The following is a 57,671-nucleotide window of genomic DNA, read 5'->3' on the forward strand; positions in this document are numbered from 1 at the left end:
CCGAGCGGCACGGCGGGGACGGCCAGCGACGACAGCAGGGTGTCGGTAACCGTCAGCGCCTCGGGCGTGCGCCCGGCCAGCAGCGCCAGGGCGTCGAGACTCGTCCGCCGCCGTTGCAGCAAAGGCGGAATCGCCGCCTCGGCGCTCGCCTGCACCGTGCGCTGCTGCGCCAGTTCCAGTGCCGAAATTCTGCCCGCCTGCTTTTGCGCTTCGATCACCGCCAGCAGACGCTGCACGTTGGCCAGATTGTCGCGGGCGACCTTGAGGCTGTCGTTGATGGCGAGGATCTGAAAATAGACGGCGGCGACGTCGGCGACGAGTCCCTGGCGCAAGGCTTCCTGCCCGAAGCGGGTCGCCAGCAAGGTAGACGCCGCGGACGCTTGCGCATAGCGCGCGGAACCCCAAAGGTCCGCTTCCCAGGTCACGCCGACGCCGGCCGATGCACTGTCGGCCGCCGGGTTGCCGGAGAACCACGTGCGACTGCTGCCGGCATCGACGGCGATCACCGGATACAGGCCTGCGCCGGCCATGCCGACGAGCGCCCGCGCCTGGGCGACGCGGGCGGCGCCGATCTCCACCGCGGCAGGGCCCAGGGCCCGTCGCGACCGGGGTACGGCTCGGCGCCGCCGGCGCGCGGCGTGCGCCGTCCCGGCGAGGCCCCGCGCCGAGGCGGTGCGCAGGGCGGGCGCACGCACGGCCCCGCGCCGGCGGGTCGCCCGCCGGGTCGCGGTCCGGCGGACTCGCGCGCGCACCTGCGGCAGGAGAGCAGCCGCAAGCGGCCGCTCACCCGCGGCGGCACGCGGCCGGGAGTCACCCCGCCGGCGGGGGGCGCGGGCGGGCCCAAGCGCCGCGGCGGGCGCTGATCGATCGAAGATTCTGAGTGCGGGCAGGCGCGGGAGTGGTCGAGACCGCCCCGCGCGGCCCGCGTGACCTACATCCCGGGAGACCCATGAAACAGCGCACCCTTCTGATCGTGAAGCCCGACGCCGTGTCCCGAAACTTGACCGGCCGCATCCTGGCCGAGGTGGAGTCCCGCGGTTTCGGGATCCGCGGCCTGAAGCGCACGCTCCTCAAGCGCGCCCAGGCCGAGCACTTCTACGCCGAGCACCAGGGCAAGCCGTTCTACGAGCCGCTGTGCGAGTACATGACCTCCGGCCCGGTGGTGCTGGTGTGCCTGGAGGCCGACGAGGCCGTGGTCCGGCTGCGCGAGACGGTGGGGGCCACCGATCCCAACGCCGCCGCCCCGCTCACCATCCGGCGCATGTTCGCGGTGGACAAGGGCTCCAACTCGGTGCACGCCTCCGACTCGCCGGCTTCGGCCGAGCGGGAACTGGGCTTCTTCGGGGAACTGCTCGCGGAGTGAGCCGCCGGAGGGCCGTCCGGGGACCGGGAAATCACGGTCCCGGGCCGACTTGCGCCGGCGCGAGGCGCTCTGGTAGAATGCCACCCAATGTCCCGGGGCGGGCGGTGCCCGCGGGAGCCCGGGGAACAGGCTGCCGCCGTGGAACTTGACGTCAAGTCGCTGCCCCAGGGGCCGTCCGAGACGGTCCTGGAATGCCGTGCCGTCGAGCTTGACATGGACAGTGACGCGGCCACGTTCGAAGATCGGGTCGTGGCGCGGTTCAGGGTGACGCGCCACGGCGATAATGTGCTGATCCATGGCACCGGCGACGCGACAGTCCGGAGTGACTGCGCCCGGTGCCTCGAGCCCACCCGCCAGCCGCTGACGGCCGAGTTCACGGCCTACGCCGAGAGGCGTCCCGTCGGCGGCACGAAGGGACTGGACCGGGAGCTCGAGGCCGACAACTATATTTTCTTCCATGACGGCGTGAGGCTGGAAGTGGGGCAGGTGGTGCGCGAGGCGCTGCTGCTGGCCCTGCCGCTCCGGTTCCTGTGCCGGCCGGACTGCCGGGGTCTGTGCCCCGGCTGCGGCGCCAACCTGAACACGGAACCGTGCACCTGCGCCACGCGCGCGGGCGGCGCGGGGTCCGTCGAAATGTGAACGGAGAAGATTCATGGCTCTTCCGAAACGGCGACACTCCCGCACCCGCGGCCGCAAGCGGCGCACGCACTGGGTGCTTTCCGCCCCGGCGGTGGTGCCCTGCTCGCACTGCAGCCAGCCCAAGCGGCCCCACCGGGTCTGCCCGAACTGCGGCTACTACGACGGCGAAGAGATCCAGGAACCGAAGAAAGCCTGACCCGGAGGGGTGCAGCCATGCCTGACCGCCCGCGGGGCCCGCGCATCGGGATTGACGCCATGGGTGGGGACTTCGCTCCCCGCGCCGAGGTGGACGGAGCCATCCAGGCGCTGATCGAGGAACCCGGCCAGTTCGAAGTCGTGCTGGTCGGCGACAAGGGGGCGATGGAGGCGGACCTGGCCCGGCACAAGGGCTGGGAGTCGCTGCCGCTGCGGCTGGTGCACGCGCCGGAGCGCATCGAGATGGGTGAGGCCGCGGCCATGGCCGTGCGCCGCAAGAAGAACTCCTCGCTGGTCGTCGCCACCCGCCTGCACAAGGAAGGCGAGATTGACGCGCTGGTCAGCGCCGGCAACACCGGCGCCGTGGTGGCCACCTCGCTGTTCAACCTGGGCCGCCTCGAGGGCGTGGACCGCCCGGCCATCGCCGCGCTGTTCCCGGTGCCCAACACCCAGGCCGGCAGCGTGGTCCTCGACGTGGGCGCCAACTCCGACTGCAAGCCCATCCACCTGCTCCAATTCGGCATCATGGGCTCGCTCTTCGCGCGCCACGTGCTGGGCGTGAAGGCGCCGCGCGTGGGTCTGCTGAACATCGGCGAGGAGCCCACCAAGGGCAACGAACTGACCCAGGAGGCCTACCAGCTGCTGGCGGCCACCACCGAGGACATCAACTTCCTCGGCAACGTCGAGGGCCGCGACATCTTCCGCGGCACCGCCGACGTGGTGGTGTGCGACGGCTTCACCGGCAACGTGGTGCTCAAGACCGCCGAGTCGGTGAGCGGGCTGCTGGTGACCTGGCTCAAGCGCGAGCTGAAGGCGGACCTGGTCTCCATGGTCGGCGGGATGATGTCCCGTCCCGCGTTCCGCCGGCTGCGGGCGCGCCTCGACTACGCCGAGTACGGCGGCGCCCCGCTGCTGGGGGTGAACGGCGTGGTGATCATCGCCCACGGCAGCAGCTCGGAGAAGGCCATCAACAACGCGATCCGCACCGCCGCCGTGGCGGTCACCCACCAGGTCAACGCCCACATCCGCCAGGAGCTCAAGACCGCCCATGCCTAATACCGGGTTGCCCCTGGCCCGCATCGTCGGGACCGGGTCGTACGTCCCGGAGAAGGTCCTCACCAACGCCGACCTGGCGCACATGGTGGAGACCTCCGACGAGTGGATCACCACCCGCACCGGCATCAAGGAACGCCACGTCGCCGCGCCCGGCCAGGCCACCTCGGACCTGGCGGTGGAGGCGGCGCGGCGCGCGCTCGACGCGGCCGGCATGAAGCCGGAGGACCTGGACCTGCTGGTGTGCGCCACCGTCACCCCGGACACGCTGTTCCCGTCGTGCGCCTGCGCCATCCAGGACAAGCTGGGGGCGAAGGCCGCCGCGGCCATGGACATCTCCGCGGCCTGCTCGGGATTCATCTACGGCGTGCACATGTTGCGCAGCATGATCGCGCTCGGCACCGCGAAGCGGGTGCTGCTGGTGGGGGCCGAGACGCTCACCAAGATCACCAACTACGAGGACCGCGGCACCTGCGTACTGTTCGGTGACGGCGCCGGCGCGGTGGTGCTGGTGCCCGAGGGCGACCGGCGGCACGGCGTGCTGGCCTCGCGCATCGGCAGCGACGGCACCGCGCGCGGGATGCTCTACCAGCCCGCCGGCGGCTCGGCCATCCCGGCCACGCAGGAGTCGGTGGCCGCGAAGCTGCACACCATCCACATGCGCGGCAACGAGGTGTTCAAGTTCGCGGTGCGGGGCATGGAAGAGGTGACCCGCGGGGTGATGGAGGACGCGGGCATCACCGCCGACGACATCCGGCTGCTGGTGCCCCACCAGGCGAATCTGAGAATGATCCAGGCCCTGGGCGAGCGTCTCGGGGTGCCCGACGAGCGCGTGTACGTGAACATCGACCGCTTCGGCAACACTTCCTCCGCCTCGGTCCCCATCGCGCTGGACGAGGTGGTCCGCAGCGGACGCCTGGTCCCCGGAGACATGGTGGTCCTGGTCGCCTTCGGCGGCGGGCTTACCTGGGGCGCGCTCGCGCTCCGCTGGTGACGCCATGAAGCTGGCACTGTTGTTTCCGGGCCAGGGGGCCCAGTACGTCGGCATGGGCCTGGGACTCCGGGACTCCTACCCGGCCGCCCGGGAGATCTTCGAGCGGGCGGATGCGGCCCTGGGCTTCGCGCTCACCCGGATCATGTTCGAGGGTCCCGAGGACGAGCTGCGCCTGACACACAACACCCAGCCCGCCATCCTGGTGCACAGCGTGGCCGCATGGACGGTGGCGCGCGAATTCCTGCCCCCGGCCGCATCCGCCGCCGGGCACAGTCTGGGCGAGTACTCGGCGCTGGTGGCCGCGGAGGCCCTGACCTTCGAGGACGCCGTGCGCACGGTGCGCGCGCGCGGCGAGCTGATGCTGCGCGCGGGCCAGGAGCGGCCCGGCGCCATGGCCGCCATCCTCAATCTAGCCCCGGCGGAAGTGGAGGCGGCGTGCCTGGAGGCCGGCGGCACGGTGGTGCCGGCCAACCTGAATTCCCCCGGGCAGATCGTGATCAGCGGCGAGGTGGACGCGGTGGAGCGGGCCATGGAGCGCTGCAAGGCCCGTGGCGCGAAGCGGGCCATCCGCCTGGAGGTCAGCGGCGCGTTCCACTCGCCGCTCATGGCCCCCGCCGCGGAAGGCCTGCGCCCGTGCCTGGAGGCGCTGGACATCCGGCCCGCCCGCATCCCGGTGATCGCCAACGTGAGCGGGGAGCCGGTGAGCTCGCCGCGGGAGATCCGCGACGCGCTGGGCCGGCAGGTGCTGGGCGCGGTGCGCTGGGAACCCACCATGCGCCGTTTCCTGGCCGGGGGCGCGCGGCGATTCGTGGAACTGGGCCCGGGCAAGGTGCTGCGCGGGCTGGTCAAGACCGTGGACGGCTCGGTGGAGCTGCTGGGCGTGGACGGCCCCGCGGACGTGGAGCCGCTCCGCAAGGCGCTGGAACCCACCGGAGGGAGCCCGGCATGAGCTTCATGGACCTCTCGGGGCACGCCGCCCTGGTCACCGGCGGGGCCCGCGGCATCGGCCGCGCCATCGCCCTCACCCTGGCCGGCCGGGGGGCCGACGTGGCGGTCCTCGATCTCAACGCCGAGGCGGGGCAGGCCACCCGGGCCGAGGTGGAGGCGCTGGGGCGAAAGTCGGCCTTCATCGCCTGCGACGTGAGCGACCCGGCCGCGATCGAGACCGCCTGCAAGGCGGCCCTGGAGGCCCTGCCGGGGCTGGACATCCTGGTCAACAACGCCGGCATCACCCGGGACAGCCTGCTGTGGCGGCTTTCCCCGGCGGACTGGGACCTGGTGCTGCGGATCAACCTCAGCGGTGCCTTCCACTTCACCCGCCTGCTGACCCGTCCCATGGCCCGGAAGGGCTTCGGGCGGATCGTGAACATCGCCTCGGTGATCGGGGAGATGGGAAACGTGGGCCAGGCCAACTATGCCGCGGCCAAGGCGGGCCTCATCGGTTTGACGAAGTCCGTGGCCAAGGAGTTTGCGGCCAAGGGAATTACGGCCAACGCGGTGGCCCCGGGTTTCATCGAGACCGACATGACCGCCGGCCTTGAGGAAAAGGTCCGCGAGGCCATGCAGGCGGCCATCCCCGCGAGGCGCATGGGTGTGGCGCAAGATGTTGCGAATGTGGTAGCTTTCCTCGCGTCCCCGGAATCCGGTTACGTCACCGGGCAGGTGCTCCGGGTGGATGGTGGCATGCTGATGGGCTAGGGCGGGGCGCCTGGATCCCCAAGACCCCGACCCGAATCCGCGTCTGCCGCCCGTAGAATGGACCGACCCCCGGGCCTTCCGCGCCCGGCGAGAATCTGCTCAACCGCAGGAGGACCCGTACCATGACGTTCAGTGAAGAGCGCGTGAAAGAGATCATCGCCAAGGAACTCGAGGTGTCGCCGGACCAGCTCACCAACGACGCCTCCTTCATCGACGACCTGGGCGCCGACTCGCTCGACACCGTGGAACTGGTCATGGCCCTCGAGGAAGAGTTCGGCATCGACATCCCCGACGAGGATGCGGACAAGATCAAGACCGTCGGCGACGTCATGAACTACCTCAAGAACCGCCAGCAGTAACACTCCCCGACACCGGAGGGGCCCACGGCGATGGCTCATGGCAGCGCTAGCGGAGGACCGAAGACCCGGGTGGCGGTGACCGGACTCGGAGTGGTGTCGCCGGTCGGCAACGATCCGGCGTCGTTCTGGGAGTCGCTGTTGGCCGGCCGCTCCGGGATCGCCACCATCACCCGGTTCGACACGGCCCGTCTCGACACGCATTTCGCGGGCGAGACCAAGGGCTTCGACGTCGAGCGCTACATGGACCGCAAGGAGGCGCGCCGCGCCGACCGGTTCGTGCACTACGCCATGGCGGCCGCGCTGCAGGCCACCGAACAGGCCGGCCTCAAGGAGGCCGGCTACGACTCCTTCCGCGTCGGGTTGGTGGTGGGCTCGGGGATCGGCGGCATCGAGACCCTGGAGACCCAGACCCGCGTGATGCTGGAAAAGGGCCCCGGCCGGGTGAGCCCGTTCTTCATCCCCATGATGATCTCCAACATGGCGGCCGGGCAGCTCGCCATGCGCCTGGGCTTTCGCGGCCCCAGTTTCACCCCGGTCTCCGCCTGCTCCACCGGGGCGCACGCCATCGGCGAGGCGTTCCGGATGATCCAGGCCGGCGAGGCCGACGCGGCCGTGGCGGGTGGCACCGAGGCGCCCATCACCCAGCTGGCGCTGGCCGGCTTCGGGAACATGAAGGCGCTCTCTACTCGCAACGACGATCCCCAGGGCGCCAGCCGCCCCTTCGACGCCACCCGCGACGGGTTCGTGATGGGCGAGGGCTCGGGCATCGTGGTGCTGGAGAACCTCGAGAAGGCGAAGGCTCGCGGTGCGACCGTCCTGGCCGAGATGGTGGGTTACGCCAGCACCACCGACGCCTACCACATGACCGCCCCGGAGCCCGAGGGCCTGGCCGCCGCCGAATGCATGCGGCTGGCCATCGCCGATTCCGGCCTGCCCCCGGACGCCTTCGGTTACGTGAACGCACACGGCACGTCCACGCCGTACAACGACAAGATCGAGACGCTGGCCATCCGGAAGGCCTTCGGGGCTGCCGCCGCGAAGGTGGCGGTGAGCTCCACCAAGTCCATGACCGGCCACCTGCTGGGCGCGGCCGGCGGTGTCGAGTTCGTGGCCTGCGTGCTCGCGGTCCGCGACCAGAAGCTGCCGCCGACGATCAACCACCGCACGCCCGACCCGGAGTGCGACCTGGATTGCGTGCCGAACCAGTCCCGCGCGGCGGTGTTCGAGGCGGCCCTGTCCAACTCCATGGGCTTCGGAGGCCACAACGTCACGCTGGCGGTTCGTCGCTATCGGGAATAGACGCCGGCCATGAATTTCCTCCTGCGCTGGTTCGGGCGGCGGACGACCGGGGTGGCGACCTCCGCCGCGGGCCTCGAGCGGCGTATCGGTTCCCGCTTCAAGAACCCCGGGCTCCTGCAGCAGGCCCTCACGCACCGTTCCTCCCTTCCCGACCTCGGAACCGGCAGCGTCTCCAACGAGCGCATGGAATTCCTCGGCGACGCCGTGCTGGGCGTGCTGGTGAGCGAGCACCTGTACCGCGCCCACCCCGGGCTGCAGGAGGGCGAGCTCACCAAGATGAAGTCCCTGCTGGTCAGCAAGACCATCCTGGCGCAACAGGCGCGCGAAATGGGGCTGGGCCGCTACCTGCGCCTGTCCGACGCGGAGGCCGAGTCCGGCGGACGCGACCGCACCTCCATCCTGGGTGACGCCTTCGAGGCCGTGCTGGGGGCGCTGTACCTGGACCAGGGGCTGGAGTCCGCGCGGCGCTTCGTGCAGCGACAGCTCCTGGAGCACGCGGGGGACATCACCAGCGACATGCGCCACGTCAACGACAAGAGCCTGCTGCAGGAACACGTGCAGGGGCGCTTCAAGGCCCACCTCCAGTACCGCACCCGCGCCGAGGAGGGGCCGGAGCACGAGAAGTGGTTCACCATGGAAGTCGCCGCTTCGGGCCAGGTGCTCGGGAGCGGGCGGGGACGGAACAAGAAAGAGGCGGAACAGCATGCCGCCTGCGACGCGCTGATCCGGCTCGGGGTGCTCAAGCCTGAGGACATTGTCTAGGTTGCCCGGGGGCCCCGCCGCGGCCCTCCTCCTGGCCCTGCTGCCGGTCATGGGATGCGGCGGTGGGGCCACTCCGCCTCCGGGCGGGTCGTCCGCGAAGGTGGCGGTGGCCTCCATCGGCCCGCTGGCCGACTGGTGCCGGCGCGTGGCCGGCCCCGCGTGGGAAGTGAAGGCGGTGGTGCCCCCGGGTGCCAGCCCGCACGCCTTCGAGGTGCTGCCGCGCGACGTGCAGGGTTTCGAGTCGGCTTCGTTGTGGCTGCGCGTGGGTGCCGGCCTGGACCCGTTCGTGGACCGCCTCCTCGCGGCCGAGCGCCCGCGCTGCGTGGTGACCGCCACCGACGGCGTGCGGCTGCGCGAGGGCAATCCGCACGTGTGGCTGGACCCGGTGGTGGCGCGCGCCATGCTGCCGCGGATCGCGGAAGCCCTGGCCACGGTCGACCCCGCGGACTCGGCGGGCTACCACGCACGCGCCCGCGACTACGCGGCGTCCCTGGACTCGCTGGACTCCGAGTACCGCGCCGCGGCCGCGGGCTTCCGGGTGCGGAGGTTCGTGGCCTTCCACGAGGCGTGGACCTACCTGGCCGCGCGCTACGGCCTGGAGCAGGCCGGATCCCTGGAGCCGGCGCCCGGGCGCGAGCCGGGACCGACGGACTGGGCCCGGCTGGTGGGCCTGGTGAAGAGCAGCGGCAGCCGGGTGGTGTTCGCCGAGCCGCAGTTCGGGCGGCGCCTGCCCGCCGCGCTGGCGTCGGACGCGGGGGTGAGGGTGCTGATGCTGGACCCGATGGGCACCACCGGGGAGGCCCGCGGCGAGAGCTACGTGGCCCTGATGCGGCGCAACCTGGCCGTGCTGCGGGAGGGACTGAAGTGAGCCAACCGGTGCCGGCGCTGGCGTTGCGCGACGTGTGGGTCCGCGCCGGGGACCACGTCCTGCTCGAGGGGGTCACGCTGGACGTGCGCGAGGGCTCCATGCTGGGCGTGATCGGCCCCAACGGCGGCGGCAAGACCACGCTGCTGCGCGTGGCCCTGGGATTGCGCGCGCCGGATTCGGGTTCGGTGCGCTGGTTCGGCATGGGACTGGGCGAGGCCCGCGCCCGCGGCTACCGCGTGGGCTACGTGCCGCAGCGCGGCACCTGGGACCCGCGATTCCCGCTCACGGTGGAGGAGACCGTGCTGCTGGGGCGCCGCGGCCTGCGCGGCGCCGGTGCGCCCTTCAACCGCGAGGACCGCGACGCGGCGGCGCGCGCGATGGAGTTCATGGAGATCCGCCACCTCGCACGGCAGCGGCTGTCGAAGTGCTCGGGGGGCGAGCTGCAGCGCGCGCTGGTGGCGCGCGCCCTGTGCGTGGACCCGCGGGTTCTGGTGCTGGACGAGGCCACCAGCGCGGTGGACTCGGCGGCACAGGACCGGTTCTACCACCGGCTGCGGGAGCTGAAGGAACGCGGCGTGACCGTGATCATGGTCAGTCACGACGTGGGCGTGATGGCCGCGGTGGCCGACGAGGTGGCCTGTCTCAACCAGCGGCTGCACTTCCACGGCGCGGCCGCCGAGGCGCTGGATGCCGGGAAGCTGGCCTCCGCCTATGGCTGCGAGGTGGAGCTGCTGGCGCACGGGAGCGTGCCGCACCGCGTGGTGCGCGAGCACGGGGAGCGTCCCTGATGGCCATGGGCTTCCTCGCGCGGGCGGCGCTGGGTGCGATGCTGGTCAGCCTCACGCTGTCGCTGCTGAGCGGCTTCGTGGTGCTCAAGCGACTGGCGTTCTCGGGTTCGGGCATGGCGCACGCGGCCTTCGGCGGCGTGGCGCTGGCGCTGTTGCTGGGCCTGCCGCCGGCGCCGGTCGCGGTGGTGTTCTCGCTCGCGGTGGCGTACCTGGTCACCCGCCTGTCGCGCGACGGCGGGCTGCCCGAGGACAGCGCCATCGGCATCTTCTTCGCCGCCTCCATGGCCTTCGGCGTGATCGTGCTCTCGTTTCATCGCGGCTACAACGTGGACCTGTTCAGCCTGCTGTTCGGCAACCTGCTGGCGGTGCAGATGTCGGACCTGTACATGATGGCGGGCCTCGCGGCGGTGGTGTCGTTCGTGGTGGGCCGGTACTTCTGGGAGCTGATCTCGGTGGCATTCGACGAGGACCTGGCCACGGTGGGCGGGTTGCCGGTGCGCGGCCTGAACCTGGCGCTGATGGTGCTCCTGGCGCTGGCGGTGATCTTGTCCATGAAGGCCGTGGGGCTGATCCTGGTCTCGGCGCTGCTGGTGCTCCCCGGGGCCACCGCCCTGGAGCTGGCCGGGAGCCTGCGTTCGTTCGTGGGGCTCTCGATCCTGTTCGGATTGCTGGCGGCCGCCACCGGGCTGGCGGCGTCCTATGCGCTCAATCTCGCCTCGGGCGCCGCAATCGTCCTCTCCGGAACCCTCATCTTCCTGCTCGTGCACACGTTGCGGCGTTCCCGGCGGCGCTGAAGCCGCGCGCCGGCATCAAGGGGCGGGGCCCGCCGGCCGAAAATCCCCTCGGGTCCCGCGGCGCGGGACAAACAACCCGGGAGACGCCGGGCGCATCCTATCATTAGGATCGAAGACGAGGCGGCAGGGCCGCGCCGCAGCCGGTTCGACCTGCCGCAGCTTCTTCCTGGCGCCGAGCCCGCCCGACCCGTCACCCCCTGGAGCCGAAGCATGATCCGTCCGCGATTCCCGCGATTCCCGCTCTTTCCTGCCACCCTGGTTCCCGGGCTGGTCGCCGTGTGCCTGGCGCTGGCGCCGGTGCCCGCGCGGGCCCAGGACGAGGCCAGCATGCTGCACGCCGGTCGCGCCTCGGTCGCCGAGCAGGAAGGCGACTGGAAGACCGCGCTCAACGAATACTCCGCGGCGCTCCAGAGTGATTCCACCTCCGGCTACCTGCTCGCGCGCGTGATTCACTGCCTGTTCCAGCTGGGGCGGGACGACGAGGTGATGAGCTTCGCCAACGTGCTCTGGAAGCGGGACTCCACCCAGGCGGACGCCGCGGCCGAGGCGGGGTAGATGGCCTTCATGCACGGTCGCATGGACGAGGCCGCCCACTGGTTCTTGGCGGCGACGCGCGCCCGGCCGGGCAGCGCCCGCAGCTGGACGCAGCTGGCGCTGGTCTACGACCAGCTGGGCCGCCCCGCGGACGCGGACAGCGCATTGGCGGGGGCGGCGCGCGCCGAGCCCGAGAATCCCGGCGTGCTCTACTACCTCGCGTGGTTTCGGGCGCCCCGCCGGCTGGTCCGGATCGCGCCGCGCTACCCGCGCGCCTGGACGCTGCTGGGACAGGTGTGCGAAGACCTGAAGCTGCTGCAGGAGGCCCGCGAAAGTTACGCGCGCGCCGCGCGCGGGGGTGGTTCCGCCGGCGACGTGGAACAGGGCCAGCGCGGGCTGGCGCGCATCGCCTTCCTCACCGAGAAGCCGGAGGATGCCCTCGCGCCGCTCCAGGGGCTGCTCGCGACCAACCCTGCCGACACCCACATGCGCCGGCTGCGCTGCGAGCTGCTGGCGCGGCTGCACCGGGACGCCGAGGCCCTGGCCGACGCCGACACCCTGGCGGCGCTCGAGCCGGACAACATCCTGTGGGCGGCGCTCAAGGCCGACCTGCTCTCGCGCAAGGGGGAGCTGGACCGGGCCCGGGACGTGGTGGCCGGCTTCGCGAGGTCCCACCCGGGCCACTATCGCTCCTACGAACTGCTGGCCAACATGGAGATGCGCCGCCGCCACCTGGACGACGCGTTGACGGAGGCCGGGCGGGCCCGCGAACTGGCGCCGGATTCCGCGTCCGTCCACTACCTGGTGGGGCAGGTGCTGGCCGAGATGGGCCGGAACGCCGCCGCCGAGTCGGCGCTCACCGTGGCCATCGGATTGGACTCCGCCTTCATCCCGGCGCATTTCGCCCTGGGAGTGGTGCGCGAGCGCCAGGGCCGGCTGGAGGCCTCCGAGGCGGCCTTCCGCTCCGTGCTGCGACTCGACCCGCGCAACGCGCAGGCCCGAAACTACCTGGGCTACATGTACGTGGACCGGGGTCTCAAGCTCCAGGAATCGCTGCAGGAGATCGAGCTGGCGCTCCGCGAGGACCCCCGGAACTCCGCCTACCTGGACAGCCGCGGCTGGGCCTACTACCGGCTGGGCCGGCTGGAGGAGGCCCGCGCCGACCTGGAGGCGGCCGTCCGCAACGGGGGCGGGGACCCGGTGATCCAGGAGCACCTGGGGGATGTCCTGGCCTCCATGAAGCTGTTCCGGCTGGCCGAACAGGCCTACCAGGAAGCCTCCAGCCGGGACCCGGGTAACTCCGGCCTGAAGCAGAAGCTCCGCAGCGCGCAGGATCAGCAGAAGTAGGCCCACCGAAGGCGGCTCCGGGCCCGGAGGCGCGGGAACCCGCGCCGCCCGGGCCGTGTATCTACACTCAGAAACCGAAACCCGGCAGGGGTGCGCATGGCTCTGGACGCCAATCCGCCTGAACTGGCAGCGACCAGCGATGAGGACCTGATGGCGCAGGTCATCGCGGGCTCCGAGGGGGCCTTCGCCGCGCTGGTGCAGCGGTACTCGCAGCGGATTCTCAATACCGTCTACCGGTACGTGGGGGACCGCGCGCGGGCCGAGGACATCTCCCAGGAGGTCTTCCTCCGGGTGTGGGTCCACCGGAGCCGCTACCGCGCAGGAGGCCGGTTCTCCGCCTGGCTGTTCACCATCGCCGTGAACCTGGCCAAGAACGAGATCCGCAGCCGGGTCCGGCACCGGACCACCACCAGCCTGGAGCACCTGCAGGAGACTTCCGGGGACGTGGAACTGGCCCTGGTGGACCGGTCCCGGAGGCCCGACCGGTGGGCGGAGCAGGCCGAGTTGCAGGCGGCGGTCTCGGAAGCGGTCCAGGAATTGCCGGAACCTTTTCGGGAGGCTGTGGTGTTAAGAGACCTGGATGGCCTGTCCTACGAGGAGATCTCCGAAGTGCTGGGAGTTCCCGGGGGGACGGTCCGGTCCAGGATCAACCGGGCGCGGCACCTTCTCAAGAAGAAGCTGCTGCCGTTCCTGACGGAAGAGTAACCGGGAGAACCGCATGGGCATCTTCTGCTACCGGGTACGTGAGAAGTTCTCCGATCTCCTGGAAGAACGGCTGCCGGGCGCCGAGCGCGACCGGGTCCTGGCCCACCTCGCGCGCTGCGCGGAGTGCGCCGGGGACTACCAGTTGTTCCGCAAGTCGCATGACCTCGTGACGGGCCTCGAGCCCATCGCCGTTCCGGAAGACTTCACGGCGCGCGTGCTGGCGCGGGTTCGCGAGCAGGGCGCCCAGGACGACCCGACCTGGATTCCGTCCATCCTCCACGCTCCGGGCAGAGCAGCCCGGTCGTTGAGGTGGGGGTCCGGTCTGGCCGCGGCGGCGGCGGTGGCGGCTCTGGTGGTGGGCGTGTGGATGCTGATGACGCACCCGCGGACCAATTCAGCCTCCGTGCCCATTGCCGGGAATGCCGCCCCGCCACCGTCCGCGGTCGCTGCTCCGCGGCTGGCGAATTCGCCTGCCGCTCTGCCTGCGACCCCGGCCGCAGCCCTGCAGTCGCCGGTGCGCACCGGCACCCGCCCGGGCCAGCCGTCCGGCCCGGCGCTGGCGCGGCGCTCCTTCACCGATTCGCTGTACGACCAGTTGCCCGACCAGCCGTTCCCGCTCGACAAGGGCAGTGGCCAGCTGGTGCGCGACTCGCAGGACACCGGATACAAGGTCACTCCGATCAAGTCGCGGGGGGACCACCGCTGACCGGCGCCGTTCCCGCGGGTGCCACCATGGGTCCGCGGGGTCGGGCACCTGCCACGAGGACCTCAGGTTGTGCTTCGAAGAATGAACCCGGCGGGGAGCCCAACGGCTCCCCGCTTTTCTCTCCCGCTTCGTCTGCCCTGGTCCGCGTCCCTGGTCCGGTGCGTCCGGTTCACCCCCGGGGCCGGCTTGTGCTAGGTTCCCTACCAATGAATCAGAGCGTCGTGCGCGTCCCGCTGGGCGAGAGGTCGTACCGTGTGCACATCGGCGCGGGTCTTCTCGGCGGCCTGCCGCGCCTCCTGCGCGAGCTGGGATCGCACCGCCAGCTCTGGATCCTCACCGACGCCCGCGTGGCGCGGCTGCACGCCCGGTCCCTGGCCGGTCGGTTGCGCCGCGCCGGCTTCCGCGTGCGCCTCGACGCCGTCCCACCCGGGGAACGGTCCAAGTCCGCGGCCACGCTGGAGCGGCTGGCGCTTCGCGGTCTGCGCGGCGGGATCACACGGGACGCGCTGCTGCTGGCCGTGGGGGGTGGGGTGGTGGGGGACCTGGGCGGACTTCTCGCCGGCACCTACCTGCGCGGCCTCCCGTGGGTCCAGGTGCCCACCACGCTGCTGGCGCAGGTGGACGCCAGCGTCGGGGGCAAGGTGGCGGTGGACGTGGGGCCTTACAAGAACAGCCTGGGTTTGTTCCTGCAGCCCCGGGCGGTGGTGGCCGACGTTTCGGTGCTGCGAACCCTGCCGCTGCGGCAGTTCCGCTGCGGCGTGGCGGAGGCCATCAAGATGGCCGCGGTCCTGGGCCGCCGGGATTTCGCCTGGCTGGAGCGCCACGTCCAGGGGCTCGGTCCTCGGAGCCCCTCCCCGGAACTCGTCGAGCTGGTCCGCCGTTCGGTCCGCCTGAAGTCCGCCGTGGTGGCCGGGGACGAATTCGACCGCGGCCGCCGCGCGCTGCTCAATTTCGGGCACACCCTGGGACACGCCCTGGAGGGCCTGCAGCGCTACCGCGGCCTGCTGCACGGGGAGGCGGTGGCGGTGGGTTGCGCTTTCGCGGCGGGCTGGTCCCGCGACCTCGGGTTGCTCCCGGCGGGGGACGCCGCCCGGCTGCTGGCGCTCCTGGCGGACGCCGGCCTGCCCGTCCGGCCTCCGGCGGTTCGCCCGGCCCGGGTCCTGAAGCTCATTCTTGGAGACAAGAAACAATCTGACAATGGGTTAGCCTTCGTGTTGACAGGCCCATTGGGCGATGGTAGCGTGAGACGCCTTCGCCGTGGCAAGGCGCTGGAGCGGGCGCTGGAGGCGTTCCTGGAATCGCGTCCCGCAAAGGAGCGACCCTGAAGAAGATCCTGGTGCTGCACGGCCCCAACCTGAACCTGCTGGGGAAGCGCGAGCCGGAGGTCTACGGCCGGGCCAGCCTGGCGGAGATTGACGCTGAACTGGGGCGGCGGGCTTCGGAGCTGGGGGTGGCGGTCGAGTGCCGCCAGTCCAACCATGAAGGCGAGCTGATCGACTGGGTCCAGTCGGCTCCCGCTGCCTTCCAGGGGCTCATTCTCAACCCCGGCGGCCTGACCCACACCAGCGTGGCGCTCCGCGACGCGGTGGCGGGGGTGAGCCTGCCCGCCGTGGAAGTTCACCTGTCGAATATCTTCGCGCGGGAGCCGTTCCGGCGCGAGTCCCTGATCGCCGGCGTCGCCTGGGGCTGCATCAGCGGCCTGGGCCCGACCGGATACTTGCTGGCACTGGAGGCCCTGGCCGGACGGCGCGACGCCTGACGGCATTGCCATGAGCCCGAAATCGAGATCCAAGTCGAAGCGGTCCCACAAGGCCGCCACCCCCGCCGCCGCTCGCGGAACCAAGCCCGCCTATCTCGCGGAGCTGCGCGCGCTGATTGACCTGGTCGCCGAGACCGGCATTTCGGATCTCGAGGTGCAGTCCAGCGGCCGGGTGTTCCGCATCGGTCGCAACGGGCAGGCGTTCTCGCCCGGTGCCTTCGCCATGCCGGCGGTCTCCCTGCCCGCGCCCACGGCGGCGGCCGCGCCGGCGCCGGCCAGGGCCGCCGAAATCAGTCGCTTCGTGCCCATTAAGTCCCCCCTGGTGGGTACCTTCTACCGGGCTCCCGCCCCGGATGCCGATCCCTATGTCGAAGAAGGGGACCGGGTGAGCCTCGGCCAGACGGTCTGCATCGTCGAGGCCATGAAGCTCATGAACGAGATCCAGGCCGAATCCCCGGGCCGGATCGTCAGGGTCCTGATCGAAAACGCCCAGCCGGTGGAATTCGGTCAGGATCTCTTTTTGGTGGACCCCGAGGGCTGACCTGCCGATAACCTTCTCGATGAGTGTCGACCTGCGTCGCATCCTCGAGAAGATGGTCCAGTCCGGGGCCTCCGACCTCCACCTCAAGGTGGGGGTCCCGCCGTGCATCCGGGTCAATGGAGACCTGATCCGGCTGGACGACCCGCCGCCGTCGCTGCAGGACGCGCGCGCCATCCTGGACGAGCTGCTCAAGCCCCACCAGAAGCAGATCTTCGAACAGCAGCGCGAGGTGGACTTCGCCTTCGGCGTGCCCGGCCTGGCCCGCTTCCGCGCCAACTTCTACCAGCAGCGCGGCACCTTCGCACTGTGCTTCCGGCAGGTGCCCATGACCGTGCCCACGCTGGAGGAGCTGCACCTCCCGCCGGTCCTGGCCGAGCTGGCCAAGCGGCCCCGCGGCCTGATCCTGGTGACCGGCGCGACCGGCTCGGGCAAGTCCACCACCCTGGCCTCGATGATCCACGTCATGAACCGCGAAATGGGCCGCACCGTGATCACCATCGAGGACCCCATCGAGTACCTGCACTCCGACCAGCAGTGTTACATCAGCCAGCGGGAGGTGGGCCTCGACACGGAGAGCTTCGGCGAGGGCCTCAAGCACATCCTGCGGCAGGACCCCGACGTGATCCTGGTGGGCGAGATCCGCGACGTGGAGACCATGGAGACGGTGCTGAGCGCCGCCGACACCGGCCACCTGGTGTTCTCGACGCTGCACACCACGGACGCCGTGCAGACGGTCAACCGCATCCTGTCCTTCTTCCCGCCGGACCAGCGCGAGGAGGCCCGCTACCTGGTGAGCTCCACGTTGCAGGCGGTGGTGTCGCAGCGGCTGATCCCGCGCGCCGACGGCAAGGGCCGCGTGCCCGCCGCGGAGGTGCTGGTGACCACCGCCACGGTGCGCGAGTACATCGAGGACCCCACCAAGACCTCGATGATCCGCCAGCTGATTGCCGAGGGCGTGGCCGAGTACGGCACGCAGACCTTCGACCAGTCGGTGATGCAGCTGTACACGTCCGGACTGATCACCATCGACCAGGCCCTGGTGTACTGCTCCAACCCGAACGAGTTCATGCTCCGCGTCAAGGGCATCCACACCACCAGCGACCGCAGCTGGGACGCGTTCGAGGCGCCCGAGGAGGGCGAGGAGAAGACGGGCATGGTGAAGACCCGGACCGAGGGGCCCGACCTCTTTCTATAGTGCGGGCATCCGGGCCCGCCGGACGCGGGCACGCAGGACTTTGAAGGGGCGCACGCGCATGCGCCCCTTCCGCATCGAGTGCGCGGATCAGGGGTTCACGCGCGCCTTTTGCCGCCGGCCGCCGCCATGCTATGCTGCCTCGCATGTTCAAGCGCGTCCTGATCGCCAACCGGGGTGAGATCGCCCTGCGCATCCTCCGGGCCTGCCACGAACTCGGCATCGACACCGTGGCCGTGTTCTCCGAGGCCGACCGGGAGTCGCTGCACGTGCGCCTGGCGGACCAGGCGGTGTGCATCGGCCCGGCCGCCGCCGCCCAGAGCTATCTCAACATCCCGCGGATCATCGCCGCGGCCGAGGTGAGCGGCGCGGACGCCATCCATCCCGGCTACGGGTTCCTGGCCGAGAACGCCCACTTCTCCGAAGTGGTGGCCAGCTGCGGGCTGCAGTTCATCGGCCCCACCGCCGAGATGATCCGCTCCATGGGGGACAAGGCGCTGGCGCGCAAGATGATGAAGGACGCCGGCGTGCCCATCGTGCCCGGCAGCCCCGGACCCGTATCCGGGCTGGAGGAAGCCCTGAAGGTGGCCGACGAGATCGGCTATCCGGTGATGATCAAGGCGGTCTCCGGCGGCGGCGGCAAGGGCATGCGCATGGTCACCGAGAAGAGCGCGCTCAAGAACCACCTGATGATGGCCCAGGCCGAGGCCGAGGCCGCCTTCGGCGACGGCTCGGTCTACATCGAGCACTTCGTGGAGCGCCCGCGCCACGTGGAGATCCAGCTGCTGGGGGACCGTTTCGGCAACGTGATCCACCTCAACGAACGCGACTGCTCGGTGCAGCGGCGCAACCAGAAGATGATCGAGGAGTCCCCCTCGCCGGCCATCACCCCCGAGACCCGCCGCGCCATGGGCGAGGCCGCGGTGGCGGGGGCGAAGCGCATCCGCTACGAGGGCGCCGGCACCATTGAATTCCTGCTCGATCCCAGGGGCCACTTCTACTTCATGGAGATGAACACGCGGATCCAGGTGGAGCACCCCGTCACCGAGGAGGTGACCGGGCTGGACCTGCTCAAGGAGCAGATCCGGCTGGCCGCCGGCGAGCCTCTGGGCTACGGCACGCCGGACATCCCGATGAACGGGCACGCCATCGAATGTCGCGTGTGCGCCGAGGATCCCGCACAGGGCTTCCGTCCCTCGCCCGGGAAGATCACCTACCTGCACATGCCCGGCGGGCCGGGCATCCGCGTGGACAGCCACGTGTATTCGGGCTACAGCGTGCCGGCCAACTACGACTCCCTGATCGGGAAGATCATCGCCCGCGGCCTGGACCGCGCCGAGGCGCTGCGCAGGATGCAGATGGCGCTGCGCGAGTGCATCGTGGACGGCGTGCAGACCACGATTCCGCTGCTGATCCGCATCCTCGGCGACCCCGAGTTCCAGAAGGGCGAGGTGGACACCGGCTACCTGGCCCGCTTCCTCGAGGCCTCGGCCGCGCCGTCCCCGTGAACCTGGAAGTCCAGACGCTGCCCACCGCCGAGGCCGGCGAAGCCGCCGACCTGGGCGGGCGCGCCGTGCTGGTGCTCGACGTCCTGCGGGCCACCACCACGCTGGCCTTCGCGTTCGCGCACGGGGCGCGGCTGGCGCTGCCCGCGGCCGACGTGCCGGCGGCGCTCCGCCTGGCCGACGGCCTGGCCCACGACGGCGTGCTGCTGTGCGGCGAGCGCGGCGGGCGCCGGATCCCGGGCTTCGACCTGGGCAATTCACCGCTGGAGTACACCGCCGCGCGCGTCGGCGGGCGCCCCCTGGTCTTCGCCAGCACCAACGGCTCCCGGGCGCTCAAGGCGCTGCGGGGGGTGACGCGGGCGGCCACGGCGGCCCTGGTGAACGCCTCCTCCGCGGCCCGCTGGGTGCTGGCCGGGCCGGGGCCGCTGACGCTGCTGTGTTCGGGGCAGGAGGGCCAGGCGAGCCCCGAGGACCTGCTGGGGGCGGGAGCGGTGCTGGAGCGGCTCGAGCGGGCCGGCGTGAAGCTGGAGTCCGACACCATTTCCCGGGAGGCGCGCCGGGCCTACGAAGACTGCCGGCCCGACCTGTACGCGGCGTTGCGGGCCTGCCCGCACGGGGCGTACCTTGAATCCTTGGGCTTCGCGGAGGACCTGGTGGTCTGCTCCCGTGAGGATACCCTGGAGACGCTGCCCGAATGGTGCGATGACCGGCTCGTTCCGGGGCCGGCGGGAGAGGCACGATGAAGAAGCCGGGCACCGCGGACAAGGGCTTCCGGATCGCCTACCAGGGCGAGCCGGGGGCGTGGAGCGAGGTGGCCGCGCTGCGCAGCGGGGGCGAGCCGTGGCCGTGCCCCGACTTCGCGGCGGCCTTCGCCACGCTCACCGGGGACGAGTGCGCCTTCGCCGTGCTGCCCATCGAGAACTCGTTGGGCGGCAGCCTGCACGAGAACTACGACCTGTTGGCGCGCGAGCCCGTGCGCATCGTGGCGGAGGGCTACCTGCCCATCGAGCACCGTGTGCTGGGGCTGCCGGGCGCCACGCTGGCCGGGGCGCGCACGGTGCACTCGCATCCCCAGGCGCTGGCGCAGTGCTCGAGCTTCTTCCGCAGGCATCCCCACCTTATGCCGGTGGCCGCGTACGACACTGCCGGCGCGGCCGCCGAGGTCGCCGCCCTGGGGGACCGGGACCGCCTGGCGGTGGGCAGCGCCCGCGCCGGCGAGCTGCACGGCCTGGTCGAGCTGGCCCGGCCGGTGCCGCCGGACGAGATCAACATCACGCGCTTCCTGTACCTGGCGCGCGAGGGGCGGCCCGAGCCCCGCTGGGCGCACGGCGAGGGCCCCCGCAAGACCTCGCTGGTGTTCGGGCTGCAGCACCGCCCCGGCACGCTGGGCGGCGTGCTGGCCGCGTTCGCCGACCGCGGCATCAACCTCACCAAGATCGAGTCCCGCCCCACCCGCCGGCAGCCCTTCGAGTACCTGTTCTACGTGGACTTCGAGGGCGACGAAAGCGAACCGGAGGCCCACGCGGCCATGCGGTCGCTGCGGGCCTCCGCCGTGAACCTGAAAGTGCTGGGCTGCTACCGGGCCATCCGCTCCGCCACCCACTGAGTGCGCCGGGAGCGGGGGCCGTCGCGCCGGGTTGGTGAGCCCCGCGCGCCGGGCCGCCGCCCGGACGCCGCTAGTCCACGGTCACGTCCCCCGAGCCGGTCTCCACCCGCACCGTCGGGCCGCCGCCGTTCACCGCCCCCCGTGCCAGGTGCGACCCCAGCCGGCCGGTCACGGTGACGGGATGGGTGCACTGCACATCGCCCGATCCGGTGCGCACGTCCAGGCTGAAGGCGGCGTCGCGCGGGACGTGCAGCACCACGTCGCCGGAACCGGTCCCCAGCTTCCAGTCCGCCTTTGGCGCGCCCTGCGCCGTGATGTCCCCGCTGCCGGTGCCGGCGTTGAGGGTTCCGCTGACCCCGTAGAGCACGATGTCGCCGGAGCCGGTCTCGGCCCGGGCGTCCCCGGAGGCGTCGCGCACCGCGATGTCGCCCGAGCCGGTGGACACGTCCACGGAGGCGGCGAGCCCGCGCGTCAGGATGTCGCCCGAGCCGGTGCGGCCCTTGAGCCGGGTGCCTGGCGGGGCCTCGATGACATAATCAATGGACACGTTCTGGAACAGGTCGTGGTCGTTGTCGCGGCCCACCACGACCCCCGTGGAGGTCTGCTCGATGGGCGGGCGGGACAGGATCTCGCGCAGGCGCCTTTCGGCGGTGCCCTTCGCGCGCCACCAGTGCTTCTGCACCCGCACCTTGCCCACGATGTGCACGCGGCCGGCGGGACCCGGGTGCACGCGGATGTCGCCGGAGCCGGTGTGCACCTCCAGGGGAACCCCGGAGGCCACGCTCAGGGTGCGGTCAAAGGTCCCGCGGGCGGCGTCGAGGTCGCTCGCCACCGCGGGGGCCAGGGTCACGGCGACGGCGCACGCCGCGGCCAGACCCGCAGCCGGAAAGCGCCAGGCTCGGAACGAGTGCATCGGGATCCTCCTCTCCTCGGGGGCGCGTCGGGGCCCGCGACACCGGGTTGGGGATTGAACGCGCGGCCCCGCAGTCCTAATCTCCTGCACATTGCCTTTACGTCGTTCCGGCCCCGGAGGTTGCACCCGTGACGAAAGCCACCCCCGCTTCAGGCCGCACCTTCCTGGACCTCACCGGCTACCAGTGGACGGTCCTGTTCGCGGCGTGGCTGGGGTGGGGTTTCGATGTCTTCGACGGGCTGCTGTTCAACTACGTAGCCCCCAACTGCGTGCCCACGCTGCTGGGGCTGGCCCTGGGCTCCCCGGAGGCCAAGGCGGCCACGCTGCGCTGGGCCGGGGTGCTGACCTCGCTGCTGCTGCTGGGCTGGGCCGCCGGCGGGATCCTGTTCGGGCAGGTGGCCGACCGGATCGGCCGCACCCGCACGCTCATGCTCACCATGCTGCTGTACGCGCTGGGCACCGCCCTGTGTGCCTTTGCCCCCAACCTGTGGGTCCTGGCCCTGTGCCGGCTGGTGGCCAGCCTGGGCATCGGCGGGGAGTGGGCGGCGGGGGCGGCCATGGTGGCCGAAGTGGTCCCGGAGAAGCGCCGGGTGGAGGCCGGCGCGCTGCTCTACACCTCCGCCCCGATGGGCCTGTTCCTGGCCACCTTCGTGAACTTCCAGGTCGCGGGGGTGCTGTTCAAGGCCTCTCCCGAGGTGTCGTGGCGATACGTGTTCCTGTTCGGGCTGCTGCCCGCCTTTGCGGCCTTCCTGGTGCGGATGTTCGTGCGGGAACCGGAGCGCTGGAAGCAGTCCGCCCCGGCGGCGTCCCACGCCCGGGTGGCCGAGCTGTTTCATCCCGGCATGCGGCGCTTCACCCTGAGCGGGTTCCTGATGGCGGTGATCGCGCTGATCATGTGGTGGAGCTGCAACGCGTTCATCCCGGTGGTGGCCACCGGGCTGGCGCAGGCCGCGGCGAAGCTGCGCGCCCTGGACCGGGCGGGGGCGCTGGCGCTGGCGGAGGGCTGGAAGCAGGCGGCCACCAACTGGTTCAATCTCGGGGGGCTGCTGGGCACGCTGCTCACCGTGCCCGCCTCCAAGTGCCTCGGCCGCCGACCCATGTTCGGGCTGTACTTCCTGGGCGCCGGCATCTCCATCCTGGCGGCATTCGGGCTGGATCTCGCGCCGGAGACCCGCCTGGTGATGTACTTCCCCATCGGGCTCACGGTGTTCGGCGTCTTCGGCAGCTTCACCTATTACCTGCCGGAGCTGTTTCCCACGCGCCTGCGCGGCACCGGGGCGGGATTCTGCTACAACGTGGGCCGGGTGATCGCCGCCGCGGGGCCGTTCCTAGTGGGCACCATCGCCTCGCAGGGGGCCAACTCGCTGACCGCCGCGCTGCAGGCCCTGTTCTGGGTGGGCTTCGCGCCGCTCGCGGGGCTGCTGCTGCTGCCGTGGGTGGTGGAGACGCGGGGCCGGGCGCTGGCGGACTAGCCGTCGGCCCGCGGGGGACCCGGGGTGGGCCCGCGGCGAACCGGTGGCGGGCCCGGGGCGAACCGGCGGGCCTGCGGCGAATCCACGGCCGCCCTGCGGCCCGCTACCGGGGTGACTTCCACAACATCGCGCCCGCCACCGCCAGGAACAGGGCGTGGCCCGCCCAGCCCGCGAACCACGGCGGGAGCACCCCGGACTGACCCAGGGCCCGCCCGGTGGCCACCACCCCGTAGAACGCGAAGCTCGCCACCGCCGAGAGCCCGAACGCCAGCGCCGGGCTGTTCCTGCGCAGCTGCGCCGCGATCGCCACCGCGATCAGCAGGGCCACCAGGTTGATCAGCGGGTAGCTCAGCTTCAGCTGGAAGTCCACCTCGTAGCGCTCGGCGGCCCGGCCGCTCTCCACGAGCCGGCCGATGTACCTGCGCAGCTCGGTGATGGTCATCTGGGAGGGGTTGCGCTCCTCGGCGGCGAAGTCCGCGGGCCGCTCGCGCAGCCGGGCCAGGGTGAGCGTGCCGAATCGCACCGCGGTCTCGCGGTCCTCGCCGAACACGCGCTGGACCCCGTCGCGCAGCACCCAGTGTGCGCCGTCCCAGGTGCCCTCGCGCGCGTCGATGCGCACCCGCACCCGGCCGCCGCCGAAGCTCTGGATGGTGGGCTCCAGCATGCGCTGCTCCTGCACCAGGTAGGAGCGCATGGAAAACACCCGGCCCTCGGTGCCCATGTACAGCAGGTTGTCGCGCTGCGAGGGCGGGCTGGGCACGATGTGCATCACGGTGCGCTCGAGGTACTGCTGGCGCGCGCGGTTGGAGCGCGGCACCGCGTACTCTTCGAGCACGAAGGAGACCGCGCTGGCCAGAAGGGCCACGCCGAGCAGCGGGCGCGCCAGGCGCAGGTACGAGCGGCCGGCCACGTTCATGGCGGTCAGCTCGTTGAACTTGCCCATCTGGGAGAGTGTCAGCATGGCGGCCAGCAGCAGCGCCATCGGCATCACCAGCACCGCCACCGAGGGCACGTGCAGAGCGAAGTACACGGCCAGCTGCGCGGCGCCGGCGTGGGCGTCCAGGAAGCGGTCGATCTTCTCGAACACGTCCACCACGGCGAAGATGCCCACGAAGAACAGGAACGTGAGCGCGAAGTACAGCAGGAACTCCCGCAGCACGTAGCGGTCGAGGATGCCGGGCCGGTTCACCGCGGGAGCACCTCGGCCTCGCGCAGCGTCAGGTACAGCCCGACGCCCCCGATCACCAGGTTGGGCAGCCACATGGACAGGAACGGGCTCAGGTGCCCGTGCTTGGCCAGTTCCTCGCCCACCACCAGCGTCACGTAATAGAACAGGAAGAACAGCAGGCTGGCGAAGGCCACCGCCGGACCGGCGCGCCTCACCCGCAGCCCCAGCGGCGCGCCGATGAGCACGAACACCACGCACGCCGCCGGGATGGCGAACTTCTTCTGGATCTCCACCCCGTAGCTCCAGCGCTGGTCGTCCAGCGCGCGCACCTGCAGCAGGTACGACTGCAGGCTGGCCTGGTCACCGGGGGGCATGGGCTTCGGAACGGGGTGGGGGCGCTGGAAGAGCTGCGCCACCAGCGCCAGCAGCGCGGAGAAGCGCGGCTCCCGGGGCCGCGGGCCGCCCTCCTGGAACACCCAGTCGGCGTCGTCCAGCGAGTGGTACCCGTACTGGCTCAGCAGGGGCATGGCCCGGCGCTGGATTTCCACGCGCTCGGCGTCCAGGCCCTTGAGTGCGTTGCGCATGTCGCGGGTGCTCATCTCGCGGTCGCTGCGTGCGGAGCGGTCGGTGTGCCGCAGCGCCTGGCCCACGCCGAGGATGCGCAGCGTGTGGCGGCGGAACACCAGCCGGCGGTACTTGTCCTTGAGCGCCGCCTCCTTGGGGACCTCGTGGATCTCCCCGTCCTGCAGGTGAAAGGTGACGGCGTCCTCGCGGGGGTCGTACTCCAGCTGCCCCGAGCGCGCGGTGATGGTGGTGGGCAGGCGGTCGGCGTGGAGCTGGTAGATGGTGATGTCCCCCAGGCGCGAGGTCCTGGCGTTGACGCGTCCCACGAGGAGGCGATACCCTTCGAAGTCGTCCAGAAACACCCCCTCCTCGAGCTTGAATGCGGGGCGCTTCTGGCCGATGTCGTACATGAGATTCGCGAACTGGTGGTTGGTCTCGGGCAACACGTGGTTGTTGAACAGCGTGAGGCCCACCGCAAGCAAGCCCGCCGCCCCCACCAGCGGGAGCAGGACACCCAGGAGCGCCACGCCGCTGGTGCGCATGGCGGAGATTTCGTGGTCCTGCGACAGCCGCCCGAAGGTCATCAGCACGGCCACCAGGACCGAACAGGGCACGGACAGAGCGATCATCCAGCCCTGCCCCAGCAGGAAGAGCTCGCCCACCACGATGGGGGGCACGCCCTTGCTCACGATGAGGTCCACGTACTCGAACAGGAAGTCGAGGGCGAAGATCAGCGTGATCACGCCGAAGCCCACCAGGAGCGGGACCACGTGAAGTCCCAGTACGTAACGCGCGAACCGGTTCATGGTGAAGGACTTGCGCCCGGGTGGAACCTGCCCGGCGCGGCCGGTGTATCCAGAGGGTCGGGCCTCAGTGCAGCCTGCCGCCCGGCGGCCGCCGGCACCAGCCGGGCCCACCTGGAACCGGCGGCCGTGCGCGCCCACGCGGGTCGCGTCCGGGGCGCCATCACCCGTCGGGTACCGTGATCAGATTCCAGTCCGTCCTCCTCAGCTTCCTGCTGGCCTCCGCCGCCGTCACGGCCGGCGTCCCGGCCGCCTGCGCGGCCCCGCCCCAGGACCAGCCCACCGGGACCTACACCCCCGGGACCCAATCGATGGGTCTTCCGTCCAGCGGCGACACCACCCAGGCGCAGCCCGGCGGCGACCCGGCCCGGCGCCTGCAAGAGCGGATCCTCTACACCGGCGATCCGCGCAAGGACGAGATTCGCTTCGACGCGGACAGCGGCATGGTAGAACTGCGCAGCAGAGTGGACAACTACGAACTGGGTCCGGCCCGCCGGCTGCCGGTTCGCGAGTACTCCCGCTACCTGACGCTCCGCAACTACGACCTGGTGTTCATGCGCGAGTCGTACAGGGCCCTGGGGGTGGTGCCCGCGGACGCCACCGGCCTGCGCCCCGGCCGCTTCAAGCTGGAGCTGCCGGTCAACCTGCCCGGCTTCGCCCAGAGCATCTTTGGCAACGTGCGCCCCAACCTGGCGCTGACCGGCAGCGAGACGCTCACCCTGGGCGGGACCTCCAACTGGGACAACCGCCCGCTGGCGCTGGGCCGCCAGAGCAAGTTCCCGCAGCTGGAGATGAAGCAGGACCTGCAAGTGAAGGTGCAGGGGAGCATCGGCGGGAAGGTGAAGGTGGATGTGGACCAGACCAGCAACGCCGCCACCACCCCGCTCAGCAACCGCATCCGCATCACCTACACCGGCGACGAGGACGAGGTGGTGCGCAGCATGGAACTGGGCAACACCCAGCTCTCCCTGCCCGGCACCCAGTTCGTGAGCTACAGCGGCCAGCACCAGGGCCTGTTCGGGCTCAAGACGCTCTCGAAGTTCGGGCCGCTGGACCTGACCATGATCGCCTCCAAGCAGGAGGGCCAGAGCAAGCGCGACACCTTCAAACGCTCGGCGCAACAGCGCACCGAGCGCATCGAGGACTACCAGTACTCGCAGCGGCAGTTCTTCTACATCACGGACCTGCCGGACACCGGGATCGACGTGGGCTCCATCGCGCTGTACGTGGATCCGCGCATCGGGGGCGTCTTCGAGGGGCGGGCCGGCAAGGCCTACCTGGATCCCTCCGACCCCGCCACCGGCCCGGTGTTCGAGGGCAGCTTCGTGTACAAGCAGCTCAACGACTTCTACAAGGTGCAGACCCAGTGGCGCGGCAGGGGCATGCCGGTCATCGAGCTGAACGCGCCGCTGGACGAGTCCTCGGTGCTGGCGGTCACCTACCGCACCGCGACGGGCTCGGTGGGCACCGATGCGGAAGGCAGCCCGCTGGTGCTGAAGATGCTCCGGCCGTTCAAGGAACTGGTGACCACCGACTCCAACGGCAACTACGATCCGGAGGGTCCCTGGTACCGCACCGTCTTCTACGAGCTGCGCAACATCTACCGGCTCTCGGGAATCAAGATCGACCAGGAGACGTTTCGCCTCGCCATCTTCAGCACCGCGTCCAACCCGCCCCAGGACTACGGGCCCAAGGGCAAGTACATCGAGATCACCGGGCTGGACAACGAGAAACTCTCGGGCTCGGATCACGTGCCGAGCGCCGACGGGCACGGCGACGGGCGCATTGACGCCGACGTGATCCGCGGCCGCAGCTTCGTGGACTACGACCGCGGCCTGATCTTCTTTCCCGACCCGCGGCCCTTCTTCTACCAGCCGGACGCGGGGCTGCCGGGGGGGCTGGCGGCCCAGGATCCGCCGGGTGTGACGCGTCCCGACGCCTTCACCACGGAGACCGCCGACACCGCCATCTACACCCAGCGCAGCTACAACTCGTCGCTGCTGGCGAACAAGTACTACCTGGAGGCCACCTACCGGGAGGGGCAGGCGGCCGACATCATCCGGCTCGACCGCACCGACATCATCGCCGGCTCGGAGGTGATCATCATCAACGGGAAGCGGCTGGAGCGCGGCGCGGACTACGAGATCACCCCCGAGATCGGCGAGATCCGCATCCTGCGACAGGACCTGCTGCTGGGCCAGCCGGAGATCTCGGTGGATTACGCCTACGCGCCGCTGTTCTCCCAGGGGCAGAAGGCCCTGGTGGGCTTCTCGGCCGCGTACGGCAAGGACTCGCCGCGCAGCTTCGCCACCACGTGGCTGTTCGAGAACAGCGGCACCCCGGAGCTGCGCCCCAAGCTGGGGGAGGAGCCTTCGCGGACGCTGGTGGGCGACATCAACGGCCAGGGCCGCTGGAAGCCGCGCTTCCTGACCCGCTTCGCCGACGCCCTGCCCGGGGTGCGGGCCACCGCCGAATCCAACGTGGACGCCCAGGGCGAGGTGGCCATGAGCCTGCCCAATCCCAACACCAAGGACCTGGGTTACGTGGACGACATGGAGGGCACCAAGGACGTGACTTCCGTGGACGTGGGCTACGGCGCGTGGAAGCCCTCGAGCCTTCCCCCGGCCTTCGCCGGAAACGTGGAGCACCACCTGGAGTCCACGTTCATGCAGGGGCGGGCGAACTACTACAACCCCTACACCCGGGTGCGCGAGGGGGACCTCAAGACCAACCTGACCGGCACCGAGTACAACCAGACCCGGCGGGTGCTGGAACTGAAGGTGGACCGCGACACCGTGAGCGACCGGGGCTCCGGCCAGCTGTGGGCGGGCATCCAGCAGGGGCTCTCGCGGACCATCCTCGATCTCTCCACCGCCACCGACGTGGAGCTCTGGATCAACGAGCACCCGGAGCAGCAGCGTAGCGGGGACTGGTCGCCGCAGGTGTGGCCCTCCGCGGCCCGCCTGCACATAGATTTCGGGCAGGTCAGCGAGGACGCCGCGTGGAGCCCCAACGTGCCGCCCAACGCCAGGCGGGACACCGAGAGCGAGCAGGGCGGCGCATTCTGGAGCGCCACCAACAACGACAACGGGCTGGACACCCTGCCCAACGCGCGCGAGTCCGGGGTGCAGGGGGTGGGCGGGGTGAACCAGTACCCGCTGCCGGACCTCAACGGGGATGATTTCAGGGACATCCCCTCCAATTCCACCCTGAAGGACGAGGACCTGGATGCGGGCTACTGGGAGAAGTACAGGGGCCTGAACGGCCCCGAGGGCAACCGGCGCTTCGACACCGAGGACCTGGACGGCAACAATCAGCTGGATACCCAGACCGGCTACTTCGAGTTCTCGGTGCCGCTCGGCGGGCTGGACACGCTCGCCTACAAGATCCAGGACGGGGCGCTGGGGTGGAAGTTCCTGCGCATCCCCATCCGCGCGTTCGTCAACGGGCGGGACTTCGACGTGGGCGGCGCGGACTGGCACTCCATCAAGCACGTGCGCATCTGGGTGTCGGGCGTGGAGAGCGGCAGCCGGCTGTCCATCGGCGGCCTGGACGTGGTGGGCAACCGCTGGCAGCTGGGCCCGACCCTCGCCGCCGGCAAGCTGGTCCCGCGCTTCCGCGTGAACGTGGTGAACAACAAGGACAACCCGTTCTACACCGTGCCCCCGGGCGTGGACCCGGGGGTGCAGCAGGCCGCCTCGGGCAGCCTCACCAACCGGGAGCAGTCGCTGTCGCTGGACTTCTCCGACCTCGGGCCCGCCGCGCGCGTGTCGGCCTTTCGGCTGTTCCAGCGCAGCAACTCCGACTACACCCTGTACCGGAACCTCCAGTTCTTCCTGTACGGCTACAAGGTCTCCGGCTCCGGCCTGCGCTTCTACATCCGGCTGGGCAACGAGGACACCACCAGCTACTACGAGTACTCCACGCCCGTGCCGCTGGACGGCTGGGAGCTCAAGACGGTGGCCTTCACCGCCCTGTCATCGCTGAAGCTGCAGGTGCCCGTCAACCGGGACACGGTGATCGCGGTGGCCGACGGGCAGGACAGCCTCAAGGTGCGGAAGCGGCCCTCGTTCAACAGCATCCGCCGGATCGAGATGGGCCTGGTGAACGCCGCCGGGGAGGCGGGACCGGTGGACAGCGGTTCGGTGTGGGTGGACGAGCTCAGCCTCGGCGAGGTGCGCAAGGACGTGGGGATGGCGCAGCGCCTGTCGCTGAACGCGCAGGTCTCCGACCTGGCCACGCTGGGCGTGAACTTCCAGCGCAGCAGCGCGGACTTCCTGAACATCGGGCGCAGCGTGGGCTCGGGCACCACCAACACCACCCTGAACCTCAACATGTCCATGCGCCTGGGCAAGTTCATGGAGCCGCTGGGCCTGGAGCTGCCGGTGAACATCACCTACAGCCGCAACAGCTCCGTGCCCAAGTTCCTGACCGGATCGGACGTGGAGTTCGGGGCGGCCGACGCGGAGCGCCAGACCACGCAGCAGCGCAACTTCACCATGAGCGGCAGCCTGAAGCGCATCGCGGTGGACTCGCCGTGGTACCTGCGCTACTTCGTGGACGCCTGGTCGCTCAACGCGAGCATCAGCACGCAGCGCTCCGCGGCGCCGCTCACCGCGGATACCACGCGCAACACCAACGTCAGCCTGTCCTACGTGCTGCCGGGCCCCCGGGAGCGCTTCTCGGTCCGCATCCCGGTGCTGGGGCTCAAGCTGTTCCCGCTGCCCACGGGCTTCAGCATGACCCAGAACCTGGTGGTGGACAGCACCGTCCACTACGACCGCGCGCTGGGGGACACCAGCGCCGGGCGGCAAGGGCGCTCGTCGAACCGGCGCACCTCCGGGATGGTGCTCAGCTCCGGGCTGCGGCCCATCGAACAGCTTTCCTATTCCGTCTCCAGCGTGCACGACCTGGTGCAGTGGAACCGCTGGTTCCTGTTCAACGTCGGCCGCGAGACCCAGCGCACCCACTCGGTGACCTTCCGGCAGGATCTCAAGATCAAGGGCATCGGGCCGACCCTGGACTGGAGCAGCAACAGCTCGGACGCCAAGACGCCGGACATGTCCCCGGACCTGACGGTGCACAACTACAGCAACCAGGGCAACCTGACGCTGAACATGCAGCTGCCGCTGCCACGGATCCTGGGCACGCGGGGAACGGGCCCCGATTCCAGCGCCACCATTCTGAAGCTTATGAAGCGGCTGCTGGCGGTGCTGGGCGACGTCAACAGCTCCTACACCAAGACCAACAGCAGCCTCAGCAGCCGCGCGTGCGGCACGCCCCCGGTGGCCTACCTCCTGGGCCTGACCACCGACCCGCAGGTGCAGATCACCGGTTCGGGCGCGCAGCAGGTCACCCGTTCCACGCACGGTTCCGCGCAGGGCCAGCTCAAGCTGGGACAGGTCCAGTCCGACATCCGCTACGACTTCAGCAAGTCCGACCTGACCTCCACCGGCGCCCGGGGCGGCAGCCAGAGCAAGACCTGGCCCGACGTGCGCGTGAACTGGGGCGCCCTGGAGAAGGTCCTGCCGTTGCGCGCCCTGGCCAGCAACCTGGCCGCCTCCACCAATTACTCGGAGCAGGTGCGGCTCACCTCGAGCGACCGGCCCGATCCCGACGTGGAGATCCGCACCCAGTCGTTCCAGCCGCTGTTCTCGGTGTCCGGCGACCTGAAGAACCGCGACCGCTTCACGCTGTCCACCGACAAGTCGATCAGCACCACCCTGAACCGGCGCGGCAACAGCGGCGCGCGGGACGAGACGCGCACCGTGCACGTGACCTTCAAGCACACCATCAAGGCTCCGCCGCCGCCGGCGGGCCAGACCGGCTCCGAACTGGGCTTCCGGCTGCGGAGCGACATTGACGTGAACTTCGACGGGTCCTACAACGTGCAGAAGCACGAGGTGACGGTGGAGCCGGGCAAGGTGCCCCCGCCGGTGCAGACCACCAAGCGGCTGGACCTGAGCGCCACGGCCACCTACACCTTCGCCAACAACGTGCGCGGCACGATGCTCGCGGGCTATGGCAACAACTACAACAGCCAGCAGGACGTGCGGTCCCACAGCATCCGTCTCTCGGCCACGGCGAGCCTGCAGTTCTGATGCGTGCGCGGCGGCGGTGGGTGGCGCGGAGTGGGGCCCCGGTGGCCGCGTGGACGCTGGCCACGGCGGTCGCGCTGGGCCCGGGCGGCTGCGTTCGCGCCCCGCGCGAGGCCCCCGACGGCGCCCGGCTCCTCGCGCTGGTGGAACGCCAGGTGGCCTTCGGGCCGCGCGTGCCGGGCAGCGCGGCGCACGACTCCTGCCGGGCGTGGATCGCCTCCCGGCTGCGGGAGGCCGGGGCGCGGGCCGTGTTCGAGCAGTCCTTCGTGGACTCCGTGCCCGGCTTCGGCACGGTGCGCCTCACCAACCTGGTGGCCTCGTTCTGGAGCGGCGGGACGGCGGGGGAGCGGCCGCGGCTGCTGTTCGTGGCGCACTGGGACAGCCGGCCCTGGTGTGACCGCGATCCCGACCTCGCGCAGCGCGCGCGGCCCCTGCCCGGCGCCAACGACGGCGGCTCGGGGGTGGCGGTGCTGCTGGAGCTGGCCCGCTCCTTCGGCCGCGTGCCGCCCGCCCAGCCGGTGGACCTGGTGTTCGTGGACGGCGAGGACCTGGGCACGCAGGCCTCACCCGGGGGCTTCTTCCGTGGCTCGACCCGCTTCGCGGCCGACGTGAAGGCCCGCGCGGGCTCGGGCTCCGGGGTGCGCTACCGGCTGGGGGTGCTGCTGGACCTGGTCGGCGGCCGGGGCGCCACCTTCCCGCGCGAGCCGAACTCGATGCTGCGCGCCCCCGACGCCGTCCGCGAGGTGTGGGACGCGGCCGCCAGCCTGCGGCTGGCCCAGTTCTCCGGGGAGATCGGCACCAGCGTCCTGGACGACCACATCCCGCTCAACGACGCGGGCATCCCCACCGTGGACGTGATCGACTTCAGCTACCCGGAATGGCACACCTCGCGGGACCTTCCGGCGGCCATGGAGCCCGCGGGCATGGTGGCCTGCTTCCGCCTGCTCGCGCACCTCGCCGACCGCCGCTGAGAAGCGGGGCGCAATCCCGGGGGGATTCCCCGCCGGGCGTGCCACCCGGCCTGCCGCCGCCCGCCACCGGACCTGAGCCTTCACGCCTATCTCCTTCCGCCTGCGGCCCGTAGCCGCGTCCGGTCCCGCCCGGCCCGCGGGGATTCCGCTTTACAAGCCAGCGCGGTTGGGTTATATGTCTCTGTTGACGAAGTGGAGGGGTGCTCCACTTTTTTTTTCGACCCCAAGCCGGGCGGGCCCGGCCCGCGGAGGGGCAGTGGAAATCCTGCATCAGATCCGCGGGCTGATTGCTGAAGTCACAGAGCTTTACGGCGTCGAGCTGGTGGATCTGGAAGTCGCGCCCATGGGGCGGCGACGGGTGTTGAGACTCCTCATCGACCAGCCCGGGGGCGTCACCCTCAAGGACTGCGCGTTCGTCAGCCGCAAGGTGTCGGAGGCGCTGGACCAGCAGGACGCCGTCCCGTTCGCCTACTTCCTCGAGGTCTCCTCGCCGGGCATCAACCGGCCGCTGACCGTGTTGCAGCACGTCGAACGATTCCAGGGCGAACCGGCCGAGGTCGAGTTGAAGGTGGCCGTCGACGGGCGCCGCCATTTCCGCGGCCGCCTGGACGGCGTGGAAGGCGGCGCCGTGCGCCTGGTCCTCGACGAGGGGGGATTCATCCTCGTGGAGTGGGACAACGTGCGCCGGGCGCGCCTGGCCACCGACCCGTGGGAGCAGCACAGGAAAGGTAAATCAGAATGAGCCAGCAGTTGGTGCAGGCGCTGGAGAGCCTCGCGCGGGAGCGCGGGGTGGATCGCGCCACCCTGGTGGAGACGCTCGAGAACAGCATCCTCTCCGCCGCCAAGAAGAAGCTCGGCCTGAACGCCCTGGTGGACGTGAAGTTCGACGACCGGGTGGGCACCTTCCACGTCGTCGCCCACCGCACCGTGGTGGACGTGGTGGAGGACGCCTCCTTCCAGATGACGGTCGAGGAGGCCCGGGCCATCAACCCGGAGGCCGCCGTCGGGGACACCCTGGACTTCCCGCAGGCCTACGAGGAATTCGGGCGCAACGCCATCCAGGCGGCCAAGCAGGTGCTGATCCAGCGCGTGCGCGAGGCCGAGCGCGACCGGGTGTACCGCGAGTACGAGGGCAAGGTGGGGCAGCTGGTGCGCGGCATGGTGCAGCAGGTGGACCGCGGCAACGTGCTGGTCAAGCTGGACCGCACCGAGGCCCTCCTGCCGGCGCGCGAGATGATGCCCCGCGACCGCTACCACCAGTCCGACATCGTGCGCGCCGTGATCCAGACGGTGGAGAAGGAATCCAAGGGCCCGCAGGTGATCCTGTCGCGGACCAATCCCGAGTTCCTGAAGCACCTGTTCCGCGCCGAGGTGCCCGAGATCTCCGAGGGCATCGTGGAGATCAAGGGCGTGGCGCGCGAGGCCGGCTCGCGCTCCAAGATCGCCGTCACCTCGCACGAGGACCGCGTGGACGCGGTGGGCTCGTGCGTGGGAGGGAAAGGCGCCCGGGTGCAGTCCATCGTGCGCGCGCTGGGTGGCGAGCGCATCGACACCGTGCCCTGGAGCATGGACGCCTCGATCTATGTCAGCCGTTCGCTCTCGCCGGCCAAGGTGGTCTCGGCCACGCCCAAGGACGAGGCCGAGAAGACCATGGAAGTGGTGGTGGCCGACGACCAGCTGTCGCTGGCCATCGGCAAGCTGGGGCAGAATGCCCGGCTGGCCACCAAGCTCACCGGCTGGAAGATCGAGCTGATTTCCCGGTCCGACCTCGAGGCCCGTCGCGCCGCCGAGCGCGCCTTGCGGGTGGACATCGAGGATCTCACGGGGGTGAGCGAGAAGATCAAGGAGAAGCTCGTGGAGGAGGGCATCGAGACCGTCGCCGACCTGGAGGTGGCTTCGCTGGAGCGCCTGCAGGAGATCCCCGGGATCGGGGAAAAGACGGCCGAGAAGCTGCTCGCCCGCGCGCGTGAAGTGATGGAGGAGGTCCGGGCGCGGGCCACCGCGGGGCCGGCCGAGTCGGCCGCCCCCGGGGAGGACGCCGAAGGGGCGGAGGCCGCGACGGCGGCCCCCGACGATGAGGCCGAAGGGGCGGAGGCGGCGCCGGCCGCGCGGCCCGAGGAACCGGCAGGCGAGCAGGGCGCCGAATCCGGGGAGCCCGCGCAGGACGCGGCCGAAGAGCCCACGGCCAAGGGCTCCACCGAGGAATGACACGTTGAAGAAGATCCGGGTATACGAGGCAGCCAAGGAGTTCCACGTCTCCAGCGAAGCGCTGCTGGAGACGCTGCGCGGCCTCGGCGTCGAGGTGAAGAGCCACATGAGCTCGATCGACGACGACGTGGTGGCGCGCCTGAAGCAGAAATTCAACAAGGACGTGGAAGCCGCGCGCGAGGAGATGGCGCGGGTGAAGGAGAAGGAGGCCGCCCGCGTGCGCGCCGCCGCGGCAGCCGCCGCCGCCGCCGCCCCGCCGGCCCCCCCGCGCCCGTCGCAGCCCCGTCCCGCCTCCGCTCCGCAGGCCGGCGCGCACGCGCCCCGTCCCGCGCAGCCCTCGCGCCCCGGCGGCCCGCCGCGGCCCCAGGGCCCTTCGTCCCAGCGTCCGGGCGGCCCCTCCGGCAGCCCGCGTCCCGGTGGCGGCGGCCCCGGTGGCCCGCGTCCCGGCTTCGGTGGCCCGCAGGCCGGTGGCCCGCAGCGCGGCCCGGCCCGCGGCGGACGGCTCCGTGGCGCCAAGAAGAAGAAGCGGGTGGTGGACGAGCGCCTGGTGGCCGAGAACGTGAAGCGCACGCTGGCGTCCCTGGACGCCGGCGCCCGCGGCCACGCCAAGCACCGCCGCGAGCGCGGCGAAGGCACGGCCGTGGAGGAGGACGCGAAGGTCCTCCAGGTCACGGAGTTCATCACCGTGGCCGACCTGGCCGGCCAGATGGAAGTGAAGCCGCAGGAGGTCATCGCGGCGTGCATGCGGCTGGGCGTGATGGTGACCATCAACCGCCGCCTGGACAAGGACACCATCGAGGCGGTGGCCGACGAGTTCGGCTACGGCGTCGAGTTCGTCTCCGAGTACAGCACCGAGGCGGTGGAGGAGGCCGAGGACGTCCCGGCCGACACCACCCCGCGCGCGCCGGTGGTCACGGTCATGGGCCATGTGGACCACGGCAAGACCACCCTGCTGGACTACATTCGCCGCGCCAGCGTGGCGGCCGGCGAGACCGGGGGAATCACCCAGCACATCAGCGCCTACTCGGCGTCGGTCAACGGCAAGCCCATCACCTTCCTCGACACCCCGGGCCACGAGGCGTTCACCTCGATGCGCGCCCGGGGCGCGCAGGTCACCGACATCGTGGTGCTGGTGGTGGCCGCCGACGATCGCGTGATGCCGCAGACCATCGAGGCCATCGACCACGCCCGCGCCGCGGGCGTGCCCATCATCGTGGCCATCAACAAGGTGGACCTGCCGGTGGCGCGGCCCGACCTGGTCATGGCCGACCTCACCAAGCACAAGCTGGTGGCCGAGGAGTATGGCGGCGACACCATCATGGTCCCGGTCTCGGCCAAGAAGGGCACCGGCGTGGAACGCCTGCTGGAGATGATCCTGCTCAAGGCCGAGATGATGGAGCTCAAGGCCAACCCCGACCGCCGCGGCAAGGGCACGGTGGTGGAGGCGCGCAAGGAGCCCGGGCGCGGCACCGTGGTCGCGGTGCTGGTGCAGAACGGCACGGTGCGCGTCGGCGACGCCTTCGTGGCCGGCACGCAGTACGGCAAGGTGCGCGCGCTGACCTCCCGCCGCGGCGACCGCATCTCCGAGGCCGGGCCGTCCGTGCCGGTGGAGATCACCGGCTTCTCCGGCGTGCCCAGCGCGGGCGACACCTTCCAGGTCCTGGCGGACGAGCGCGAGGCGCGCGAGATCGCCACCAAGCGTCACCAGCTGCAGCGCGAGCAGGAGCAGCGCGCCTTCCATCACCTCACGCTGGCGGACATCTCGCAGCGCGTGAAGGAGGGCGGGGCGGCCGAGCTGCGCCTGATCATCAAGGCCGACGTGGACGGCTCCGCCGAGGCGCTCTCCGACCACCTGGGCCGGCTGGGCAGCGACGAAGTGAAGCTGCGCATCATCCACTCCGGCGTGGGCAACATCTCGGAGTCGGACGTGCTGCTGGCGGCCGCCTCGGACGCGGTGATCCTCGGCTTCCGCGTGCCCGTGGAGTCCAGCGCCCGCAGCGCCGCGGCGCGCGAGAAGGTGGACGTGCGCGGCTACGAGATCATCTACAAGGCCGAGGAGGACATCAAGGCGGCCATGTCGGGCCTGCTCAAGCCCGAGATCCGCGAGACGATCCTGGGCCGGGCCGAGGTGCGCAAGGTGTTCCACCTGTCCAAGTCGGGCTCGGTGGCCGGCTGCTTCGTGGCCAGCGGCAACATCCTCCGCAACGCCAAGGCGCGGCTGATGCGCGGCGGGGCGTCCGTGTTCGACGGGCGCGTCGGCGCGCTGAAGCGCTTCAAGGACGACGTCCGGGAAGTGGCCACCGGCTACGAGTGCGGCATCACGCTGGAAGGCTACTCCGACTACCGCGAGGGCGACATCATCGAGGCGTACGAGCTCGAGGAGGTCGCCCGGACGCTGGCCTAGGCCGGTCCGGCTCCCGCGGGCAAGCCCGCTCCCGCCATGTTTGTCGGTTCGCTGAAGGTGCAGCTCTTCCTGCCGGGCTCCCGGTCGCTCAAGGACCGGCGCGCGGTGCTCAACTCGCTCAAGGAGCGGGTGCGCGCGCGTTGCAACGCGTCCGTGGCCGAGGTGGACGCCGAGGACCTGTGGCAGCGCGCCACCCTGGCGGTAGCCGTGGTCGCGGGGGACTGGGACCGGGTCTCCGGCCAGCTGGACGCCGCGGCGCGGCTGCTGGAGTCGGACCCGCGCGCCGAGATCCTGGACGTCGAAAGGGACATCCGCTGATGAAAGGCACCCGGCTGGCGCGAGTGGAGGGCCTGATCCGCACCGAGGTGGCCGACATCCTGGACTCGCGCATGCGCGACCCGCGGCTGGGCATGGTCACGGTGACCGGCGTGGAAGTGGGTTCCGACCTGCGCAATGCCACGGTGTTCGTGTCCTTCCTGGTGGCCGCCGAGGAATTCGAGCCCAAGGTGCGCCTGCTCAACGAGGCCTCCGCGTTCGTCTGGCGCGAGCTGGCCTCCCGCGGGCTCGAGCTGCGTCACCTTCCCAAGCTGCACTTCAAGGCCGACCACTCCCTGGAGCGCGCCCAGCGCATCCAGCAGCTGCTCCGCGAGACGGCCGAGGCGGACGAGGCGGCCAGGACGGCCGCACCCGCCGGGGCGGGCCCCGTGGACGACGAAGAACCACCCGCCGGGGACGATACCGCGTAGATGGACGGCATCCTGCTCGTGGACAAGGGCCCGGGGCTCACCTCCCACCAGGTGGTGGAGAAGGTGCGCCGGGCCGCGCGCTGCCGCCACGCCGGCCATGCCGGATCCCTGGATCCCATGGCCACCGGCCTGCTGTTGCTCGCGGTGGGCGAGGGCACCAAGCTCGTGGAGCTGCTGATGGATGCCGGCAAGGTGTACGAGGCCACCGTGCGCCTGGGCTCGGCCACCGAGACCGAGGACGCCGAGGGCGCGGTGGTGCGCGAGGCCCCCGTGCCGGCGCTCGAGCTGGCCGCCGTGGAGGCGGCGCTCGGGGCTTTCCGCGGCGAGATCGACCAGGTGCCGCCGCGCTACTCGGCGCTCAAGGTGGGCGGGGTGCGCGCCTACGAGCGCGCCCGCGGCGGCGAGATCTTCGAGTTGCCCAGCCGCCGGGTCACCGTCCACAGCATGGAACTGCTCTCGATCGCCCCGCCGGACGTGGTGATCCGGGTCCACTGTGGGCGCGGGACCTACATCCGATCGCTGGCCCGCGACCTGGGCACGGCCCTGGGCTCCGTGGCCCACCTGGGAGCGCTGCGGCGCACCCGCGTGGGGCCGTACCGCGTGGAGGACGCGCTGTCCGTGACCGTGGAGGCGCCGCCCTCGCGGGAGGCGGTGCGCGCCGCGCTGGTGCCGCTGCGGCGCGCCTTCGGCGACGCCCCGGCGGTGCGCGTGCGCGAGGAGTACCTGGGGGACCTGCGCTTCGGGCGCTCCCCGCGCGCCGACCAACTGATCGATCCCGCGCCCTCCGGGGAAGGCATGCGCTTCGTGCTGGTGGACGGCACCCGCGAGCCCCTGGCGGTGGCCGAGCCGGATGCCGCCACCGGCGGTGCCCGGTTGCGCCGGGTGCTGCAGCGCGCCTCCACCCGGCTGGGCCCGCCGTGAACGCGTCCGCGCCACGCCGGGCCGTGACCCTGGGGGTGTTCGACGGCCTCCATCGGGGGCACAAGGCGCTGGTGGACCGGCTGACCTCGGAGTCGGAGCGCCGCGGCCTGGTGCCCACGGTGGTGACCCTCGACCCGCATCCCGACACCGTGCTGGGCCTGGCGCCGGAGCGCCCGCCGCTGACTCCGGCGGCCACCCAGGCGGCCATCCTGGCCGAGTGGGGGGCGCGCGAGTTCCGGGTGCTGCGCTTCGACACCGGCCTGCGCGGCACGCCCGCATCCGACTTTGCGCGCGACTACCTGGCTGGCGCGCTGGGTGCGCAATTGCTGGTGGTGGGCCCCGACTTCGCCCTGGGCCGCGACCGCGAGGGCACACCCGCGCGCATGGCGGAACTGGGCCGGGGGCTGGGCTTCGAGGTGATCCAGGTGCCGCCGGTCTCCGACGAGGGCGGCCACCTCAGCAGCTCGCGGGTGCGTCACCTGCTGGACGAGGGGCGCGTCACGGAGGTGGCCGGACTGTTGGGACGGCCCTTCAGCACCTCGGGCCGGGTGACTTCCGGCAGCGGCGTCGGCGCGGGGCTGGGGTTTCCGACCGCCAACCTGGAGCCGCCCGAGCCGGTGTACCTGCCGGCCGACGGGGTGTACATGGGGCGCGCCTCGGGGGGATTCGGCGTCCGGCCCTGCCTGGTCAGCCTGGGCACCCGGCCCACGTTCGGGCCGGGGGAGCGGGTGCTGGAGGTGTATCTGCTGGACTTCGAGGGGAATCTGCGGGATCAGCCGATGTTGTTGGAATGGCTGGAGTTCCATCGAGGGCAACAGCGGTTTCACAGTCCTGCGGACCTGGTGGAGCAGATGCGCCTCGACGAGGTCCGGGCCCGCCAGTGGCTGGCCGTCCACGGCCCCTGACGCATGAAGTTTCCAATACTCCTTGTCCGTGGAAGGTTTTTTGCTACAATGCTCTGTCTAAAGCGGGACATGGGCTGCTGCACCGGCGTGTGGCGCCCCCTGCAATCAACACCCGGGAGGTGAGACGCACAGATGACCCTAACCAAGGAAAAGAAGCGCGAAGTGATCGGGCAGTTCAAGATCCACGAGATGGACTCCGGCTCGCCCGAAGTGCAGATCGCGCTTCTGACCGAGAAGATCAAGTACCTCACGGAGCACTTCCGCGTGCACAAGCGCGATCACAGCTCGCGCCGCGGTCTGCTCCGGATGGTCGGTCAACGCCGGCGGCTTCTGGACTACCTGAAGGCTACCCGAGTCGAGCGTTACCGCTCCATCGTGAAGGAGCTGGGACTCCGCAAGTAGGAAGCACCTTCGTCGGCTCCCCGGCCGGGACGTTCCCGGCCGGGGACCGGCGTGTAGGAGCCCGAACCTCATGGCCGGAGGCCCCGGCGCAGGCGCCAACATCCAGGACCCCCGACAACCGGCGTGGTCCGCCCGGCGCTGCGCGAGGGCTACTGGCCAGCGGGCGATGGCTCCGTCCAACCGCTGTTCCAGGAGGAACTCATGGTTCAGAACATGTCCATCGAGGTCGGCGGCCGCAAGCTGACCATCGAGACCGGCCGCATGGCCAAGCAGGCGTCCGGGTCCGTCACCGTGCAGTACGGCGACACCGTGGTCCTGGCCGCCACCGTCGCCGACAAGAACCCCACCACCAAGGACTTCTTCCCGCTGACGGTGGAGTACCGCGAGAAGACCTACGCCGCGGGCAAGATTCCCGGCGGCTTCTTCAAGCGCGAGGGGCGCCCCACGGAGAAGGAGATCCTCTCCTCCCGCCTCATCGACCGCCCGCTGCGCCCGCTCTTCGACAAGGCCTTCAACTACGAGATCCAGATCTTCGCCACGGTGCTCTCGTCCGACCAGGAGAACGACTCCGACATCCTGGGCCTCATCGGGGCGTCCGCGGCGCTCATGATCTCGGACATTCCGTTCCCCGAGCCGGTGGGCGTGGTGCGCATCGGGATGATCGACGGCGAGTTCGTGGTCAACCCCACGTTCGCGCAGCTGGATGAAAGCGTGATGGACGTGGTGGTGGCCGCCACCCGCGAGAACATCATCATGGTCGAGGGCGGCTGCCGCGAGGTGGGCGAGGAGCTGATGCTCAAGGCGCTGCGCCTGGGCTTCGAGCAGGCCCAGCCCATCATCGACCTGCAGGTCAAGCTGCGCGAGGCGTGCGGCAGGCCCAAGCGGCCGATCCCGGTCAAGCCGGACACCGGCGCGCTGCAGGCCGAGATCCGCACCCGCTGCACCGAGGCGGTGCGCGCCGCCGGCCGCATCGCGCTCAAGGAAGACCGCGAGAAGGAGATGAAGCGCATCACCGAGGAGGCCGTGGCCGCCCTCGGCGAGGCCTTCCCGGACTTCACCGCCAAGATCCACGGCCTGGTGGAAGACCTCGAGCGCGACGAGCTGCGCCGCGCCATCCTGGACGAGAACCGCCGCGCCGACGGCCGCGACAGCAAGACCATCCGGCCCATCACCTGCGAGGTGGGCGTGCTCCCGCGCACGCACGGCTCGGCGCTGTTCACGCGCGGGCAGACGCAGGCGCTGGCGGTGGCCACGCTGGGCACGTCCATGGACGAGCAGCGGGTGGAGGAGCTCGAGGGCCAGTCCTGGAAGAGCTACATGCTCCACTACAACTTCCCGCCGTTCTCGGTGGGCGAGGTCCGGCCGCTGCGTGGCCCCGGCCGCCGCGAGATCGGCCACGGCGCGCTGGCCGAGCGGGCCATCGAGCCGGTGATCCCGGCCGACGAGATCTTCCCCTACACCATCCGGCTGGTCTCCGAAATCCTCGAGTCCAACGGCTCCTCCTCGATGGCCACGGTGTGCGGCAGCTCCCTGGCGCTCATGGACGCCGGCTGCCCCATCAAGGCCCCGGTGGCGGGCATCGCCATGGGCCTGGTCAAGGAGGGCGACAAGGTGGCGGTGCTCTCCGACATCCTGGGCGTCGAGGACCACCTGGGCGACATGGACTTCAAGGTGACCGGCACCCGCGAGGGCGTCACCGCATTCCAGATGGACGTGAAGATCGCGGGCATCGGCTTCGAGCTGATCGAGCGGGCCATGAACCAGGCCCGCGAGGGCCGGCTGCACATCCTGGGGATCATGGAGCAGACGCTCTCGCAGCCGCGCACGCAGCTCTCGGTGTACGCGCCGCGGATCCTGATCCACAAGATCGACCCGGAGAAGATCCGCGAGGTCATCGGCTCGGGTGGCAAGGTGATCAAGCGCATCACCGAGCAGACCGGCGCGCAGATCGACATCGAGGATGACGGCACCGTCAAGATCGCCAGCTACGACAGCAAGGGCGGCGAGGCCGCGCTGGCCATGGTCCGCGCGATCGCCGAGGACCCCGAGATCGGGCGGGTGTTCACCGGCACCGTCCGGCGCATCACCACCTTCGGCGCGTTCGTGGAGATCGTGCCGGGCAAGGACGGGCTGGTGCACATCTCGGAGCTGGAGCCGCACCGCGTCGCGCGCGTCGAGGACGTGTGCGCCGAGGGCGACAAGATGCTGGTGAAGGTGATCGGCATCGACAAGGAGGGCAAGATCAAGCTCTCCCGCAAGCAGGCCCTGGCGGAGCTGGCCGAGGCCGGCATCCCGCAGCCCCAGGAGTAACCGACAAGCGCTGCGGGAGGGAGGCGGCGCCGGCTCCCTCCCGCGAAGCGCGGATCCCGGCCGGGGCCGCGGGGCGCATCCCCGCGGCCCGGCTTTCATCCGGCGGCCTGACGCCACCCTCCCCCCGGTTCCCCCGAAACGGATCGCCATCCATGAAACCCGAATCCAAGTCCCGGGCCCGGCCCCGGGAAGCCGACGTGGAAACCTCCTGGGAGCGCCACGTGCTGCCCTCGGGCATCACCGTGGTGCTCGAAACCGTGCCCACCGTGGCCTCCCTGGCCGTGGGCGTGTGGGTGAAGACCGGCACGCGCGACGAGGCCGACGCCGACGCCGGCATGGCCCACTTCGTGGAGCACCTGCTCTTCAAGGGCACCGAGACCCGCGACACCTTCGAGATCGCGCGCAGCCTGGAGTCGGTCGGCGGCGAGCTGGACGCCTTCACCGGGCGCGAGTCCACCTGCTTCTACGCCCGGGTGCTTTCCGAGCACCTCGGCCTGGCCGTGGACGTGGTCTCCGACCTGGCCACCCGGCCCCGGATGACCGCCGAGGAGGTGGAGAAGGAGAAGAAGGTCATCGTGGACGAGATCCGCTCCTTCGAGGACAACGCGGAGGACCTGGTCCACGAGAATTTCTCGGGCGAGATCTGGCAGGGCCACCCGCTGGGCCGGCCCATCCTGGGGACCGAGGCCAGCGTGCAGGCGCTCACCGCGGAGGTCATCCGCGGCTGGCACCGCGCCCACTACACCGCCGAGAACCTGGTGGTGTCCGCCGCCGGCGCGTTCGATCCCGACGAGTTGCTGGCCCTGCTCGAGCGCCACCTGTCGCCGCGCCGGGGCCTGGCCCCGCGTCGCGAGGACCAGGCGCCCGCCGCTCCCATGGGCCTGGCACCGGTGGTCAAGGATCTCTCGCAGGAGCACGTGGTGGTGGGCCGCCGCACGGTGGGCTATCTCGACCCCGACCGCTACGCGGTGCTGCTGCTCTCGGTGGTGCTCGGGGGCGGGATGAGCTCGCGCCTGTTCCAGGCCATCCGGGAGCGCGAGGGGCTGTCCTACGCCGTCTACAGCTTCACCGACTTCCACCGCGACGCGGGCGTGTTCGGCGCGGCGCTGGGCTGCGCGCCGGGGGAGACCCAGCGCGCGCTGGACGTGCTGGCCGACGAGTACCGGCTGCTGCGCGACAAGGGCCTGCTGCCCGGCGAGCTGGAGAGCGCGCGCGCGCAGGCCAAGGGCGGCCTGCTGCTGGGGCTGGAGAGCATGAGCAGCCGCATGAGCCAGCTGGCCCGCAGCGAGATCTACCTCGGCCGCCGGGTGCGCGTGGAGGAAGTCGTGGACCGCCTGGAGCGCGTCACCGAGCAGGACGTCATGCGCGTGGCGCAGGAGCACCTCGACCCCGCGCTGCAGCGCGTCTCCGCCCTGGGGCCGTGCCGCGGCCTGCGCTGGAACGGGCAGACGGCGTGACCAGGCTCGCCCGGCGTGGGAGGAAGGGGCCGCCGCGGTGAGTGCGCCTCCGCCCGGCTGCTTCACCCATCTCGAGTGCCCCGAGTGCGGGGCGACCCTCCCCGGCGACCGCCTGCAGACGCTGTGCGGATGCGGCTCGCCGCTGCTGGCCCGCTACGACCTGGACCGCGCCCGCCGCACGCTGACCCGCGCGGACGCCGCCACCCGCCCGCACGGGCTGTGGCGCTGGCGCGAAGTGCTCCCGGTGGCCGACCCCGCGAACATCTTCACCCTGGGCGAGGGCGGCACCCCGCTGCGCCCGGCCCCGCGGCTGGGGGCGTTGCTGGGCCTCTCCCGGCTGCTGCTCAAGGACGAGTGCGGCAACCCCACCGGTTCGTTCAAGGCCCGCGGGCTGTCCGTGGCGCTGAGCCGCGCCCGCGAGCTGGGCGCCACGCGCGTGGCGCTGCCCTCGGCGGGCAACGCCGCCAGCGCGCTGACGGCCTACGCCGCCCGCGGCGGGATGACCGCCCGGGTCTACCTGCCCCGCGACGTGCCCGCCCTGTTCCCCGACGAGTGCCGCGCCTTCGGCGCCGAGGTGGTGCTGGTGGACGGCGTGATCACCGACTGCGGCCGGGCGCTCGCCGCGGTGCGCGAGAAGGAAGGCTGGTTCGACGTCTCCACGCTGAAGGAGCCCTACCGGCTGGAGGGCAAGAAGACCATGGGCTACGAACTGGCCCAGGACCTGGGCTGGCGCCTGCCCGCGAACATCCTCTACCCTACGGGCGGGGGCACCGGCCTGGTGGGCATGTGGAAGGCCTTCGCCGAGATGGAGCAGCTGGGCCTGGTGGGCCGGCCCTTCCCGCGGATGGTCTCGGTCCAGGCCGAGGGCTGCGCGCCCATGGTGCAGGCATTCCGCTCCGGGGCGGAGCGGGCCACCCCCGTCCCCGACCCGTTCACCGTGGCCGCGGGCCTGCGCGTGCCGGCCGCGGTCGGCGATCGCCTGATGCTGCGCGCGCTGCGCGAGAGCGCCGGGACGGCGGTGGCGGTGTCCGACGACGAGCTGTTGTGGGGCACGCTGGCGCTGGCCCGCCTCGAGGGGATCTACCCCGCGCCCGAGGCCGGCGCCGCGGTGGCCGCGGCGTGGCGGCTGAAACAGGCGGGCTTCCTGGACGAGGACTCCGAGACGGTGCTCTTCCTCACCGGCAGCGGCTACAAGTACGCGGATGTGCTCGCGGGCCTGGATGCCCGCATCCCGGCCGGGCTGGAGCCGCCCCGGGCATGAGACCGACGCTGCCCGGGGAAGGCTCCGCACGCGGGGCGGCGGGCGGGGGCCCCGGGGATCGGGCCGCGGCGGCGCGCCGGCTGTGGTCGGTGGCGTGCTTCCTGGCCGCCGGCGCCGCGCTGCTGGCGTCGCTGCTGGGCGCGGACCGGGGCGGGGACGACGAGGCCGCCGCGCCGCCGGACAGCGTGCGGCTGGCCGGCATCACCGCCGAGGCGCGAGCCACGCTGGCCGGTGCGAAGCGGCCGGGCCCGCTGCAGGTGGGCGAGGACCTGACCTTCGAGATCCACTACGGCGTGATCCGCGCGGGGGAGGCGCACCTGGCCATCGCGGGAGTGGAGTCGTTCCACGGAGCGCGCTGCTACCGGCTGCGCAGCACGGCGCGCTCGGGCGGGCTGTTCGGGAAGATCTACGACGTGAACGACCGGGTGGAGTCGCTCCTGGATTCCGCCGGGCTGATGAGCCGGCGCCTGGAGAAGCGGCTCCACGAGGGCAGCTACCACCAGGAGCAGGACGTGCGCTTCGACTACGGCGCGCGGCGCGCCTGCTACGCGTCCGGCGACACCCTGCCCATCCCCGGCCCGGTGCAGGACGATCTGTCGGCCTTCTACGTGGCCCGCTGCCTGGAGCTGCGCGAAAACACCGTGTACTACCTGGAGACGCACTCCAACAAGGTCACCTACCCGATGCAGGTGCGGGTGTACGGACGGGAGACGGTCAGGACGGAGGCGGGGGAGTTCGAGTGCCTGAAGGTGGAGCCCCGCGTGGACCGCGGCGGCATCTTCAAGCACCGCGGCCGCATGATGATCTGGATGACCGCCGACGCGCGGCACCTGCCGGTGCGGCTGCGCAGCAAGCTGCCCCTGGGGGCCATCACCGCGGACCTGTCGGCGGCGCAAGCGGGAGGGACGCACTGATGGGCCGCTCCAAGCCGCTGGACCGATCCCGGCTCACCACCCTGAGCCGCGCGGGGACAGTCCGCCGTTTCGGACTGGCCGGCGCGGGCCGCACTCCCGACCCGGCGCGGCCGCTGGCCGAGCTGCTGGACTGCCTGCCCGACGTGCTGGCGGCGCACGATCTGCGGGAGGTGGTGCGCGCGGTGGCAGCGGCGCACCGCGGCGGCCGGCCGGTGGTGGCGCTGGTGGGGGCGCACGTGGTGAAGACCGGCTGCGGCCCGGTGCTGGTGGACCTGGCGCGTCGCGGGATCCTGCGCGCCTTCGCCATGAGCGGCGCGACGGCCATCCACGACTACGAACTGGCGTGCTTCGGAGACACCTCCGAAGACGTGGCCGAGGGCCTGCGCACCGGCCGCTTCGGGATGTGGGAGGAGCTGGGCCAGTGGATGAACGGGGCCGCGGCGGCGGCGCATCGCGACGGCCTCGGCCTGGGGGAAGGTCTGGGGCGCGACCTGCAGCTGCGCGGGGCGGCGCACGCTGCGCACAGCCTGCTTGCGGCGGCCTGGGAGCTGGGCATCCCCGCGACGGTGCACGTGGCCATCGGGACGGACATCATCCACCAGCACCCGGCCGCGGACGGCGCGGCACTGGGGGCCACGTCGCTGCAGGACATGGACATCCTGGCCCAGGTGCTGACCGGCGCGGCGGGCGGGGTGGTCTTCAACCTGGGTTCGGCGGTGGTGCTGCCGGAGGTGTTCCTGAAGGCCCTGACCATGGCCCGCAACGTGGGGGCGGACACCGACGGCATGACCTTTGTGAACATGGACTTCCAGGCGCAGTATCGCACCCGCGTCAACCTTCTCGAGCGCCCCGCCCGCGAGTGCGGGGGGCGCGCCTTCCAGCTGATCGGCCCCCACGAGATCATGGTGCCCCTGGTGGCGGGGCTGGCGCTGGCGGAGCTGGCACGGTTCGAGCAGGTCAAGTAACTGCAAATAGGCGGGATGGGGCCCATGCCGGACGGCCTCCCCTTGACGCGGGAGGGGATGCGCTGCTAGTCTGATTGCAGCTTGGTTATGCTTCGGGCAGGTACGCCCCTCGCACGACCGCCGCGGGAGGGAACCTTGCGGTGCCAGGATTCCCAAGTCGGCCCTCCACAGTCGATTCGGGTTCAGCTTCAGAGGGATTCTGCCGATGCCTTGGAAGACCGTAACCACTTAGGGCTTCCGGCTTTTCGTGGGGTGTCCGAAGGACGCTTCGCCTCCGTGGGTGACTCCGGCCGGGCCCTCCCGGCTCCAGGGGAGACCTCGAATCGACACCTGGCTACGGTTTCTTTCGTTGTTCTAGGCAGCGAATCGCCATGGAAGGCCAGCGCGGGCCGCGCCGAGCGGCCCAGGCCGCCCTCGAGGCGGTCGAACCCGAGCCGTAGCTCAGGAACCTGATGAACCAATACGGGAACGTCCACGCCCGCACTCCGGCGGGTCTGCGCCCTGACGCGCGGACCCTGGCCGTGCTGTGCGCGGGCGTCCTGCTGTGCCTGGCGCTCCAGGGTTGCGGCAGCGCCGCATCGCCACGCTGGGCCGGGTCGCGCAGCGAGCCTCCCGCCGACGCCGCGGACCCCCGCGCGGGCGAGTCGCGTCCGGGTCGGGCCGCTCCCGGAGCCGGGACGGTTCCCGGCGCCGACGCCCCTGCCGGCGAGGCTCCGACGGCGCGCTCCGGCTCCGTTCCCGGCGAAGAGGCCTCCGAGGCCATCGTGGAAGTGCCTGCGCTGGTGCCGTCCGGCGGGCCCGGCTATCGCATCGGGGTTGGCGACGAGTTGACCATCAACTTCCCCTTTGATCGCGACCTGAACGGCACCGCGGTCGTGCGGCCCGACGGCAGGATCACCGTCCCGCTGCTCCAGGAGGTGCCCGCCGCCGGCCGGACCGCGGGCGAACTGGACTCCCTCCTGACGCGCGAGTACGCCCGGTTCTACCGCCGGCCGGAGATCACGGTGGATATCAGCAAGCTGGCGAACAACCAGGTCTACGTGATGGGCGAGGTGAACGTGCCCGGCCCCGTGGAGATCTCCGGCAGCATCACGCTGCTGCAGCTGATCGCGCGCGCCGGGGGCGTCCGCACCTCGGGAACGCTCAAGAGCGTGGTGCTGCTGCACCGCGGTCCGGGCTACCAGGTCCACGCGCGCCGCGTGAATGTGGCCCGCATCCTCGAAGGACGCCCGGACGCCCCGGACATCCTGCTGGCACCCACGGACATCGCCTACGTGCCGCGCTCGTTCATCGGGAAGCTGAACCTGTTCGTGGAGCAGTACGTCACCGGCCTGCTCAGCCCGGTGAGCAGCGGCTACCTGCATGGCTGGGAGATCATCCAGCCGGACCGTTTCTTCTTCAACCCCAACACCAACCGCCCGAGCCAGTCCGGCGGCACGAGCGCGGGACCCTAGGGGCCATGGACACCACGCACGCATCCAGCGCGGCCGCGAGCCGCCAGGTCACGCCCCGCGACTTCCTCACCGTGCTGTTTCGCCGGAAGTGGGTGGTGCTGGTCATCCCGGCGGTGGCCCTCGCGGTGGTCACCTGGGTGAACCTCAGCACTCCGCCGCGCTACAGCTCCTCCACGCGGATGCTGCTCAAGCGCGGCACGCGCGAGAACGGGCTGGAGGCGGGCGTGACCATCCTGCCCCGCGAGGAGGAGCTGGCCTCGCAGGTGGAGATCACCAAGAGCATCGCGGTCACGCGCCGCGCGCAGCAGATCCTTGACGCCCGCCCGGGCCGCCGCTTCCAGATCAACCCCGGCGGCGCCACCGCGGGCGTGGTGGGCGAGTCCAACGTGGTGGACATCACCTACGAGGCCTCCGAGCCCGAAGCCTGTCCGGCGGTGGCCGACGCCCTGGCGCAGGCCTTCATGGAATTCCACCGCCGCGCGTTCTCGATCCCCACCATGGCGGCCTTCTTCGCGCGCGAGACCGACTCCACCTTCACCGAACTGCAGAACCTGAGGCGGATGAAGGAGGCGCTGCTCACGCAGCAGAACATGGTCGAGCCCGAGGAGACCCGCAAGAACATCATGCAGCTCCAGCTGCAGCAGCAGACGTCTCTGGACCAGATCCGGACGAAGCGCGTGGCGCTCGAGGCGGAGCTGCAGGGCGAGACGGCCCTCGCCAAGCGCATGGAGGTGGAGCTGCCGTTCACGCCCAACACCCAGGCCGGCGGCGACAGCTGGATCGTGGACCTCAAGAAGGCGCTCCAGGACCTGCGCGTGAACCTGGAGGAACTGCGCGGCAAGTTCTCCGACACGCATCCGCAGGTGCTCGCGCTGAAGGACCAGATCGCCGAGGTGGAGGCGCAGCTGCGCCGCGAGGCGCGGGTCCACCGGATGCTGGCGGAGCAGAACCTCCAGGTGATCCGGGCCCAGGAGCGGCAGCTCGAGGGCTCGCTGGCCTCGCTCAGCCGCCAGCTGTCGGGTTACCCCAGCGCCCGGGTGCGCCTCGAGGAACTGGACAAGATGATCGAGCTCACCCAGGACCTGTACAAGCAGACGCGCGAGCGCCAGTCGCAGGCGCTGGTGGCCAGCGCCACCACCCCCGACTGGACGGCGACGCTGCTCGTGCCCGCCGGACCGGCGGTGCGCATGAACAAGCACGACTACGTCCGGATCGCGCTGGCGCCCATGCTGGCGCTGGCGGTGTCCATCGGGCTGGCCTTCTTCGTGGACAGCCTGGACCATTCGCTGAAGAGCGTGCGCGAGGTGGAGGATGTGCTGGGCCTGCCGGTGGTGGCGTCGGTGCCCGAGGCGAAATAGGCCGTGTACGAGAGTTTCTACGGATTCAGCGAGAAGCCGTTCAGCCTGACCCCGGACCCGCGCTTCCTGTACCTGTCGCGGGCGCACCGGGACGCCCTGGCCTACCTCACGTACGGGCTGGCGGAGCACAAGGGTTTCCTGGTGGTGGTGGGGGAGGCGGGCACCGGCAAGACCACGCTGGCGCGCGCGGTCGCGGAGAAGTTCCAGGACAGCACCCGCCTGAGCTTCGTGCTCACCACCAAGCTCAGCATGAAGCAGCTGCTGACGATGGCGATGCACGACCTGGGCCTCCGGACCAAGGGGCTCGACAAGGCGGGCCTGCTGATCGCCTTCAATGAGTACCTGCTGGAACAGCTGCAGCAGAAGCACAGCGTGGTGCTGATCGTGGACGAGGCCCAGAACCTGTCGCGCACGGTGCTCGAGGAGCTGCGCATGCTGAGCAACCTGGAGACCAGCCGCGACAAGCTGGTCCAGATCGTGCTGCTGGGCCAGCCCGAGCTGTTGGTGATGCTGGAGGGCCGCGACCTGCGGCAGCTCCGGCAGCGCGTGCCCGGGATCGCGCTCCTGCAGCCCCTGGGCCCGGACGACGTGGGCCCGTATCTCGAGAACCGCCTGCGCGTGGCCGGCAGCGGCCGCGTGCGGCTGGGCCCGGGGACGGGCCGAGAGGTGCACCGGTACACGGGGGGCATTCCGCGCCTGATCAACATGATCGCGGACCGCATGCTGCTGCTGGGCTACGTGGACGGCAAGGAAGAGCTGGATCTCGGCCTGGTGGTGGATGCGTGGAAGGACCTCGGGCGCCCCGCGCCGGTCACGGCGGCGGATGCGTCCCCAGCGGAGGCATATGAGCCGCATCTATGATGCGTTGAAGAAGGCCGAGCGGGAACGCACGGGCGCGCCCGCCCCGGAGGAGACCGCCGCCGGGGCGCCGGCCGCAGGCGCGGCCCCGGCTGGCGGCGCAGCTCCGGTCGGCGGAGGAGCTCCGGTCGGCGGAACAGTTCCGGCCGGCGGAGCAGTTCCGGCCGGTGGTGCGTTCCCGGCCGGCGGTGGGACCCCGGCCGGCTTCGTGCCCGCATCCGGTGCCGACATCCCGGCGGGGGCATGGGGAGTGATCCCCGAAGCGGGCCTGCACGAGCTGGCCGGCGTGCGCCGTCGCGTGGAGGCGCAGCTGCCCGGGCGCTCCCGCTTTGCGCTGGGCATGCTGGGCTCGGTGCGTGGGGAGGGTGCCACCACCACGGTGCTCGGGTACGCCCGCACGCTGGCTGCCGACGGCCGGCTGCGCATCCTGATGGTGGATGCCGAGGGCACGGACCGCACCATCTCGAGCACCTGGGCCGATCCCGGCGCGGCCGGCTGGTCGGACCTGGCCTCACCCGCCCAGGTGACATCCGTGGTCCGGGGCACGCCCCTGGCCAACCTGCAGGTGCTGCCCTTCGGCAGCCGGAACACCGCCAGCCCCGCGCAGCTCGCGGAGCTGCTGATCGAGGCCACCCGGCAGGTGGCGCAACAGTATGACTACGTCCTCTTCGACCTGGGTTCCGTGCTTCAGACGCCCACGGCGCACTACCTTGCCGGCGCCATGGACGGGATCCTGCTCGTGGTGCACGCCTCCGGCACCCGCAGGGAGATCTGCCAGAAGGCGGTCGAGGAACTCCGGAAGACCGACACGCCGGTGCTGGGAGTGGTCCTGAACCGCCGGCGGTACGTGATCCCGGAAGCGGTGTACAAGCGCATCTGATCGCCGCGCCCGGGTGCCGGAAGGTCCGGGCGCGTCCCTCGTCCTCCCTAGCCCGAGTGGCCGTCCATGTCCCGGAACGCCGACGTCGAGCACCAGAGTTCCCCGCAACAGGGGTACGGCCGGGTCGGGGGTGCGCTCTCCTGGAGCGTGCTCGGCAAGGCCGTGCGCGGCCTGCTGCTCATGGTCACCTCGGTGATGGTGGCCCGGGGGCTGGGGACCGTGGCCTCCGGCCATTACAGCGCCACCCGCAACGTCATCGGCCTGTTCACGGTCCTGTGCTGGATGGGCCTGACGCAGGCCCTGCTGCGCTACCTGCCGGAGATGCGCGTGAAGGGCAACGTGCGCGCCGCGCGCCGGCTGGTACTGGCCACGCTGGGGCTGCAATCGGTGGTGTGGGCCGGGCTGTTCGCGGGCACCATCGTGTTCCGCCCCCAGGTCGAGGCCCTGTGGCACCATCCCGTGGACGGTCTGGTGATCCTCGCCACCGGGCTGCTGCTGGTGGACCTGTTCGTCACCACCTGGACCCAGGTGCTGACCAGCTGGTACGAGATCCGAAACCTGACCGCGGCCCAGGCGCTGGGCTCGGTGGTGTACCTGGTCCTGGCCCTCCTGGCCCTGCGCCAGGGCCACGGGGCCGCCGGGGTGCTGGTGGCGGCGGGGATCTCCAGCGGGGTGACCGGGCTGGTGCTGCTGCTGGACTCGCGCCGTTTCCTGGCGCTGCCCTCGCCGGGCAGCGAGGACGTGGAGATGGGCCGCGTGGTCCGCTACGCGCTGCCCTTCGCGGCCATCGGGGTGCTCAACCTGATCACGTGGCGGAGCTTCGAGACGCTGATCCTGGGCCACTACTGGCCGGGCGCCCAGGTGGGCTTCTTCGACAAGGCCTACAACGTGCCGCAGCAGTTCATGGACTTCGTGCCGGCGGCCATCTGGCCGCTGATGCTGGCCAGCTTCTCCGAGGTGTACGCGCGCGATCCCGCGGCGCTTTCGCGCGCGGTGCGCGCCTACTACAAGCTGCTGTTCTTCCTGGCCGCCCCGATCTCGGTGTGGGGGGCCACCGTGGGCGCGCGCGCCGTGCCCGCCGTGTACGGGCCGGACTGGGCCCCGGCGGGGCCGCTGTGCGCCGCGTTCTTCGCCATCTTCGCCGTGACCTACCTGGCCACGCCGCTGTCGCTGTGCCTGTACGTGATGGAGAAGACCTGGGTCAACCTGCTGGTGAACCTGGGGAGCGCCGCGGTGATCCTGGGGCTGAACTTCGCGCTGGTGCCGCGCTACGGCATGTGGGGCGCCGCGGTGCCGGTGGCGCTGGTGATCGCGCTCTCGCCGTTCGTGTACCACTCGATCGTGCGGCGCTGGGCGCCGCAGGTGGGGATCCCCTGGAGCTTTATCCTGCGCTGTTACGCGGCCTCCGCGCCGCTGGCCGCGCTGGGGCTGGGCACGCAGCGGGTGCGCTCGCTGGCCGGCCTGGTGGTGCTCTCGGCCGCGGCCGGGGTGCTGTCCATCGCGTGCATCCGCTGGTTCCGCCTGCTGGGTGAGGAGGAACGGGCGCTGTTCGAGAAGCTGCGCCTGCCGATGCGCGGGCTGTGGGTGAAGCTGCTGTTCCGGGGGGCTGCCGCGTGATCGACTGGACCAGGGTGCTGGTGACCGTGCCGGCCTTCAACGAGGCGGAGAACCTGCCGCGGGTGATCCCCGAGATCCGCGCCGCCGCGCCCGGCGCTGCGATCCTGGTGGTGGACGACTGCTCCCGCGACGAGACCCGCGCGGTGGCCCGCGGGCTGGGGGTCACCGTGGTGTCGCACCCGGTCAACCTGGGGGCCGGCGGGGCCATCGGCACCGGCTTCCGCTACGCGGTGGAGAAGGGTTACGACCTGGCGGTGAACGTGGACGGCGACGGTCAGCACGACCCGCGGCACCTGGCCGCGGTGGTGTCGCCGGTGGCCGGGGGACAGGCGGACGTCAGCATCGGCTCCCGCTACGTGGAGAAGACCGCGTACCGCGCCCCGCTGCTGCGCCGGACGGGGATGCTGCTCTTCTCGTGGGTCACCACGCGACTGGCGGGCGTGGCCATCCACGACACCACCTCCGGCTACCGGGCCTACTCGCGCGAGGTGATGCGCCACTGCATGGCCGACCTGCCGCACGACTTCCCCGACGCGCCGTTCCTGATCCACCTGGCGCGCTCCGGGTTCCGCCTGGTGGAGGTGCCCGTGGAGATGCGCGCGCGCGAGTTCGGCCAGAGCTTCTACACCTTCACCAAGTCCCTGTACTACCCGTACAAGAACCTGCTGGCGTCGGCGATCGTGGCGCTGCGGGTGAAGTCGCGGGGGAGGAGGCGCCCATGAACGTGACCGGCGGGAACGAGCACCTGTCGCGAATGCCGCAGCTGGTGGCGGGGGTGACCGCCCTGCTCCTCGCGGTGTACGTGCTGAACCTGGTGCGCCGCAAGCGGCTTTCCGAGGAATACAGCGTGCTGTGGATGATGGCCACCGTGGGGATCACCCTGCTGGCCTTCTGGCGCGGCCTGCTGCAGGCGATCACCCGGCTCTTCGGCGCGGTGTACGACACGTCCACCATCTTCTTCTTCGGTTTCGTGTTCGTGTTCGTGAGCCTGCTGCAGCAGAGCCAGAAGCTCACGCGGCTGGAGCAGGAGAACCGCGACCTGGCGCGCGCGCTGGCACTGGAGCAGCTGCGGCGGGAGGAGCGCACGGATTGAACCTGCTGCGCGCGGCGGTGCTGGGCGGCGCCCTGTACCTGCTGCCGGCGCTGGCGCTGGCGTCCTGGGTGCGCCACGGCGGCGCCCTGCGACGCTGGGGACTGGCGCTGGTGCTCTCGCCGGTGGCGCTGGGGGTCTCGGTGCTGCCGCTGCGCCTGGCGGGGCTGGACAGCCTGCAGGCCGGGCTGGTGGCGCTGGGGGCGTGGGGCGTGGTGGCGGCGTGGCGCGGCCGGGAGCTGCCCGGCGGGTTCGGCGCGGAGGAGACCCAGGCGCTGTGGCGGTGCGCGTGGCTGCTGCCGCTGGTGCTGGTGCCGCCGCTCCTGAACCCGCACCTGCTGGAGCGTTCCGACGCGTGGTTCCACGCCGCGGTCACGTTCCAGGTGCGGGACCTGGCGCTGCCGCCCCAGGATCCCTACTACGCGGGGCTGCCGCTGCAGTATTTCTGGTTCTTCCACGTGGTGCTGGCCACCTACGACTCGGTGGCCCGCGTGGGGCCCTTCGCGGCGATGTGGCTGTTCAACTCCGCCTACTTCGCGCTGGCGCTGGCGGGGGCGTACCTGCTGGCGCGGCGGGTCGGACTGTCCCACGCCGCGGCGCTGTGGGCGCCGGGTCTGGCGGCGCTGGGGGCCAACGCGGCGGGGTGGGGCTGGGTGCTGGTGCACGCATGGAAGTCGCCCACGGGCTGGGCGGGGCTGGGCGCGCACCTGCCCGACTACGTGCTGAACCTGGTGCAGTGGCGCTACAGCTCGGCGGCGCTGGCCTACTCGCTGGACAAGTACCAGGTGGGCACCGCGTTCTCGTGGGGCATGACGGTGTTCCTGTGGTGGGCGCTGGCGGCCGCGGAGACGCGCGAGGAGCGCCGGCCGGGGACCTTTCTGGCCGCGGGCGCGCTGGCCGCGGCCGCGCTGCTGGTGCACACCGTGGCGGGCTTCGCGGTCTACGTCGCGGGCGCGGTGGCCACGGTGCTGGCGTTCCTCTCCGCGCCCTCGCGCGGCAGCCTGGTGCGCTCGGCCGCGCTGGCGCTGGTCATGGCCCTGGGGGCGCTGGCGGTGATGCCGTACCTGCGCGCGGTGACCCAGGCCAAGTCCGACGGCGGGCTGCCGGAGCTGCTGCTCAACCGCGGGATGGTGTGGACCACCCTGTGGGTGGGCGTGGGGGTGCTGAGCTTCGCGGTGGCGGCGGCGCCCGCGGCGTGGCGCGCGGGCGGCGCGGCGCGCTGGACGCTGCTGTTCGTCGCCTGTGGTGTGACGCTCGGCTGCGTGCTGCGCGTGAATTCGGGCAACGAGGGCAAGTTCCTGCACCTCGCCCTGCTGCCCGCGGCGGCGCTGGCGGCCGGCGCGGCGCGGGCCGCGTTCGTGCGCCTGCTGCCGGGACGGGTGGCGCGGGGGGTGGCGCTGGCGCTGGCCTACGGGCCGACCCAGGCCCTGGTGCTGGGCTGCGTGCTGCTCTCGCACGGGATGGCGGCGCTGCGGCCCGACCCGCCTGCGCCCGGCCCGCAGGAGCTCCGGTTGTACGAGTGGGTGCGGCGGGAGACGCCCGCGGAGGCGGTGGTGCTGGTGGCGCCGGGCAGTCTGCAGGCGCTGGTGCGGGCGGAGCGGGCCCAGGTGTGGACGCGCTCCGCCTACGCGGAGCAGTGGAAGTACCCGGCGACGGCGGTGGCGTCGCGCCGGGGAGCGGTGGAGGCGGCCTTCGGCCGCGGCCTGGGGCCCGGGGAACTGCGTTTCCTGGCCGGCCTGGAACGACCCGTATACCGGCTTTCCCGGGATGGGGAAGCCCCGATGCAGTCCTGCTTCGTCGAGGCGCGCCGCGAGGGCGCGTGGCGCGCGGAGCGGCTGGTTCTCCCGGAGGCGCGATGATCCGAGGGCAGAAAATCAGCGTGGTGATCCCCTGTTACAACGAGGAGGACGGCGTCCGGCACGTGATCGAGGGCATGCCGCCCTGCGTGGACGAGATCGTCGTGGTGGACAACAACTCCACCGACCGCACCGGCGAGGTGGCCCGCTCCCTCGGCGCGCGCGTGGTGTTCGAGGGCCGCCCCGGGTACGGGGCGGCGTACAAGGCCGGTCTGCCCGCGGCCACCGGCGACGTGATCTGCACCCTGGACGGCGACGGCAGCTACCCCGCGGACGCCATCCAGCCGCTGGTGGAGCGCCTCCTGGACGGCGGGCTGGACTTCATCTCCGGGTGCCGGTTCCCGCTGGCCAACCCCAGGGCCATGCCGTTCACCAACCAGCTGGGCAACAACGTCCTCACGCTGGCGATGTTCCTGCTCTTCGGCAAGCCGGTGCGGGACTCGCAGTCGGGCATGTGGATCTTCCGCCGGGCCATCCTGAAGGAGTTGCGCCTGACCAGCGACGGGATGCCGCTGTCCGAGGAGATCAAGATCGAGGCCCTGATGCGCAGGCTGAAGTTCGAGGAGGTGCACATCCACTACCTCGAGCGCATCGGCGACGTGAAGCTGCGCAAGTGGCGCGACGGCTGGGAGAACCTGGTATTCCTGGCGCGCAAGCGGTTCGGCGGGGGGGCATGATCCGACGGCTCCTGCTGGGGCTGGCCATCACGGGGCTGCTCCTGTGGTGGGTGCTCCGCGGCATCGACTGGGGCAGGGTGGGCGACGCCCTGGGCCGCGCACACTACGCGTGGCTGGTCCCGGCCATGGCGTTCACCATGCTCGGCTACCTGGTGCGCTCCTACCGCTGGAAGTTCCTGCTGGCGGGGGTGAAGGACATCCGGACCGCCAGCCTGTTCAGCGCCACGCTCATCGGCTTCCTGGCCAACGTCATCCTGCCCGCCCGGCTGGGCGAACTGGTGCGTCCCTACGTGATCGGGCGGCGCGAGGGCGTGAGCAAGACCGCCTCGCTGGCCACCATCGTCGTGGAGCGGATCTTCGACCTGACCACGCTGCTGGCGTGCTTCGGCGGCGTGATGCTGGTCTACCCCCACGGTTTCTCCCCGTGGCTGCGCCGCGCCGGGCTGACGGTGCTGGTGATCAACGTGGTGGTCCTGGGGGTGCTGGTGCTGCTGCAGGTGCAGACACAGCGCTTCCTGGCGCTCGCCCGCCGCCTGATGCGGCCGCTCCCGGCGGGCCTCGTGGAGCGCATCGCCGGACTGCTGGCCTCCTTCGCGGAGGGGCTGGGGGTGCTGCGCAACGGGCACCACCTGCTGCGGATCTCGCTGCTCTCCGTGCTCATGTGGTTCACCATCGTGCTGAGCATCTGGTCC

General features: G+C 71.3%; 54 protein-coding genes (1 of these 54 running past the window's edge). 50 read left to right on the top strand and 4 right to left on the bottom strand.

Annotation, left to right across the window (positions count from 1 at the left end; translation table 11 throughout):
* A partial coding sequence (locus HZB25_10955; protein MBI5837755.1) for a TolC family protein occupies window positions 1-578 on the bottom strand: 578 nt, incomplete at its 3' end.
* A gap of 371 nt (window positions 579-949) precedes the next feature.
* Here HZB25_10955 and ndk point away from each other — a divergent pair.
* The 24 genes from ndk to HZB25_11075 all read left to right on the top strand — a co-directional run bounded on the left by ndk (window position 950) and on the right by HZB25_11075 (window position 20,707).
* Complete coding sequence (ndk, locus tag HZB25_10960; GenBank protein MBI5837756.1) at window positions 950-1,363, top strand: nucleoside-diphosphate kinase; 414 nt, start codon at window positions 950-952, stop codon at window positions 1,361-1,363.
* 138 nt (window positions 1,364-1,501) lie between these two features.
* A complete protein-coding gene (locus HZB25_10965; GenBank protein MBI5837757.1) occupies window positions 1,502-2,002 on the top strand; it encodes a DUF177 domain-containing protein in 501 nt (166 codons plus the stop codon).
* A 13-nt stretch (window positions 2,003-2,015) separates the two neighbouring features.
* Window positions 2,016-2,198: a 50S ribosomal protein L32 gene (rpmF, locus tag HZB25_10970; GenBank protein MBI5837758.1), complete on the top strand. Its 183-nt coding sequence runs from the start codon at window positions 2,016-2,018 to the stop codon at window positions 2,196-2,198.
* Window positions 2,199-2,215: 17 nt separating this feature from the next.
* Complete coding sequence (plsX, locus tag HZB25_10975; protein MBI5837759.1) at window positions 2,216-3,253, top strand: phosphate acyltransferase PlsX; 1,038 nt, start codon at window positions 2,216-2,218, stop codon at window positions 3,251-3,253.
* Window positions 3,246-4,244 (top strand): ketoacyl-ACP synthase III, encoded by a 999-nt coding sequence (locus HZB25_10980; GenBank protein MBI5837760.1) that lies wholly within the window; start codon window positions 3,246-3,248, stop codon window positions 4,242-4,244. Before plsX ends, HZB25_10980 begins: the two co-directional genes overlap by 8 nt.
* Window positions 4,245-4,248: 4 nt before the next feature.
* On the top strand, window positions 4,249-5,193 hold the full coding sequence (gene fabD / locus HZB25_10985) for an ACP S-malonyltransferase (protein ID MBI5837761.1): 945 nt from the start codon (window positions 4,249-4,251) through the stop codon (window positions 5,191-5,193).
* A gap of 5 nt (window positions 5,194-5,198) precedes the next feature.
* The gene (gene fabG / locus HZB25_10990; protein MBI5837762.1) at window positions 5,199-5,942 is read left to right on the top strand and encodes a 3-oxoacyl-[acyl-carrier-protein] reductase; all 744 of its coding nucleotides are present in this window, start codon (window positions 5,199-5,201) and stop codon (window positions 5,940-5,942) included.
* 122 nt (window positions 5,943-6,064) lie between these two features.
* Window positions 6,065-6,301 carry an acyl carrier protein gene (gene acpP / locus HZB25_10995; GenBank protein MBI5837763.1) on the top strand — a complete coding sequence of 79 codons (237 nt, stop codon included), beginning with the start codon at window positions 6,065-6,067 and terminating at the stop codon, window positions 6,299-6,301.
* Between the two features lie 30 nt (window positions 6,302-6,331).
* Entirely contained in the window at window positions 6,332-7,600 is a 1,269-nt protein-coding gene (gene fabF, locus HZB25_11000; GenBank protein MBI5837764.1) for a beta-ketoacyl-ACP synthase II, read from the top strand.
* Between the two features lie 9 nt (window positions 7,601-7,609).
* Window positions 7,610-8,362 carry a ribonuclease III gene (gene rnc, locus HZB25_11005; GenBank protein MBI5837765.1) on the top strand — a complete coding sequence of 251 codons (753 nt, stop codon included), beginning with the start codon at window positions 7,610-7,612 and terminating at the stop codon, window positions 8,360-8,362.
* Window positions 8,363-8,468: 106 nt separating this feature from the next.
* Window positions 8,469-9,230: a zinc ABC transporter substrate-binding protein gene (locus tag HZB25_11010; GenBank protein ID MBI5837766.1), complete on the top strand. Its 762-nt coding sequence runs from the start codon at window positions 8,469-8,471 to the stop codon at window positions 9,228-9,230.
* Complete coding sequence (locus HZB25_11015; protein MBI5837767.1) at window positions 9,227-10,018, top strand: metal ABC transporter ATP-binding protein; 792 nt, start codon at window positions 9,227-9,229, stop codon at window positions 10,016-10,018. The genes HZB25_11010 and HZB25_11015 overlap by 4 nt, the downstream gene beginning before the upstream one ends.
* Window positions 10,018-10,812, top strand: coding sequence for a metal ABC transporter permease (locus HZB25_11020; GenBank protein ID MBI5837768.1), 795 nt, complete (start codon window positions 10,018-10,020; stop codon window positions 10,810-10,812). Before HZB25_11015 ends, HZB25_11020 begins: the two co-directional genes overlap by 1 nt.
* A gap of 210 nt (window positions 10,813-11,022) precedes the next feature.
* The gene (locus HZB25_11025; protein ID MBI5837769.1) at window positions 11,023-11,367 is read left to right on the top strand and encodes a tetratricopeptide repeat protein; all 345 of its coding nucleotides are present in this window, start codon (window positions 11,023-11,025) and stop codon (window positions 11,365-11,367) included.
* A complete protein-coding gene (locus tag HZB25_11030; GenBank protein ID MBI5837770.1) occupies window positions 11,368-12,693 on the top strand; it encodes a tetratricopeptide repeat protein in 1,326 nt (441 codons plus the stop codon).
* A 150-nt stretch (window positions 12,694-12,843) separates the two neighbouring features.
* A complete protein-coding gene (locus HZB25_11035) occupies window positions 12,844-13,398 on the top strand; it encodes a sigma-70 family RNA polymerase sigma factor (GenBank protein MBI5837771.1) in 555 nt (184 codons plus the stop codon).
* 13 nt (window positions 13,399-13,411) lie between these two features.
* A complete protein-coding gene (locus HZB25_11040) occupies window positions 13,412-14,104 on the top strand; it encodes a zf-HC2 domain-containing protein (GenBank protein MBI5837772.1) in 693 nt (230 codons plus the stop codon).
* Between the two features lie 206 nt (window positions 14,105-14,310).
* On the top strand, window positions 14,311-15,429 hold the full coding sequence (aroB, locus tag HZB25_11045; GenBank protein ID MBI5837773.1) for a 3-dehydroquinate synthase: 1,119 nt from the start codon (window positions 14,311-14,313) through the stop codon (window positions 15,427-15,429).
* On the top strand, window positions 15,426-15,863 hold the full coding sequence (aroQ, locus tag HZB25_11050) for a type II 3-dehydroquinate dehydratase (GenBank protein ID MBI5837774.1): 438 nt from the start codon (window positions 15,426-15,428) through the stop codon (window positions 15,861-15,863). The genes aroB and aroQ overlap by 4 nt, the downstream gene beginning before the upstream one ends.
* 10 nt (window positions 15,864-15,873) lie before the next feature.
* Window positions 15,874-16,404, top strand: a complete 531-nt coding sequence (accB, locus tag HZB25_11055) for an acetyl-CoA carboxylase biotin carboxyl carrier protein (GenBank protein ID MBI5837775.1) — start codon at window positions 15,874-15,876, stop codon at window positions 16,402-16,404.
* 19 nt (window positions 16,405-16,423) lie between these two features.
* Window positions 16,424-17,599, top strand: a complete 1,176-nt coding sequence (locus HZB25_11060) for a type IV pilus twitching motility protein PilT (protein ID MBI5837776.1) — start codon at window positions 16,424-16,426, stop codon at window positions 17,597-17,599.
* Window positions 17,600-17,742: 143 nt separating this feature from the next.
* Complete coding sequence (accC, locus tag HZB25_11065; protein ID MBI5837777.1) at window positions 17,743-19,104, top strand: acetyl-CoA carboxylase biotin carboxylase subunit; 1,362 nt, start codon at window positions 17,743-17,745, stop codon at window positions 19,102-19,104.
* A complete protein-coding gene (locus HZB25_11070; GenBank protein ID MBI5837778.1) occupies window positions 19,101-19,844 on the top strand; it encodes a 2-phosphosulfolactate phosphatase in 744 nt (247 codons plus the stop codon). Before accC ends, HZB25_11070 begins: the two co-directional genes overlap by 4 nt.
* Entirely contained in the window at window positions 19,841-20,707 is an 867-nt protein-coding gene (locus HZB25_11075; protein MBI5837779.1) for an ACT domain-containing protein, read from the top strand. The genes HZB25_11070 and HZB25_11075 overlap by 4 nt, the downstream gene beginning before the upstream one ends.
* Window positions 20,708-20,777: 70 nt before the next feature.
* Here the strand turns inward: HZB25_11075 and HZB25_11080 are convergent, their stop codons facing one another.
* Complete coding sequence (locus HZB25_11080; GenBank protein ID MBI5837780.1) at window positions 20,778-21,620, bottom strand: DUF4097 family beta strand repeat protein; 843 nt, start codon at window positions 21,618-21,620, stop codon at window positions 20,778-20,780.
* A 164-nt stretch (window positions 21,621-21,784) separates the two neighbouring features.
* Here HZB25_11080 and HZB25_11085 point away from each other — a divergent pair, with 164 nt between their 5' ends.
* Window positions 21,785-23,092 (top strand): MFS transporter, encoded by a 1,308-nt coding sequence (locus HZB25_11085; GenBank protein ID MBI5837781.1) that lies wholly within the window; start codon window positions 21,785-21,787, stop codon window positions 23,090-23,092.
* A gap of 103 nt (window positions 23,093-23,195) precedes the next feature.
* On the opposite strand, the gene HZB25_11090 is transcribed toward HZB25_11085, so the two are convergent.
* Together HZB25_11090 and HZB25_11095 are read right to left on the bottom strand one after the other, a co-directional pair.
* Window positions 23,196-24,281 (bottom strand): LptF/LptG family permease, encoded by a 1,086-nt coding sequence (locus tag HZB25_11090; protein MBI5837782.1) that lies wholly within the window; start codon window positions 24,279-24,281, stop codon window positions 23,196-23,198.
* Window positions 24,278-25,630: an LptF/LptG family permease gene (locus tag HZB25_11095; protein ID MBI5837783.1), complete on the bottom strand. Its 1,353-nt coding sequence runs from the start codon at window positions 25,628-25,630 to the stop codon at window positions 24,278-24,280. The genes HZB25_11090 and HZB25_11095 overlap by 4 nt, the downstream gene beginning before the upstream one ends.
* Before the next feature lie 176 nt (window positions 25,631-25,806).
* On the opposite strand from HZB25_11095, the gene HZB25_11100 reads away from it, so the two are divergent.
* The 25 genes from HZB25_11100 to HZB25_11220 form a co-directional block, all read left to right on the top strand.
* Window positions 25,807-31,728, top strand: coding sequence for a hypothetical protein (locus HZB25_11100; GenBank protein MBI5837784.1), 5,922 nt, complete (start codon window positions 25,807-25,809; stop codon window positions 31,726-31,728).
* A gap of 41 nt (window positions 31,729-31,769) precedes the next feature.
* Window positions 31,770-32,696, top strand: coding sequence for a M28 family peptidase (locus tag HZB25_11105; GenBank protein MBI5837785.1), 927 nt, complete (start codon window positions 31,770-31,772; stop codon window positions 32,694-32,696).
* Between the two features lie 256 nt (window positions 32,697-32,952).
* Window positions 32,953-33,438, top strand: a complete 486-nt coding sequence (locus tag HZB25_11110) for a ribosome maturation factor RimP (GenBank protein ID MBI5837786.1) — start codon at window positions 32,953-32,955, stop codon at window positions 33,436-33,438.
* Complete coding sequence (gene nusA, locus HZB25_11115; GenBank protein MBI5837787.1) at window positions 33,435-34,904, top strand: transcription termination/antitermination protein NusA; 1,470 nt, start codon at window positions 33,435-33,437, stop codon at window positions 34,902-34,904. Before HZB25_11110 ends, nusA begins: the two co-directional genes overlap by 4 nt.
* Before the next feature lie 4 nt (window positions 34,905-34,908).
* Window positions 34,909-37,308, top strand: coding sequence for a translation initiation factor IF-2 (gene infB, locus HZB25_11120; GenBank protein MBI5837788.1), 2,400 nt, complete (start codon window positions 34,909-34,911; stop codon window positions 37,306-37,308).
* 36 nt (window positions 37,309-37,344) lie between these two features.
* On the top strand, window positions 37,345-37,626 hold the full coding sequence (locus HZB25_11125; protein MBI5837789.1) for a DUF503 domain-containing protein: 282 nt from the start codon (window positions 37,345-37,347) through the stop codon (window positions 37,624-37,626).
* Complete coding sequence (gene rbfA, locus HZB25_11130; protein MBI5837790.1) at window positions 37,626-38,054, top strand: 30S ribosome-binding factor RbfA; 429 nt, start codon at window positions 37,626-37,628, stop codon at window positions 38,052-38,054. The genes HZB25_11125 and rbfA overlap by 1 nt, the downstream gene beginning before the upstream one ends.
* Window positions 38,055-38,975, top strand: a complete 921-nt coding sequence (truB, locus tag HZB25_11135; GenBank protein MBI5837791.1) for a tRNA pseudouridine(55) synthase TruB — start codon at window positions 38,055-38,057, stop codon at window positions 38,973-38,975.
* Window positions 38,972-39,880, top strand: a complete 909-nt coding sequence (locus tag HZB25_11140; protein MBI5837792.1) for a bifunctional riboflavin kinase/FMN adenylyltransferase — start codon at window positions 38,972-38,974, stop codon at window positions 39,878-39,880. The genes truB and HZB25_11140 overlap by 4 nt, the downstream gene beginning before the upstream one ends.
* 132 nt (window positions 39,881-40,012) lie before the next feature.
* Window positions 40,013-40,282, top strand: coding sequence for a 30S ribosomal protein S15 (rpsO, locus tag HZB25_11145; protein MBI5837793.1), 270 nt, complete (start codon window positions 40,013-40,015; stop codon window positions 40,280-40,282).
* 201 nt (window positions 40,283-40,483) lie between these two features.
* The gene (gene pnp, locus HZB25_11150; protein MBI5837794.1) at window positions 40,484-42,592 is read left to right on the top strand and encodes a polyribonucleotide nucleotidyltransferase; all 2,109 of its coding nucleotides are present in this window, start codon (window positions 40,484-40,486) and stop codon (window positions 42,590-42,592) included.
* A 152-nt stretch (window positions 42,593-42,744) separates the two neighbouring features.
* On the top strand, window positions 42,745-44,049 hold the full coding sequence (locus tag HZB25_11155) for an insulinase family protein (protein ID MBI5837795.1): 1,305 nt from the start codon (window positions 42,745-42,747) through the stop codon (window positions 44,047-44,049).
* 37 nt (window positions 44,050-44,086) lie between these two features.
* Window positions 44,087-45,310 carry a threonine synthase gene (locus tag HZB25_11160; GenBank protein ID MBI5837796.1) on the top strand — a complete coding sequence of 408 codons (1,224 nt, stop codon included), beginning with the start codon at window positions 44,087-44,089 and terminating at the stop codon, window positions 45,308-45,310.
* Window positions 45,307-46,224, top strand: coding sequence for a DUF3108 domain-containing protein (locus HZB25_11165; protein MBI5837797.1), 918 nt, complete (start codon window positions 45,307-45,309; stop codon window positions 46,222-46,224). The genes HZB25_11160 and HZB25_11165 overlap by 4 nt, the downstream gene beginning before the upstream one ends.
* Window positions 46,224-47,189, top strand: a complete 966-nt coding sequence (locus HZB25_11170) for a hypothetical protein (GenBank protein ID MBI5837798.1) — start codon at window positions 46,224-46,226, stop codon at window positions 47,187-47,189. The genes HZB25_11165 and HZB25_11170 overlap by 1 nt, the downstream gene beginning before the upstream one ends.
* Window positions 47,190-47,641: 452 nt before the next feature.
* The gene (locus HZB25_11175) at window positions 47,642-48,643 is read left to right on the top strand and encodes a polysaccharide biosynthesis/export family protein (protein MBI5837799.1); all 1,002 of its coding nucleotides are present in this window, start codon (window positions 47,642-47,644) and stop codon (window positions 48,641-48,643) included.
* 5 nt (window positions 48,644-48,648) lie between these two features.
* Complete coding sequence (locus HZB25_11180; protein MBI5837800.1) at window positions 48,649-50,001, top strand: hypothetical protein; 1,353 nt, start codon at window positions 48,649-48,651, stop codon at window positions 49,999-50,001.
* 3 nt (window positions 50,002-50,004) lie between these two features.
* Window positions 50,005-50,862, top strand: a complete 858-nt coding sequence (locus HZB25_11185; protein ID MBI5837801.1) for an AAA family ATPase — start codon at window positions 50,005-50,007, stop codon at window positions 50,860-50,862.
* A gap of 247 nt (window positions 50,863-51,109) precedes the next feature.
* Complete coding sequence (locus HZB25_11190; protein ID MBI5837802.1) at window positions 51,110-51,739, top strand: CpsD/CapB family tyrosine-protein kinase; 630 nt, start codon at window positions 51,110-51,112, stop codon at window positions 51,737-51,739.
* Between the two features lie 66 nt (window positions 51,740-51,805).
* Window positions 51,806-53,356, top strand: a complete 1,551-nt coding sequence (locus tag HZB25_11195) for an oligosaccharide flippase family protein (GenBank protein ID MBI5837803.1) — start codon at window positions 51,806-51,808, stop codon at window positions 53,354-53,356.
* Window positions 53,353-54,078, top strand: a complete 726-nt coding sequence (locus HZB25_11200) for a glycosyltransferase family 2 protein (protein ID MBI5837804.1) — start codon at window positions 53,353-53,355, stop codon at window positions 54,076-54,078. The genes HZB25_11195 and HZB25_11200 overlap by 4 nt, the downstream gene beginning before the upstream one ends.
* Window positions 54,075-54,449: a DUF2304 domain-containing protein gene (locus HZB25_11205; protein ID MBI5837805.1), complete on the top strand. Its 375-nt coding sequence runs from the start codon at window positions 54,075-54,077 to the stop codon at window positions 54,447-54,449. Before HZB25_11200 ends, HZB25_11205 begins: the two co-directional genes overlap by 4 nt.
* Window positions 54,446-56,305 (top strand): hypothetical protein, encoded by a 1,860-nt coding sequence (locus tag HZB25_11210; GenBank protein MBI5837806.1) that lies wholly within the window; start codon window positions 54,446-54,448, stop codon window positions 56,303-56,305. The genes HZB25_11205 and HZB25_11210 overlap by 4 nt, the downstream gene beginning before the upstream one ends.
* Window positions 56,302-56,979 (top strand): glycosyltransferase family 2 protein, encoded by a 678-nt coding sequence (locus HZB25_11215; protein MBI5837807.1) that lies wholly within the window; start codon window positions 56,302-56,304, stop codon window positions 56,977-56,979. The genes HZB25_11210 and HZB25_11215 overlap by 4 nt, the downstream gene beginning before the upstream one ends.
* Window positions 56,976-57,671, top strand: partial view of a flippase-like domain-containing protein gene (locus tag HZB25_11220; GenBank protein MBI5837808.1) — the 5' portion only. Its footprint extends 303 nt past the window's final position; only the first 696 of its 999 coding nucleotides appear in the window; it begins with the start codon at window positions 56,976-56,978; its stop codon lies off the right edge, out of view. Before HZB25_11215 ends, HZB25_11220 begins: the two co-directional genes overlap by 4 nt.

The organism is Candidatus Eisenbacteria bacterium (assembly GCA_016235265.1).
Taxonomy (GTDB): Bacteria; Eisenbacteria; RBG-16-71-46; order RBG-16-71-46; family JACRLI01; genus JACRLI01.

Bases quoted from the DNA above. Each gene is read 5' to 3' on its own strand.
- HZB25_11020 (MBI5837768.1), top strand. From the start codon at position 10,018: ATGGCCATGGGCTTCCTCGCGCGGGCGGCGCTGGGTGCGATGCTGGTC.
- HZB25_11215 (MBI5837807.1), top strand. From the start codon at position 56,302: ATGATCCGAGGGCAGAAAATCAGCGTGGTGATCCCCTGTTACAACGAG.
- HZB25_11075 (MBI5837779.1), top strand. From the start codon at position 19,841: ATGAAGAAGCCGGGCACCGCGGACAAGGGCTTCCGGATCGCCTACCAG.
- HZB25_11080 (MBI5837780.1), bottom strand. From the start codon at position 21,620: ATGCACTCGTTCCGAGCCTGGCGCTTTCCGGCTGCGGGTCTGGCCGCG.
- HZB25_11155 (MBI5837795.1), top strand. From the start codon at position 42,745: ATGAAACCCGAATCCAAGTCCCGGGCCCGGCCCCGGGAAGCCGACGTG.
- acpP (MBI5837763.1), top strand. From the start codon at position 6,065: ATGACGTTCAGTGAAGAGCGCGTGAAAGAGATCATCGCCAAGGAACTC.
- nusA (MBI5837787.1), top strand. From the start codon at position 33,435: ATGAGCCAGCAGTTGGTGCAGGCGCTGGAGAGCCTCGCGCGGGAGCGC.
- fabF (MBI5837764.1), top strand. From the start codon at position 6,332: ATGGCTCATGGCAGCGCTAGCGGAGGACCGAAGACCCGGGTGGCGGTG.
- HZB25_11060 (MBI5837776.1), top strand. From the start codon at position 16,424: ATGAGTGTCGACCTGCGTCGCATCCTCGAGAAGATGGTCCAGTCCGGG.
- HZB25_11165 (MBI5837797.1), top strand. From the start codon at position 45,307: ATGAGACCGACGCTGCCCGGGGAAGGCTCCGCACGCGGGGCGGCGGGC.
- accB (MBI5837775.1), top strand. From the start codon at position 15,874: ATGAGCCCGAAATCGAGATCCAAGTCGAAGCGGTCCCACAAGGCCGCC.
- aroB (MBI5837773.1), top strand. From the start codon at position 14,311: ATGAATCAGAGCGTCGTGCGCGTCCCGCTGGGCGAGAGGTCGTACCGT.
- accC (MBI5837777.1), top strand. From the start codon at position 17,743: ATGTTCAAGCGCGTCCTGATCGCCAACCGGGGTGAGATCGCCCTGCGC.
- fabG (MBI5837762.1), top strand. From the start codon at position 5,199: ATGGACCTCTCGGGGCACGCCGCCCTGGTCACCGGCGGGGCCCGCGGC.
- ndk (MBI5837756.1), top strand. From the start codon at position 950: ATGAAACAGCGCACCCTTCTGATCGTGAAGCCCGACGCCGTGTCCCGA.
- truB (MBI5837791.1), top strand. From the start codon at position 38,055: ATGGACGGCATCCTGCTCGTGGACAAGGGCCCGGGGCTCACCTCCCAC.
- HZB25_11030 (MBI5837770.1), top strand. From the start codon at position 11,368: ATGGCCTTCATGCACGGTCGCATGGACGAGGCCGCCCACTGGTTCTTG.
- pnp (MBI5837794.1), top strand. From the start codon at position 40,484: ATGGTTCAGAACATGTCCATCGAGGTCGGCGGCCGCAAGCTGACCATC.
- HZB25_11205 (MBI5837805.1), top strand. From the start codon at position 54,075: ATGAACGTGACCGGCGGGAACGAGCACCTGTCGCGAATGCCGCAGCTG.
- HZB25_11125 (MBI5837789.1), top strand. From the start codon at position 37,345: ATGTTTGTCGGTTCGCTGAAGGTGCAGCTCTTCCTGCCGGGCTCCCGG.
- HZB25_11025 (MBI5837769.1), top strand. From the start codon at position 11,023: ATGATCCGTCCGCGATTCCCGCGATTCCCGCTCTTTCCTGCCACCCTG.
- HZB25_11175 (MBI5837799.1), top strand. From the start codon at position 47,642: ATGAACCAATACGGGAACGTCCACGCCCGCACTCCGGCGGGTCTGCGC.
- HZB25_11040 (MBI5837772.1), top strand. From the start codon at position 13,412: ATGGGCATCTTCTGCTACCGGGTACGTGAGAAGTTCTCCGATCTCCTG.
- rbfA (MBI5837790.1), top strand. From the start codon at position 37,626: ATGAAAGGCACCCGGCTGGCGCGAGTGGAGGGCCTGATCCGCACCGAG.
- HZB25_11180 (MBI5837800.1), top strand. From the start codon at position 48,649: ATGGACACCACGCACGCATCCAGCGCGGCCGCGAGCCGCCAGGTCACG.
- rpmF (MBI5837758.1), top strand. From the start codon at position 2,016: ATGGCTCTTCCGAAACGGCGACACTCCCGCACCCGCGGCCGCAAGCGG.
- HZB25_11170 (MBI5837798.1), top strand. From the start codon at position 46,224: ATGGGCCGCTCCAAGCCGCTGGACCGATCCCGGCTCACCACCCTGAGC.
- rnc (MBI5837765.1), top strand. From the start codon at position 7,610: ATGAATTTCCTCCTGCGCTGGTTCGGGCGGCGGACGACCGGGGTGGCG.
- plsX (MBI5837759.1), top strand. From the start codon at position 2,216: ATGCCTGACCGCCCGCGGGGCCCGCGCATCGGGATTGACGCCATGGGT.
- rpsO (MBI5837793.1), top strand. From the start codon at position 40,013: ATGACCCTAACCAAGGAAAAGAAGCGCGAAGTGATCGGGCAGTTCAAG.
- fabD (MBI5837761.1), top strand. From the start codon at position 4,249: ATGAAGCTGGCACTGTTGTTTCCGGGCCAGGGGGCCCAGTACGTCGGC.
- HZB25_11035 (MBI5837771.1), top strand. From the start codon at position 12,844: ATGGCGCAGGTCATCGCGGGCTCCGAGGGGGCCTTCGCCGCGCTGGTG.
- HZB25_10980 (MBI5837760.1), top strand. From the start codon at position 3,246: ATGCCTAATACCGGGTTGCCCCTGGCCCGCATCGTCGGGACCGGGTCG.
- HZB25_11195 (MBI5837803.1), top strand. From the start codon at position 51,806: ATGTCCCGGAACGCCGACGTCGAGCACCAGAGTTCCCCGCAACAGGGG.
- HZB25_11095 (MBI5837783.1), bottom strand. From the start codon at position 25,630: ATGAACCGGTTCGCGCGTTACGTACTGGGACTTCACGTGGTCCCGCTC.